The following is a 56,089-nucleotide window of genomic DNA, read 5'->3' on the forward strand; positions in this document are numbered from 1 at the left end:
ATGTGTATAAGATGGAGCATTCATCTAAAAGCGATATTCTGGGTATTACGACAGGGAATGACCTGAACGCATTGCTTCCTACGGAACTGGCGCATTGTGCCGATGATGAACTGGAAGATTTATTTGTCTATAAGTATATTACCCGGAAACTCCAGACTTTCCGTTATAAATCTGAGATTATGCAACCTGCCCGGCGATTGGAAATAAAGCCTGCCACGCAGAAAGGACCGATGATTGTCTGTCTCGATACTTCCGGCAGTATGGTAGGGAAACCGGAAAAGATTGCATATTCACTGTTGATTAAAATATTGGAAATAGCCGACAGGCAACGTCGGGACTGTTTTCTGATTGCTTTTTCTGTTTCCATCAATCCGATTGATGTCCGGAGAGAGAGGGCACGGCTGCTTGAATTCTTCTCGACCACTTCCTGTGGTGACACGGATGCTACCCGAATGCTGAAAGCTACATTCCGGTTGCTCCAGTCAAAAAAGGAATATATGAATGCGGATGTATTGTGGATCAGTGATTTTAAAATTCCGTTGTCTGTGCCGGAACTGACTGACCAAATGCTGGAATATAGAAAAGTGGATACACATTTCTACGGATTGCAGCTTGGAATTGCGGAGAATGGATGGATGCCTTTCTTCGATCGTATATATAGGATCGATTATACTCCTTCCCGCCGTTACTGACAGTTTTTGGAGGATTCGGTTTATTTGCTTAAATTGCTGCCGGAATAGAGATTCTTGCTGTTCGATAGTATGAGATGTAAACTGATGAAGCAAGGATACGTATTACTTCTAATAGAGTAACTATGTTAGATATTATTTTGATTATACTAGGTGTGCTGTGCCTTATGACGGGATTGATGGGGTGTGTTCTTCCATTTCTGCCCGGTCCTCCTGTCGCATATCTGGGACTGATTTTCCTTCATTTCACGGATAAGGTGCAATATTCCACAACGCAGCTGATCGTCTGGCTGTTGATTGTTGTCGTCATACAAATATTGGATTATTTTACCCCCATGCTCGGCAGTAAATATAGTGGCGGCAGTAAATGGGGTAACTGGGGCTGTATCATTGGGACGCTTGTTGGCCTTCTTTTCTTGCCATGGGGAGTTATTTTCGGTCCGTTTCTGGGGGCAGTGATAGGTGAACTGATTGGAAACAAGGAATTTTCTCAGGCTCTTAAGTCGGGAGTCGGTTCATTAATCGGCTTTATGTTGGGAACCTTATTGAAGTTTGTCGTTTGCGGTTATTTCTGTTACCAGTTTATAATGGGCTTTCTTCGGTGATTACCTTTGGATCACTAACAATCTACCTTTTATTAAAAGTCATTTGAAAGCTACTTCAAGACAGTTTGATAGTAGTTTCAAAAAGTTTCAAGCGCTTGAAACACTTTGTTTCGTACGGTGAAACACTTTGTTTCATTGCTTGAAACACATTGTTTCAAAGCTTGGAACACTTTGTTTCAACCGATGAAACTGATCTTGGAACTACTTGTTTCGTTCTTTTCCTATAGGTACTATAAATCGGGCGTGTATATCTCCGCTAAATGGGCAAACTTAAAGTGACAATAAACGGGTGGATTTTTCTTATTGTCACTCTATTGTCACTTCCTATTATCACCTTTATTGTGTTGCAGGTCAATGTGTTAATGGCGAAAAGTGATAAGTGACAATAAGAACAGTCACTTTTTGCATGAGTAACGGTGAATAATTTTTGGATATCGATCTGTTTTTTGTAAGTCAGACAGAGTACTAAATGGATGTGTGCCCGTCCTAACTATAATAGCACATTGAGATAGTACCATGAAAAAGACTTTTACTGTTTTTGTTTTGATGGCTTCTTTGAGTATGTTTTCTATTCTTTTTGCTGGGGAGATTTACGTATCTCCTCGTGGAAATGACAAGAATGCAGGTACAAAAGAAGCTCCTTATCTTACCTTGAACCATGCCCTCAAGCAGGCTCGTGAATGGAGAAGGCTGAATGCTCCCGAAGTAGCCGGAGGAATTTCTATCCGGTTGGAAGACGGGATCTATGTACAGTCCACTCCTTTGTTTATCAGGCCGGAAGATAGCGGTCGGCCCGATTCGCCGACACTCATAAGTGCAGTGGAGAATGCGCACCCGTTAATCAGTGGCGGAGTTGCAGTTACGGGATGGAAGCGGGGAAGCGAAGATCTGCGGATTGCCAGGGAATTAAGATCAAAAGTTTGGGTGGCAAAGGCACCTCTTGTCGGAAATAGAATGGTAGAAACCCGCCAGATGTGGGTGAATGGCAATAAAGCCCGGCGGGCGTCACAGTTCCCCGATGGAATGATGGAACGAATGATTGACTTTAATCCGGAAGAACAGACGATTACGATTCCTACCCATCAGATAGAGAAGTTGCAAAATGCCGGGCAACTGGAAATGATAGTCCATCAGCGTTGGGCAATTGCCATTCTGCGTGTGAAGAGTATAGACGTCAGAGGGGAACAGTCCGTTGTTTGTTTTCATCAGCCGGAGAGTCATCTGGAATTTGCCCATCCCTGGCCCCAACCTGTCATCGGAGAAGAAAAAGGAAATTCCTCGTTTTGCCTGACAAATGCTTTGGAACTGCTGGACCAGCCGGGAGAGTGGTTTCAGGAATATCCGTCGGGAACAATCTATTATTATCCCCGTTCGGGGGAAGACATGGAAACGGCTGAAGTTATCATTCCGGTTCTGGAAACATTGATGATTGCGGACGGTACGTTGGAACGTCCGATACGGCATATCCACCTGGAAGGAATCACCTTTGCCCATACCTCGTGGATGCGTCCTTCGTATCAGGGACATGTTACTTTGCAAGGGGGATTTCCGCTATTGGATGCTTATAAACTGCATGAACCGGGACTACCGGAAAAAGCGGAACTGGAAAATCAGGCATGGATTACCCGTCCCGAAACAGCAATACGTGTCAGGGGAGCCGAGTATTTTACGTTCAATCGCTGTACGTTTCAACATCTGGCGTCTACCGGACTGGATTATGAATGGGCGGTTTCGTCCTCCGGCGTAGAGAATTGTGTTTTTTCGGATGTCGGAGGTACAGGCATACTGGTGGGTGCATTTCCAGACGGAGGTTTCGAGACACATGTACCTTTTATCCCTTTGGACCAACGTGATTTATGCACGGATATCACTATTAAAAATAACCTGATAACGGATGTGACTAATGAAGATTGGGGGTGTGTGGGTATCGGTGCGGGATACGTGAGCGGTATCGATATTTCCCATAATGAAGTCTGCCACTTGAACTATTCGGGCATTTGTGTAGGGTGGGGATGGACCTCGCTGCAAAGCGGAATGAAAAATAACCGGATAGAAGCTAACTATGTACATCATTTTGCCCGTCGGCTGTATGATGCCGGAGGACTTTATACACTTTCCAGCCAACCGGGCTCTGTGGTGCGGAATAACCGGATCGAACATTTGGAAGAAGCACCTTATGCCACCAACGACAGGGCTTTTTATATCTATCTGGACGAAGCTACTGATGGATATACGATTGAAAACAACTGGTGTCCGGCTGAACGCTTCGACTCGAATCGCCCCGGTAACAGGAATGTATGGAGAAAAAATGGTCCGCAGGTGGCGGATGAGATAAAAAATAGTGCCGGAAGAATGAAATAGCACTTGAATCGATCAAGTAACTGAGATAGATCATAAATTAATAAGATAGATTGCAGATGAAACCTACTAATTACCATTTGTTTGATTTCCTTGATTTTGATACTGAGTTATCAAGGGATGAGTCGCTCTGGAAAGCATATAAACCGACAGCCGTTTATGAAAAGGGCGGGGATGTCTGTGTGACAGTCCCTTTTCAGAAACAGCAACTTGCCAATGATATGGCGGCGGATACCACTGCCCCCCAAGAGGAATATACATTAATAATACGTCAGTATAGTACAGGCATTACCCGTTTGTTTCTTGGGTTTGGTGAATATGAACTGACGGACCGGTCGGAAATGTTGCAATTCAGTGAGCGAATCCGGAAAGTTCCTTTGTCTGTGGAGAAGCAGGAAGGTAAATGGGTTCTTTCGACCGAAGACGGAACGAAGCGTGCCGTTATCAATGTGGAACCACCGGTCCTGGACCGGTGGAGTGAGTTATTGCCCGACCCTCAGGAAACACTGGACATTACTTTATATCCTGACGGAAAGCGGGAAATCCGTCTGGCAGCTTATGACCATTTCTCACCTCCCCGCTACGACGGACTGCCCATTGCCTTCTGCAAACGGATGGGGAAAAAGGAACGTGCCACCCTCTCTTTTGAGAGCAAACCGGATGAGTGTTTTGCAGGGACCGGAGAACGTTTCTTCAAGATGGACTTAAGCGGACAGACACTTTTTCTGAAAAATCAGGATGGGCAGGGAGTAAACAACCGGCGTACCTATAAGAATATACCTTTCTATCTCTCCAGCCGGATGTACGGGACTTTCTATCATACGTGTGCCCACAGCAAACTTTCGCTGGCAGGACATTCCACCCGTTCCGTACAGTTCCTGAGTGATCAGGCTATGCTGGATGTATTCATCATAGCGGGTGATACGATGGAGGAGATACTTCGTGGCTATCGTGACCTGACCGGATATCCTTCGATGCCTCCTCTCTGGAGCTTCGGAGTGTGGATGAGCCGGATGACTTATTTCAGTGCCGATGAAGTAAATGAGATCTGCGACCGTATGCGCTCCGGACATTATCCTTGTGATGTCATTCATCTGGATACCGGCTGGTTCAGAACCGACTGGCTGTGCGAATGGAAGTTTAACGAGGAACGTTTTCCCGATCCGAAAGGATTCATACAGCGGTTGAAAAAGAATGGTTACCGTGTATCTCTATGGCAGTTGCCCTATGTTGCCGAAAATGCAGAACAGATCGGGGAAGCAAAAGCGAATGATTATATAGCTCCGCTGACCAGGCAGCAGGACACGGACGGCTCTAATTTTTCAGCTTTGGACTACGCGGGGACTATCGACTTTACTTATCCGAAGGCAACAGAATGGTATAAAGGACTGTTGAAGCAACTTCTGGATATGGGAGTCACTTGTATTAAAACTGATTTCGGAGAAAATATCCACATGGATGCTGTCTACAAAGGTATGAAACCGGAACTGTTGAACAATCTGTATGCCTTGCTCTATCAGAAAGCGGCTTATGAAATAACGAAAGAGGTGACTGGAGATGGCATTGTCTGGGCACGTGCAGCCTGGGCAGGTTGCCAGCGTTATCCTTTGCATTGGGGAGGGGACTCTTGCAGTTCATGGGACGGCATGGCGGGTTCGCTCAAAGGAGGGTTGCATTTTGGTCTGTCGGGGTTTGCTTTCTGGAGTCATGATGTCCCCGGATTCCATACCTTGCCCAACTTCATGAACTCAATCGTATCGGATGATGTCTATATGCGCTGGACACAGTTTGGAGTATTCACATCACACATCCGTTATCATGGAACCAACAAGCGGGAGCCTTGGCATTATCCGGCTATCGCCCCGCTGGTGAAGCAATGGTGGAAACTGCGTTATTCGCTGATTCCCTATATCTTAGAGCAAAGCAAACTGGCAATAGAGAGCGGCAGTCCGTTGTTGCAGGCACTGATCCTGCATCATCCGGAGGATAAGATCTGCTGGCATATCGACGATCAGTATTACTTCGGCAATGAGTTTCTGGTGGCTCCGGTGATGAATAGTGAGAACCGTCGTGACGTTTATCTTCCCGAAGGGCAATGGGTGAATTTCTTTACCGGAGAACGTCTGCAAGGTGGATGCTGGCTGAAAGATATATATGTGCCATTGGAAGAAATGCCGGTATATGTGCGCGAGAATGCCGTGATCCCGATTTATCCGGAAGAAGTGGATTGTACGGACGAAATGGATTTAAGCAAAAGTGTTGTTTTGCACATTGATCAGGATTACAAGGGATTTTGGAAGATATGAAATTGAACAATTAAAAAAGACTGGCAGAGTATGAAAACTTGGAAAACGAATTTAGAAGAGACTCAACAACGTTATATAAACTGGTGGAATCATAAAGGAATTATTCTCTCTATGTGGGAACACTTTCAGGAAGGTGTGAAACCGCATGCGGACATTGCTCCGCCTGCCCCGGCAAAAGACCTGGCGCAGAAGTGGTTTGATCCTCAGTGGCGGGCGGAATATCTGGATTGGTATGTCGCTCACAGTAGTCTGATGGCGGATATGCTCCCTGTTGCAAATACTCAGCTGGGGCCCGGCTCTTTGGCTGCAATCCTGGGCGGAGTTTTTGAAGGAGGTGAAGATACGATCTGGATACATCCCGACCCGGACTTTAATGATGAGATTGTATTCAACCCGGAGCATCCCAACTGGATTTTGCATAAGGAACTTCTGAAAGCCTGCAAGGCTAAAGCCAACGGGAATTATTTTGTCGGTATGCCCGACCTGATGGAAGGACTGGATGTGCTGGCTGCTTTGAAGGGGACCGATATGGTATTGCTGGATACGGTCATGCAGCCCGAAGTACTGGAGCAGCAGATGCAGCAAATCAATGATATCTATTTTAAAGTATTTGATGAACTCTACGACATTATCCGCGAAGGGGATGAAATGGCATTCTGCTATTTCTCCTCATGGGCTCCGGGTAAAATGAGTAAGTTGCAGAGCGATATTTCTACTATGATCAGTCAGGATGATTATCGTCGTTTTGTACAGCCGTTTATTCGCGAACAGTGCCGGAAGATAGACTATACACTTTATCATCTGGATGGAGTAGGAGCGATGCATCATCTTCCTGCCCTGCTTGAAATTGAAGAGTTGAATGCGATCCAGTGGACGCCCGGTGTTGGTGAGCCGCAGGGAGGTTCTCCGAAATGGTATGATTTGTATAAGAAGATACTGGCAGGAGGTAAGAGCGTCATGGCTTGCTGGGTGACTCTGGATGAGTTGAAACCTTTATTGGATAATATCGGAGCGGACGGGGTGCATCTGGAAATGGACTTCCATAATGAAAGAGAAGTGGAACAGGCGATGAGGATTATAGAGGAATATACCGGTTCTTCTGTACCTGTGCCGGCGGATACGGATGGAATCCAACAAGAGGCAGGACAAAGTAATGTACAGGAAAGTATTCGGGTCAGAGAAGAAAAGAATCGGGAAGAGGACCAGCTGAAACCTTTGTATGATGCTATCGTAGCCGGAAAACTGGAACCGGCAGTTGAAGTCACCAGGAAAGCTATCGCTGACGGAGTAGTACCGCAGGATATCATCAATGGATATATGATAACAGCTATGGGAGAAGTCGGGCAACGCTTTCAGGACGGCAAGGCCTTTGTGCCGCAACTTTTAATGGCAGGGCGTGCCATGAAAGGGGCTTTGGAACTTCTGAAACCTTTGCTGGCTGGTAATGCATCAACCACAATCGGAAAAATTGTAATCGGTACTGTAAAGGGGGATCTGCATGATATTGGAAAGAATCTCGTAGCTTCCATGCTGGAAGGCTGTGGCTTTGAAGTGATCAATATCGGCATTGATGTTACCTGTGACAAGTTCGTTGAGGCAGTCAAGGAAAACAATGCTGATATTTTGTGTATGAGTGCCCTGCTGACTACTACTATGACTTATATGAAAGATGTGATTCAGGCATTGGAAGATGCAGGCATCCGCAGTCAGGTGAAAGTGATGATCGGAGGGGCTCCCGTCAGTCAGGGATTTGCCGATGAGATTGGCGCGGACGGATATAGTGATAATGCTAATACAGCGGTGGCAGTAGCTAAAGAGCTGATGGGAAATAAAAAATAATAGGCATGGATTATCTGGTTTTTAACTATATAGTTTATTAAAACCGTGAAATCAGTGTAATCCGTGCCTGAAAGAGAACTATAATTGAACTTACGTTACTTATTTAATACTTGAATTATGCATGTGAAATTTCTGGATACATTGGATTGGGGTATTCTGATTGCCTATTTTCTGATTCTTATCGCCATAGGTGTTTGGGCAAGTTCCAAACGAAAAAAAGGGAGCAGTCTCTTTTTGGCGGAACGTTCTTTGCGATGGCACCACATCGGATTCTCTATGTGGGGAACGAACGTGGGACCTTCCATGCTGATTGCATCTGCCAGTGCCGGGTTTACTACCGGTATTGTCTCGGGCAATTATGCTTGGTATGCGTTTGTCTTTATATGTCTGCTTGCCTTTGTTTTTGCTCCCCGTTATTTGGGAACCCGTGTTTCGACTCTGCCGGAGTTTATGGGAAAGCGGTTCGGGCAGTCTACCCGCAATATTCTGGCATGGTATACAATTGTTACGATATTGATTTCCTGGTTAGCATTGACTTTATTCGCAGGTGGTGTTCTGATTCGTCAGGTATTCGATATACCGATGTGGCAGTCCGCTTTGATCTTATTGATTATTTCGGCATTCTTCACAATGCTCGGAGGATTGAAGGCTGTTGCCTACACGAATGTCTATCAGATGATTCTGTTGATTCTTGTTTCAGCTACACTGGCTATCGTAGGAATCTGTAAGGTTGGAGGTATCTCTGCCTTGACAGATGCTGTTCCGGCAGACTTCTGGAATCTTTTCAGGCCGAATGATGATCCCGCTTTCCCGTGGCTGCCGATTATTCTGGGATATCCTGTGATGGGAGTATGGTTTTGGTGCACGGATCAGTCAATGGTACAGCCGGTATTGGCTGCTAAGAATTTGAAGGAAGGACAGTTGGGAACGAACTTTACCGGTTGGCTGAAAATATTGGATGTTCCTCTTTATATTCTTCCGGGTATCATCTGTCTGGCTTTGTTTCCGCAGTTAGAGAATCCCGATGAGGCGTATATGACTATGGTAACTCATTTATTCCCTGTTGGAATGGTCGGGTTGGTATTGGCTGTATTGACAGCTGCTCTTGTCAGTACTATCGGGTCGGCACTGAATGCTTTGAGTACTGTGTTTACGATGGATATTTATGTGAAGAAGATCAGACCACAGGCCAGGCAAAAGGAGATCATTCGGGTCGGACAGACAGTGACGGTAGCCGGTGCGCTGATATCGGTGATTATAACGATAGCCATTGACAGCATTCATGGATTGAATTTATTTAATGTTTTCCAGTCTGTATTGGGGTTCATTGCACCTCCGATGGCAGCGGTTTTCCTTTTTGGCGTTTTCTGGAAGCGTACGACTACTTTGGCTGCTAATGCAGCCCTCACAGTTGGTACGGTATTCAGTATCGGAGTAGGTGTGTTGTATCTATGGGTATTTCCTGCCGACCAGTATGCTGCGTGGCCTCATTTTATGTTATTGTCTTTCTATCTGTTTGTTATTATCGGGATAGGAATGATGGTTATCAGTCTATTGGATAAAACCCCTCAGGCTGAGATATTGAATATGGAGAAGATAGAAGCAAAGCCTGCCCGGATAGTACTTGTCTTATGGGCATTGCTTATCGTGACTATGATAGGGCTTTATATCTTTTTTAATGGTCATTAAAGAAGAATTCTCCGGTAAAAGATGAATCATTCGGTAAAGAATAATAGCTTTATTGGTGTTTTCTTTTGCGATAGCAGTTTTCGTAGGTACACAGTCCGCAAGTATACTCAAGCTTGCGGACATCAGTACCTACACCGATTACACCGCTGACAGATTTGATAGGTATCATGAGGCTGGAATCTGTTAACCGAATGCCGCAAGGAGAAGTGACGGGAAACAATGGAAACAGTTTTTGTTGTTCCGAAACGTGCCATCCACAGTAGCCCGGACTATATCGGTTGGTGTGTTTCCAATTCTTGCTCTGTATATATTCCGCTAAAGCGACTTCCATACAATCAGCTGTCTTTTCTGCGATGACGCTTCCTAATGAATCTGCGATGTATATTTTGACCATATCTCCTTCTTGTTGCAATGTATGCTGGAATTCCTCAAACTCTATTCCGGCAGTAGCTGCAAAAAAAGCAAAAGCTTCTGAACCTCTTAATTGACGGGCGATGGTTTTACCGATAGAGAAAACGGTATCATGCGTATGCAGGGATTCTTTCTCTGTATCAACCGTACCTTCCGTAAGAAAGAAAGTGTATCGTGGACGAAGCCGGGGGATGACGCGTTTTAGCAACGTATGAGTTTCTTCTATCACCATTGGGTCTGGCATAGAATCTTTGTATCCCATCGCTTCATAAATTTCGGACGATGGGATATGTAAGTCTTGATAAGTGAGTTCTTGTTCAAACATCATTAAATAGCATTAGCCGGATTATAGGCTAATTCCGCATTGCATTGAATTCTTCCAATGCAGCATAAAAGGCGTCTATATTGGCTAATGGTGTATAGGGTGGCACATCGCAACCACTCGACAAGACGAAGTTTGGATGTGCGCTGGTAGCTTCCAGAAGTTGAAGAGTTGCTTGTCTCATTTCCTCGGGACTTGACATCTTGAAGAGACTGACCGGGTCAAGATTACCCATCGCAAGAGCATGAACAGGAACTTCTTTTAATGCTTCCTCCATTTCGATTTTATTACCGAAATGATAGGCTGCAGCACCGGTATATACCATAGCTTGCGTACAATTTCCGGTATTTCCGCAATTATGAAGTACAACGGTGAAATGATCATCCTGTACTTTCTCTACTATCTCTTTAACGAATACAGAAGAATATTGCAGGCAATCTTCGTTGGATAACAATCCGGCGGCAGGTTCCGCCATCACAACTCCGTTTACTCCGGTTGCTTTCAGAGCCATGCAATAACGGATAATGAAATCGGTACATTTTCGTAGTAAAGTATTGGCTGCTTCGGGATTGATATAAATCAGCATCATGATTTCGGACATATCATACAATCGTCCCGCTAATGAATAAGGACCGATGCAGCCTGCAAATACCGGACGATCTGTTATATTTCTTGCAGTCAGCATATTCGCTTTAAGGTATTGTGCGATGCGTCCTTTATTCAGTGCCGGTATTTCCAATGCCTCAATAGCTGTTTCGTCTGTCAGCAATCGACCGGATACACTTGGAACTTCATTCTCCGGAAATACGATTTCCGCTCCGAATGCCTCTGCTTCCACTGTTAAATCCATGATAACTGTTGCAGCAGCGGTAGGATATTTATCACAGAGTGCCTTAATCGCTTCATAATGGACTTGTCCGTTTGTTACTGCATCATGAACACTCTTTCCGATAAGCTCAATGCCCGGATGTGTCATGATAGGAATTGCGATCGTTTTTTTATTCTGGATCGTTTGGTCGATCCAGTCTTTCATATTCAGTTTGCCCATAACTTCTGTTTTTAACTTTGTCATATAATAAGACGATGCAATCGCTTTTTTGTAATCAGTATCTACAAATAAAGCTGTTCTCCGAGAAAGAAGAACAGCTTTATCTATATTTAAATTGTTATTAGGCCTTATTTAACAGGAATCTTATCAATACGATTCTGATGACGACCTCCTTCAAACTGTGTCGAGAAGAATTCAGTCAGTATCATGTCCGCTTCTTCTGTGCTGATAAAGCGTCCCGGCATCACAAGAATATTGGCGTCATTATGTTGACGGGCCAAGTGTGCAATCTCTGCATTCCAGCAAAGAGCAGCACGTATTCCCTGATGCTTGTTCAGAGTCATGTTGATTCCGTTTCCACTGCCGCAGATTGCAATACCGGGATAACATTCGCCCGATTCTACTGCGATAGCCAGCGGATGAGCATAATCCGGATAATCTACACTTGCGGTAGAATTAGTTCCGAAATCTTTGTAAGCCCAGCCTTTTACTTCCAGCCAGCCGCGAACATATTCCTTCAGTTCAAAACCGGCATGGTCGCATGCTAATCCGATTGTTTTCATTAAATCATTGCTTTTACCTGGTTATATACGTTCTCGGCAGTAAAACCAAGTTTTTCATCCAATACTGTGTAAGGAGCAGAGAAACCGAAAGACTCCAATCCCCAAACTTTACCGTGGCAACCTACCAAACCTTGAAGAGTAACAGGCAGACCGGCAGTAAGACCGAAAATCTTAGCGTCAGCCGGAAGAATAGATTCCTGATATTCTTTAGACTGGCTGCGGAACAGACCTTCTGATGGAGCAGATACGATACGAACTTTCACACCATCTTTGCGGAGCAGTTCTGTGCCGGCAACCAAAGTAGATACTTCGGAACCTGAAGCTACCAGGATCACATCCGGATTTTCATCAGAACCGGCTACGATATAAGCGCCCTTAGCTGCTTGTTCGTAATCAGTTCCAACCGGCAGGTTGGCGATATTCTGACGAGAGAAGATCAAGCCTGTAGGGGTAGACATATTTTCCATTGCAAGTTTCCATGCAATAGTTGTTTCTTCTGCATCAGCCGGACGAAGTACCAGCATAGAGTTGTGTCCCTTATGATTTTTCAGCTTTTCCATCAGGCGGATTTGAGCTTCCTGTTCTACCGGTTCATGAGTAGGACCATCTTCACCTACGCGGAATGCGTCGTGAGTCCAGATAAATTTCACAGGTTGTTCCATCAAGGCAGCCATACGTATAGCAGGTTTCATATAATCGGAGAATACGAAGAAAGTACCGCAAGCAGCGATCACACCACCGTGGAGTGACATACCGATGCAGATACAAGCCATCGATAATTCGGATACACCGGCTTGGAAGAATGCACCGCTGAAATCACCTTTCTTGAAAGAATGAGTTTTCTTAAGGAAACCGTCAGTCTTGTCAGAGTTGGAAAGGTCGGCAGAAGCAACGATCATATTTTCTACTTGTGTGGCAAGAGCTCCCAGAACGGTTGCAGAAGCAGCACGAGTAGCAGTACCTGCTTTTTGTTCGATAGCAGTCCAGTCTATTTTCGGAGCTTTGCCTGAGAAGAATAATTCCAGCTTAGCGGCCTGTTCCGGATTGGCTTTAGCCCATTCGGCTTTTGCTGCATATCTTTCAGCTACGATTTCTTTTAATTCTGCCGCGCGTTTAGCATACAGTTCGGCAACTTCCGAGAAAATTACGAACGGATTGGTAGGATCACCGCCCAAATTCTTGATTGTATTTACATAAGCGTCGCCACCGAGCGGAGCACCGTGAGTAGCACAGTTAGCTTCATAGCTGCTGCCGTCTGCCTTGCGTGCGCCTTTGCCCATTACCGTTTTACCGATAATCAGTGTCGGACGTTCTTTTTCAGCCTGCGCTTCTTTGATAGCTGCACGGATTTCGTCCGGATCATTACCATTGATGCTGAGTACATTCCATCCCCATGCTTCATATTTCATGGCGGTATCTTCAACCGTTACATCTTTCGTTTCTGTAGAAAGCTGAATATCGTTGGAGTCGTAGAACATAATCAGGTTGTCGAGTCCCAATGCACCGGCAATACGTCCGGAACCCTGAGAGATTTCTTCCTGAATACCACCGTCGGAGATGTATGCATAAATCGTCTGATTCATTACCTCGTTGAAACGAGCTTTCAGGAATTTAGCTGCGATAGCGGCACCTACAGCGAAAGTATGTCCCTGTCCCAGCGGACCGGAAGTATTTTCAATGCCACGCATGATGTCTACTTCCGGATGTCCCGGAGTAGGGCTTCCCCATTGGCGGAATTCTTTCAGTTCGTCCAGAGTGAATTTACCGGTCAATGCCAAAGTTGAATAGAGCATCGGAGACATATGCCCCGGATCAAGGAAGAAACGGTCACGACCTTCCCAACGCGGATTTTCAGGATCGTATACTAGAAACTCAGAGAAGAGTACATTTACAAAGTCAGCACCACCCATGGCGCCACCCGGGTGACCGGAATTGGCTTTCTCAACCATTGAAGCAGCAAGAATACGGATGTTATCCGCTGCACGATTCATAAGTTTATTATCGTTCATATCTTTAATAATTAATAGATTTGCTAGTCTGTCAATGTGCCAATTACTTGGCATATTTCTCATAATGTTGGCAAAGATAGCTCTTTATGTGTAATTAACCATCCAAAAGAGCTATCTTTTTTGTAGGCTTTTTAACAGCCTTCTTGTTTACAATACAGTAAGTATTTACTATTAGATTACTGTAACTTTAAAGTAACAATTGACTTAGCCGGTAGTTTTACCTTCATAATTCCTTTATTGATTTTTACCTCTTTGAAGGAAGCCGGTTTTACAATATTAGGTTTTTCGAAAGAGTTGTAATCGGTCAGATTAGCAGAAGTCAGGATTTCTCCAATCGCCTTTTTGGCATTTACGTCCGGAAGATTGACTGTGATTTCCTGTGCGTTGTCTGCATCCACGTTGGAGAGAGAAATATGGATCACTCCGTTCTTGTCCTTAGAAGCTGTTGCGCTGACCATAGGAACTGTACGGTTATCGCGTACGTTCATTTTATCGCAAGTCAGGTCGAGTGGAAGATAGGTTGCATCCTGATGCACTTTGTACATCTTAAATACATAATAAGTAGGAGTAAGTACCATATCTTTGTCTTTAGTCAGGATCATAGATTGCAGAACGTTGACTATCTGAGCGATGTTCGCCATTTTCAGACGGTCGGTATATTTGTGGAATACATCGAGACTTAAAGAAGCAACAAAAGCATCACGCAATGTGTTTTGCTGATACAGATGACCTCTGACCGTTCCTGGTTCTTCGTCCCACCAAGTGCCCCATTCGTCAAGCAAAAGGGCAATCTTCTTGTCTTTATCATATTTGTCCATGATGGCACAATGTTTTTTGAGTACATCTTCCACTTCAAGACATTTGCCCATAGTCCAGTAATAATCGTCTTTGTTGAATTGGGTTGCCGCGCCTTTGCTGCCGCTCCATCCTGTAACTGTATAGTAGTGTAAGGATAGACCTTGCATCCGGTGACCGACACGATTCATCAGTACATCCGTCCAGTTATAGTCGTAATCACTGGCACCACTGGCTATCTTAAACAGATGATTACCGTCATAGTTACGGCAATAAGTAGAATAACGGCGATACAGATCGGCATAATATTCAGGGCGCATACTACCGCCACATCCCCAGCTTTCATTTCCTACGCCGAGATATTTTACTTTCCATGCCTTGTCACGACCATTCTTACGGCGCAGGTTTGCCATCGGAGAGTCACCGTCGGAAGTCATGTATTCCACCCATTTTGCAAGCTCTTCTACCGTACCGCTACCTACGTTTCCACTGATATATGGTTCACAGCCCAGCATTTCACAAAGATTCAGGAACTCGTGTGTTCCGAAACTGTTATCTTCAATCGTGCCTCCCCAGTTGTTGTTCACCATCTTCGGGCGATTTTCTTTGGGACCGATTCCGTCCATCCAGTGATATTCATCGGCGAAGCAGCCGCCCGGCCAGCGAAGAACAGGAACGGACAACTCTTTTAATGCATTGAATACGTCTGTCCGGTATCCTTTGATATTAGGAATATCCGAATTTTCGCCTACCCAAAGACCACCGTAGATACATGAGCCCAGGTGTTCGGCAAATTGACCGTAGATTTCCTTCGGGATGATTTCTTTGCCTTGGTCGGCATGTACAGTGATGGTAGTATTCTTTTGTGCAGAAAGAGATACGGAGGCTGCCAGAAAGGCCGTGCTGACTAATAGTTTTGCTTTCATAAATGGAATTTGTTTAAATGGTTATATAGATGTTTGATTTTTATAATGGTCATTTTCTCATTCTTACGCTTATTTCAACAGACGTACTTCGTAAATGGCAGAGGTCCACTCTGTACCATCCGGCTTCAAAAGAATCTCACAACTTCCTGCTTTTAATTTTTGAGGCAGAAGATAGTTGAGCGTGATAAAGCCGTCTTTGTCAGCTTTGCTGATAGTCGGAGTAAGGGTTAGTCTCTCGTTATTCAGTAAGATCATTGTCTTATTCCGATCCTCTTTTCGTATGGTCAGCATTAATTGACTTGCTTCTTTTTTTACTTTCAGATTGTAGCTGAACCACTTTTTAGCACGACGGAAATGGCGGTCTTTATGGGTTCCGGTCTCAGATTCTTCATATTGAATCCCATGATCGGATTCCGGTTGCTGTTCACCGGGGAAGATTAAGTCGACTGTCTGGTTAGCCAATTCTGTCGCCTTTCGCTCGGCTGTAGCCATTTCTTCCTGAATCGCCTTGAATTGCTCTTCACTGGTTTGGCGGAAATAAAAAGCATAACGGGAATTATGCAGGCGGAAGAATGGAACAAGTTCTAATGGTTTACCCATCTGTGCCGGGTAAATATTACCATCATAGCTGAAAGCTAATTTGTTTCCGTTCAGTTTATGAAGAGAAGTACGGATAGAGACGGGATTTCCAATCAACATCGGAACCTCTTGCAAAGGAATCTGTTTGCCGTGAGCAATATGGCCGCCACGGCTGTCGTCTGCATAGATGCCGTCAAGATGTTCCGTTCCTGTAGAAGCTGCCAGAACGATGGGGCCATACAGGAAAGCATAGTAATCTTTCTTGTCCGGAATTTGTTCCAGGCTGACCTCCATCGGCAGATTGAAGGTGATCACATCTCCTTTCTTCCATTTACGATGGATGGGTAGGTAAGTACTGACTCCCGGACGTATGGCATACTTCTTTTTCTGACCGTTGATCGTGATTGCATAATCTTTAGAACTTCCTGCCCATCCTGGTATACGAATCATTAATGTCAGTTTCTTTTTAGATGCTTTATCTATTCGTAAGGTTACTTTTCCATCATCGGGAAAGAGGGTTTCCTGTGTTAATGTCACACCCTGTTCTTTCCAGTTCAGTTGTGAAGGAATAAAAAGATTGACGTAAAGTGTATCTTGCCGATGTGCATAAATAAACTCACCATACTTAGTGTGATTTTCCAGACCTGATCCTACACAGCACCACATCGATGTTTCCGGTTGCGAATAGACCCGGTAATGCCCGGGACGCATTGGAGTAAAGTAGACGAATCCGCCTTTATCCGGTTCTTGTGATGACAGGATATGATTGTAGAGTGCACGTTCATAATAATCTACATAACGTGGGTCCGGTTTGTTGGAGTTGTCAACGTCTCCGGAGTTCTGATAAAGCATTTTGGTCAGCCGGAGCATGTTGTAAGTATTGCAAGTCTCCGGTCCCTGAACGTCATTCAGCATAGACGTAAAGTTGTCCGATGGATGAAAATGTTCGCGTACGCTATTCCCGCCGATACACACGGAACGGTGATTGACTACGGTATTCCAAAAGAAACGGGCTGCATGATCCCATTCTGCTGCATGATTCCAGTCTTTGTCATCCTTTGAAACTTCGGCTACCCGTTTGTATCCGATTACTTTAGGAATTTGTGTGTTAGCATGCATTCCGTTTAACCTGTCTTCGTCTTTGATAAGCGGGTCGAGAATGACTTTATGAGAGAAACGGCGTGCCAGTTCCAGGTATTTCTTATCGCCTGTTATTTCCGCTACATCCGCAAACGTTTCATTTAAGCCGCCGTGTTCACTGCGGAGCATATCCTGCATTTGGCTGTCGCTAAGACCGGAAGTAATATCAATCATCCAGTCGGTGAGATCAATCAGCATCTGACGTGCCAGATCGCTGTGGGCATACAGGTAAGCGTCCCGCAGTCCAGCATACGTTTTGTGTATATTATAGAGGGGTACCCATTTGCCGTTTAAGCTGAAGCCTCCGGCACGAATGTCACCCGCTTTGATTTCTTTCCAAAGTTGGAGGCTACCGGGTGTTCCTCCGATAAATCCTGTGCCGACAGCTTGCTGTGCACGGTGTAGTTCGTTGAGCATATAGTTGAGACGGTGGTATATCGCCGTATCTCCGGTGGCGGCATACATCATGGAAAGTGCGGAAAGGTAATGTCCGCCGATGTGGCCGTCCAGTCCTGTATTCTCCCAGTTGGTATAGCTTGGGGCTTTGGGTGTCAGTCCGGCTTCGCGAAGGAAAGGAGCCGATAATCTGTCCGGATCGAGAGCTAAGATATAATGTAAATCAGTCTGTTGAGCTTGCAGAAAAGGACTGCTTAATAACTTCACATCTTGAAGGGAAAAGTAAGAGACCTGATGGTTCGTCTGGGCTTTTCCGATGGAGATGGATATAATAAGGGCAAGTATGAACGAGGTGGTTTTCATGATAATAGCTTCCCCCTGACCCCCTCCAAAAAGGAGAGGGAATGAGGATATTTATGTTAATACTAAATTCAGGGAAAGGGGGAGAAAGGTCTCCGTGAAGCCGCTTATTTGAATTTGACGGCTGCTTCTTCTATAGGCAAACCTGCCTTGTAGCTTTCGATGTATGTGTTGAAGCCGGCTACATCTTCGGGGGTGGGTGATACCTCGACACCAGCATCGCTGACAAATACACTTTCATCCAGGAAATCGGCAAGAGATTGACCCTTTTTATTGTTTACCAGGTAAGAACCCAGCAGGGCAATTCCCCATGCACCGCCTTCACCGGCTGTTTCCATAACAGATATGGGCGAGTTGATGGCTGCTGCAAGTACTCTTTGACCGACTCCTTTGGTTCTGAACAATCCTCCGTGGCCTGTGATTCTGTCGACTTTGATCTTTTCTTCGTTGAACAAGATGTCGTTGCCAATCTTGAGAACTCCGACTGAGGCGTACAAATGAGCCCGCATAAAGTTTGCAAGGTTGAACTTGTCATTGGCCGAACGTACGAACAAAGGTCTTCCCTCGGCAAGTCCCGTTACGGGTTCACCTGAAATGTAGTTGTAGGAGAGGAGACCACCGCAATCGGTATCACCGGTGAGGGCAATGTTATAAAGTTTGCCGTAGAGTTCATCCATATCTACAGGTATACCCAGAAGTTCCTGGTATTCTTTGAACAGGTTGACCCATGCGTTAAGATCCGAAGTACAGTTGTTGCAATGTACCATGGCTACGAGGCTTCCGTCGGGAGTGGTGACCATGTCGATCATTTCGTATGGCTTCGACAATTCTTTTTCCAATACGATCATAGAGAAAGAAGAAGTACCTGCCGATACGTTGCCGGTGCGTTGCTTGACGGCGTTGGTTGCTACCATGCCGGTGCCTGCGTCTCCTTCCGGCGGGCAGACCGGTATTCCTGCCTTCAGATGACCGGATGCATCAAGCTTTTTACAGCCTTCCGGTGTGAGGACACCGGCATTTTCACCAGCCGACAATACTTTGGGCAGAATGTCTTCCAGTTTCCAACTGTATTCTTTCGAAGCAATCAGATTGTCGAATTTGGCCACCATTTCGGCGGAATAGTTGTTGGTAGTCGGATCTATGGGGAGCATACCCGATGCGTCACCAATGCCCAACACCTTTTCGCCTGTTATCTGCCAATGTACATAACCTGCAAGAGTTGTCAGGAACTTGATGTCTTTGACGTGCGCTTCGTTGTCCAGAATAGCCTGGTACAAATGAGAAATGCTCCATCTCAAAGGGATGTTATAGACAAATAATTCGGATAATTCTGCCGCAGCACGGCCTGTATTGGTATTTCTCCAAGTGCGGAAAGGCACGAGGATTTCTTCTTTTTCATTGAAAGGCATGTAACCATGCATCATGGCGCTGACACCGATGGCTGCCAGAGTTTCGATCTCTGTGTCGTATAATTTCTTCACGTTGGAGCGGAGGTCGGCGTAGCAATCTTGCAGTCCGGACCAGATGGCATCAATGCTGTAAGTCCAAAGTCCGTTGACCAGTTGATTTTCCCATGTGTGGCTGCCTTGAGCGATAGGTTTGTTTTCCTGGTCAATCAGAACAGCTTTTATTCGTGTAGAACCGAGTTCTATGCCAAGGATGGCTTTACCTGTCTCTATGGTTGATTTTGCATCTAATTTCATGTTGAAACCGATATTTTAAGGTATAACAATAAGTGTGGAGAACAAAAACTGAGTCTGCTTTCAAAAGGCGGAAGTGTCTTTAACTCGGGTTGAATTAAAAGTCGCCAGTATCCATACTGTGTGTGACTAAAAAGTCGGTACCAATGGAGATGGTACCGATTTTTTTAAGTGGACTCAGTGATTGGTTTTTAGCAAAGCGCTTTGTTCAGCATGTAATATACTTCATTCATGCGAAGTTCTTTCTTGAAGCAGCTGATAGTCGTATCTTTATTGATATGTACCATTTCGATGCCTGCGATTTCTGCATAATCTTCCCAGTATTCTGCTGTCAAGTCGTATGAGAAGCAAGAGTGGTGAGTTCCACCGGCCAGAATCCATGCGCCTGCACCTACTTCGAGGTTAGGCATCGGAATCCAGAGTGCGGAAGCAACCGGCAATTTCGGAAGTGGTTTCGGTTCGATACATTCTACATCGTTTACGATCAGACGGAAACGGTTACCCATATCCACTACAGTTGCGGTGCAGCCTGTTCCTGTCTTTGAAGTGAACACAAGACGGGCAGTCTGGCTCTTACGGATACCTATGCCGAGGAAGTGTACTTCCAGACGAGGCTTGTTAGCTGCGATAAGCGGACAGATCTCCAACATATGTGACTGTAGGATAGAACTGTTGGCACCATCAAAGTTCAGTGTATAGTCTTCGAGGAATGAACAGCCTTTCGGAAGTCCTTGATTCATTACCCATACAGTACGATAAAGAGCAGCCGATTTCCAGTCACCTTCAGCACCGAATCCGTAGCCTTCTGCCATCAGGCGTTGAGAAGCCAGTCCCGGAATCTGATCGAAATAGCTACCGTCAGTCTGACCCAGATCGTCAAAGTTGGTAGTGAATCCTTTGGCGCCTTTCGCTTTGAGGATAGCACGGAGAGCCAGTTCGGCTTTGGCAGCATTCCATACTTTCTGATAAGCTTCGGTTGATTTGTCTTCCAGAGAAGCGTCGTGATCGTAATCATTGAAGTAAGTAGCTACCAAAGCATCTACATCAGCATCTTTGATTTCTTTGTGATATTCCATCAGTTCGCTTGCCGGACAGTAATCCACGTGATAGCCCATGCGTTGTTCTGCTTCTACCTTGTCACCATCGGTTACGGCTACATTATTCATCTGATCGCCGAAACGGATGATCAGCATATCCTGAGAGTCAGCCCAACCTGCGCAAACACGCATCCAGACAGCAATCTTATGCAATGTTTCTTCTTCTTTCCAGTAGCCTACCACTACTTTGCGACGGATGCGCATACGGGTACAGATATGTCCGAACTCGCGGTCGCCGTGAGCTGACTGGTTCAGATTCATAAAGTCCATATCCATTGTATCCCAAGGAATTTCCTTGTTGAACTGAGTATGCAGGTGCAGCAATGGTTTTTTTAATTGTTGCAGACCATGAATCCACATTTTAGCAGGAGAGAAAGTATGCATCCAAGTGATGACGCCTACACATTTGTCATCGTTGTTGGCTGCTTTGAATACAGCTTCCACCTCTTTAGAAGAGTTGGCCGTTCCTTTGTATACTACTTTAACAGGAAGTTTGCCCGATTCATTCAGACCGTTAACCATTTCGTTAGAGTGTGCGTCTACTGCGATTACTGCATCACCTCCGTACAAGAGCTGTGCTCCTGTTACGAACCATACTTCATACTGATCAAATACGTTATTCATAATGTTTTAATTTTTAATTTATAATCTTTACTTGTTTTATTGTCCGTAGTAAGCGTTCGGACCATGCTTGCGGCTGAAGTGTTTCTCTATCAGCAGCGGGTTCATTGTTAAATTCGGATTTACAGCATAGGCAATACTTGCCATTTTGGCAACTTGTTCCATCACTACTGCATTGTGTACTGCATCATGTGCATCTTTTCCCCAAGAGAAAGGCCCATGATTCTTGACCAATACTCCCGGTGTATGTACAGGGTTCAGGCCTTCGAAACGTTTTACGATCACGTTTCCGGTTTCCAGTTCATAGGCACCTTTTACTTCAGCTTCCGTCATGTCCGCTGTGCAAGGGATGGCATCATGGAAATAATCAGCGTGAGTTGTTCCGATATTAGGAATGTCACAACCGGCTTGCGCCCATGCGGTAGCATAAGTAGAGTGGGTGTGTACCACTCCTCCGATTTCGGGGAATGCTTTGTAGAGTACCACGTGAGTAGGAGTATCTGAGGATGGCTTCAGCCGTCCTTCGACGACTTTGCCATCCAGGTCCACTACTACCATATCTTCCGCTTTCATATCATCATAACTGACTCCACTGGGTTTGATGACTACCAGTCCCGTTTCACGGTCGATGGCAGAAACATTTCCCCATGTGAAGATGACTAATCCATGCTTCACCAATTCGAGATTGGCATGAAATACTTTTTCTTTCAGTTCTTCCAGCATATTGATTATAATTTAAATTTCGGGTCCTTGCGGTAGGCTTTGCCGTTGAATTTATACAAGGCTGCACCCCGTTTGGAACCCAGTTTATCTATTTTATCCGTCTTTTCGATAAAGTCCATTTCTGCGACACGCTTGCGGAAATTCCGTTTGTCCATCGGTTCGCCGTAAATAGCTTCGTAGAGACTTTGCAGTTGGGACAGTGTGAACAGTTTCGGCAACAGGTTGAATCCGATAGGCTCGACAGATGCTTTCTGTTTCATCATCTCCCGTGCTTTATCGACCATCTCCGGATGGTCGAAAATCAGTGCGGGGAGTTCGTTGATGTTTACCCAGTAAGCATTGTGCTTCTGAACCAGTTCGCGGTCGTACTCATTGATGTTGATCAGCGCATAGTAGGCAATCGAAACTACCCTTTCGCCCGGATCGCGGTCGATGGCGCCGAAGGCTCCCACCTGTTCCATGTATACGTTTTCCAAACCTGTAAGTTCAGCTAGTACACGTTTGGCAGCATCGTCCACGCTTTCGTCTTTTTGCACGAATCCTCCCATCAGTGACCATTCGCCCATTGCCGGTTCGAAGTTTCTCTTCAGCAGCAGCAGGCTTATTTCGCCTTCATTAAAACCGAAGATGATGCAGTCGATACCGAGATAGAAGGTAGGATTCGAACTATAATAGTTTTTCATCGTTTGAATGAATTTATTTAATTACCAGAAATACCAGTAGAAAGCAGCAGTGATAGCAAGGATGATTGCTGTATGAATAATATCCCAGTGATCCCAGCTTGCACGGGTAGCTGCTTTTTGTTCTTTAGTAGCTGTGCCGAATACCAGTCCCTGAATCTTTTCCGCTGTCGGAGCTTCCGTGGCAAGGCTGACTACAATAACTACGATGATACAGAACAGGAACATCCATCCGCAGAAGAACAGCCAGTTCATATCGTAGAATAAATATTTGAAGGTAGAATCTGCCACTTCACCTGCGTTACTGTAATATACTTTGGCACCCAGACGAGTCAGACCGATGACCATACCGGCGATCAATCCCCACATACCACCTTGGGCAGAAGTACGTTTCCAGCAGATACCCAGCAGGAAGGCAGCGGCAATACCCGGAGCCAATACAGACTGAACATCCTGCAAATAAGTATAAAGTACGTCACCTACGCTACGCATGATAGGAATCCAGAGAATACCGAGGATTACGATCACTACAGTTGCTATCTGACCGATACCTACCAGTTTCTTTTCCGGAGTCTCCGGACGGAAGCGTTTGTAGAAGTCGATTGTAAACAACATGGCAGATGAGTTGAACAGTGAAGCCAGCGAACTCATCAAGGCAGCGAGGATACCGCATACTACCAGACCTTTCACACCGGCAGGAAGCAATTTAGCTACCAGGGTAGGGAAGGCGGCGTCAGCGTTGGCAGTACCATTGGCAAGCATCGGGAGGAAACCTTCGCCACCGGCACCGATATATTTTTGATGTAATGCAAAAGCAATCATGCCCGGAATCAGGAACAGGAATACAGGCAACAGCTTCAGGTAAGCACCGAAGATAGTACCGCGACGGGCTTCTTTTTCATTCTTTCCCGAAAGTACACGCTGTACGATGAACTGGTCAGTACACCAATACCAGAAACCGATAATGGCAGAACCGATCAAAGCACCCAGCCAAGGGAAGTTCGCGTCATCATTGCTACGGATCAGGTTGGTCATGGTATCGCCGTAATCATTGACCGTAACGGCTCCGCAAACTCTCATCATTTCGTCCCAGCCTCCCAGTTCTTTGAAACCGAGAACAAGGATAATCAATGAGCCTAACAGAAGAATCGGAGTCTGAAGTACAGAAGTATAAAGTACCGACTTCATACCACCGAAGATCGTATATAGTGCAGTGAGAACAACCAGTCCGATGGCAGCAATCCAGAAGAAGTCAATTCCCCAGAGTTCTTTGATACCGAATACTTGCTGGAATACCAGACCTCCGGCATATACTGTAACCGCTACCTTGGTCAATACATAACTTACCAGTGAGATGACCGATAAGATGGTACGTGACTGAGGATTGTAACGGCGTTCCAGAAATTCCGGCATCGTGTATACCATGCTTCGTGAATAGAAAGGTACGAATACCCATCCCAGAATCAGGATCATCCATCCCTGAATTTCCCAGTGAGCCATCGCCATACCGCTTGAAGCTCCTGCTCCCGCCAGTCCGATCAAGTGTTCCGAGCCGATGTTTGATGCGAAGATAGAGGCACCGATCGCAAGCCATGTTGCGTCACGTCCGCCTAAGAAATAATCTGCCGAGTCATTTTGTTTTTGTCTGACTACCCAAACAATAATACCTATCAGAGCCAAAAAGAAGACTCCAATTACTAGCCAATCTAATGCTTCCACAATAAATTTGATTTATAAGTTAATATTATTTCTCTATCGAGAATTTAAAGATACATTCGCTGTTGTACGTTTGTCCCGGTTCCAGCACAACGGACGGCCAGTCGGCTTTGTTGGGGCTGTCGGGGTAGTGTTGTGTTTCGAGGCAGACAGAAGCACGTTGGTTGTAAACGATACCTTTCTTTCCGCTTACGGTTCCGTCGAGGAAGTTACCTGTGTATACCTGAATACCCGGTTCGTTGGTATATACTTCCAGTGTGATTCCGGTTTCGGGAGACGTCAGTCTGGCAGCTACCTGAGAGATGTCACCCTTGGTGTTGAGCACCCAGTTGTGGTCGTATCCGTTGCCGTTCTTCAGTTGGACGAAGTCGTAGTTGTTGATATCTTTGCCTACCGCTTTCGGAGTAGTGAAGTCCATCGGAGTATCTTTGACCGGAGCGATTTCGCCGGTTGTCATGAAGGTGCTGTCTACCGGAGTATAGTAATCTGCATTTACATACATGATGTTGTCTGTCGATGTTTTTGACGGATCACCAGCCAGATTGAAGTAAGAGTGGTTGGTCATGTTGATGATTGTCTTTTTGTCGGTAGTAGCGCTGTATTTGATATCGATGGCATTGTCATCTGTCAGTTGATAGGTTACTTTAGCAGTCACATTTCCGGGGAAATTCGCGTCACCGTCCGGAGAGATAAGAGTCAGTTCCAATGTTGCCGGATCGATAAGGTTGGCTTCGTATACTTGGTATTGCCATCCTTTCGGACCTCCGTGCAGACAGTGGCCAAAGTTGTTTTGCGGCAGTTGGATGGTATCTCCGTCCAGTACAAAACGCCCTTGGTTGATGCGGTTGGCGTAACGGCCGATAGAAGCACCGAAATCACTGGGTACATTAATATAATCAGCAATGCTGTCAAAACCTAAAACTACATCCTGCATCTTGCCGTTCTTGTCGGGCACCATGATGGACACGATGCGTCCGCCGAAGTTAGTGATGCATACTTCCATACCCGCCTTATTCTTTAAGGTATAAAGAGCTGTTTGGGCATTGTTCACTTCTGTTTGAAATTTTGCCGGGTCAAGACCGGATAAAGTCAGCTCGGAAGCCGGCTTGTTATTGCACGCGGCAAGCATCAGCGCGGCAATTCCTGCAAGTAGAAAATGTTTTTTCATGGTTTTATTTTTAATGTAAATGAGATGCTTATCTTATTTTGGGTGTAAAAGTAACACTTTTGTTTGGTGTATCAAATACACTTGTATATGTTGTGCAACATAAAAGGATAAGAACTTTACTGTTACGTATAAAACTATCGCATGTTCCCATCTTCGGAGCGGGATCGTTGTATTGCATTTTCTCTTTCTATATAGAGCTGGATAGTTTCTAGGGCTTGGAACCAGAGTTTCACCAGCTTGAAACTAAAGTTTCTTCAGCTTGAAACTAAAGTTTCCTCTGCTTGAAACTAGAGTTTCATCCGCTTGGAACCGTTGGTTCCGGCATATGGAAACGAATGGACCTACGCATGACCTGTCGGCAAAGTCCGGTAGATATAGCAGCACTGTGACGGCAAAAATTGCCATCACAGTGCTGTCACTGGTTGCTGTCACAGCTTTACTTCTTCATTATAAGCGAGTTATGCTCTGTTTTGTGACGGTGACAGCAAAACACATATTTATTTTTCTATAGAGAGTTATTGGAGTTTCTTCCCCCAATATGTCTTTTGATTACCTTGGGCCGCATACACAATCGTATGTGTCCGCGGACTGGCTTCCCAGTCGACTTCGCGTTGCAGATAGAGTACTACTCCGGCGCTTGTCGTGATGGTTTGAGTCGCTGCATCAAATGTCCATGTAGCATTTTTCCAGCTGCCGGAAGTTATCTTATGCGTGTCGAGATCATAGGTCATCGTTTCGGAAGTCCGTTGGGTGCCTGTACTGTTGGTCAATGCCAGATGTTCCCAGTCTCCCGCTATTTCATTTTCCGTGATAGGTGCTTGCGGAACGGCTCCGTAACGTTCGGGCATAACGAGAGGCCATCCGTTGGCATCCCAGCGGATGCTGCGTACATGTCCCATCATGATGGCGTTGGAGTATTCATTGCCGCCTACGTTCACGGGGAAACGTCCTTGTGAAGTATAGAACCAGTTGCCGGCTCCGTCATCGAAGATGCCGCAATGGGAAATTCCTACCCAGCCGTAGCTGTTGTCGAACCGGTAAGGAGCAGTCAGTATCGGATATAGTTGCGCGCTTCCCATAGCGGAATTTCCGTGTATGTCTACATAAGGACCGTCGATGTTTCTGGAACGGCAGACACGTGTGTTGTATTCCACCGACAGTGAACCGTAAGCTAAGAACAGATAGTAATAACCGTCCCGATAGATCACTTCGGGACCTTCGGATGCCTGCCAGCGGCTGCTGCCACGTGTGGCGATTATCTTTCCATACCCCGAATTGTCTTCCCCCGTGATGTCCCAGGGATTTCCCAAAGCATTCAACGGCTTGCCGTCTTCCGGATTTACCTGCAGGGCAGCGATACCGCTGTGCCATGAACCATAGATCAGCCAGTGTTCGCCATTTTCCGTTATTATATAAGTAGGGTCTATCGCATTGATTTTAAAATACCCTTCCCAGTCATTGATGCTGCTGCGCCCATAATCCGTCTTTCCCTTATCGCTGGCAGAGCAGACAACGAATCCTTTGTCTTCCCATATATTACTTGCCGGATCGGAAGTTTCCATCAGTCCGATAAACGCGCGTTCGGTCCATGAACCGTCAAAGTTGCCGTTGTTCTCAATTTCCGGTTTTCCGGTTTGGATGTAGTTCGTGATTACGATGGAATAATACATACGGTATTTTCCGTTCGATACTTTTCGTGCAACAGGTGCCCAGTATCCGTAAGACGGATTGTCAATCGGTTCCAGTCCCATCTCTTGACGGTAGGCATTCAGCTTTTCTTTGATCCATGTCGGGGGTGTTTCACTCATAGTTGCTCCCAGGTACTCCCAGTTTACGAGGTCTTTGGAACGCCGTGCGTGGAAGTGTCCGTTTCCGCTGTGCGCGTTTCCGTAAGAAGCGTCTGTCTGATACATATAGTAATATCCGTCATCAGCTTTCATTACCGTAGGGTCGTGTACGTTGGCAAGGTTCCAGTCATAACGGTTGCTCCAGGCTGAGAAACTTGTGTAGTCGTCTACATACGTGGGTGCTTCGTACGCTGCCAGTTCATCGCTCAGTGTCTCGGCGGGAGTCGTGAAAGAAGTTTCCTCCGAGTATCTGGGCTCTTCGTTGTAAAGGGTGACAAAGGCTCTTACGTAATACGTCGTCTGTGGAGTCAGGCCGGTCAGGGTCGTACTGATTTCCGATCCTCTGACTTCGGAGGTCGTGTCATAAATGTCCGGATGGGATGCCGTGGCGTAGCAGAATCCCCGTTTGACGATATTCACTCCTTCCGTTCCGCTGATATTGGCGGATAAGGTTGCTTTGTTGTATCCCACATTTGTATATGCCGGCGTTGTGATGCTTAAAGCTCCTGATGCGGAGTTTTCATCATCGTCACTGCACGCTGCCAGAGCGAGCGTGCAACAGAGTAGAAGATAGATGGTCTTTAAGTATTTCATATCTCAGTCTTTCTTTTTTTAGATTGTTTTGATGTTTATTCGTTAGAAGCGCTTCCGGTGTCCCATCCCGGATTCTGTCCCAGATTGGGTGCCCGTTTCACTTCGTTGGCAGGTATCGGGAAGTAGTAACTCTTGGGATTGACAAACGTGCGTGAATTGACCGTTTCTGCCAGTCCGAAGGTATAGGAGGGAGTATCTGCGCTGCCGGTGACTTTCACTCCATAAAGATTCAGCAACTGGTTGTAACGGGGCTTTCCGGTTTCTCCCGTAGAAGTAACATTGTCATATAGTTTCCAGCGGCGTACATCGAAGAAACGATGATCTTCGAAAGCCAGTTCGATGCGTCTTTCGTTGCGGATACGTTCGCGGAGTTCACTTTGCGACATATCTGCATAGGCCGGCATACCGGCACGGGCGCGTACCTCATTGATATAACTGTATGCCTTGGCAGGTCCTTCCGCTTCATTATAGGCTTCGGCGGCATTCAGCAGAATTTCGCCATAACGGAAAATCATCCATGCGTGAGGATAGGTGGCCGGTTCTTTGCAGGAAATGTTATTCACGAACTTTTTCAGATAGTATCCGGTGTAGGTGCCTCCCATGGCTGAGGTGTAATCCACTCCTTTGTCCGCATCCGAGTTGTAGCGTACATCGATGGCGCGTCTTTCTTCTTTGTCGGCACGTCCCCACATCATGCCTTGATAGAAGATGGTTTGTGCCAGACGCGGGTCACGGTCTTTATACGGATTGGCGGCATCGTAGGTACTGCCGTTCTCATCGATCCGTTTGCCGTTGCTCATTTCGTAAGCGTCCACCAGATTCTGTGTCGGGTTGGTACGTCCGTTTCCGGAGAAAGAACCGGTAAAGCCTACCGGCAGGAATACTTTTTCTACCTGATTGGTATTCCATACGGAGCGTGCAAGGATAATTTCATTGTTGTATACCGGATTGGTCGTGAAACATTCGTAATAGTCATTCTCCGGATTTCCCGTATTGTACAGTCGGTAAGGATAACTTTGCTTGTTATTCTGAGTGATGAAGTCGGCTGCTGCCTGTGCCGCATTCGCCCAGTATGCGGTGTTGCCGTCCGGATTGTTCAGTTTGGAAGCACGGTAGAGCAGGGCTCTTGCCTTTAAAGCATAAGCGGCGGCTCCGTTGACACGTCCCCAGTTGGATGCTTCATCGCTGTAGCGGAAGGGAAGCTGGTTTTTGATCTGGTCGCATTGGTCGGCTACCCATTCAAGTGCTTCGGCAGCGGGAGTACGGGACATGTTCATTGCCGAAGGATCGGACAAGTCGAAGATGATCGGTTCGCCGGATTCATCTTCCGCAATGACAGGGGCAGCGCCGAACCAGCAGATTAAGTCGAAATGGAAGATAGCGCGAAGCAGTCTGGCTTCTGCGCAGTAACGGTCGTAAAGGCGGTTGTCGTCGCCGTCTTTCTCCGTATTTCCTACTACGGATGCCTTGGCGTTCTTCAGAAACATATTACATTTCCGAATCCCGTATAAGTCGGTGTTCCAGAAGCCCAGCAGGGGATGGTCGCCGGCGGTGTATCCGTCGCTGCCGATCTTTGTATAATAATGAAGTCCCCAGCAGGTCACTGCATTATCCGTCATACAGTCACGTGAAGCACCTGTGAACTGGTCGTCCGACAGTGGCGCCAGTCCGTCCGGCAGATTCGTGTAGATGTTGGCGAGGAACTCGCGTGTCAGGTTCTGGTTATTGAACACTTTCTTTTCAGACAAGGAGGCATCGTACTCTTTGTCGAGGTAGTCGCTGCACGAACTGCCTGCGAGTGCGAGGACCAGAGTAACTATATAAGTTGATATTCTTTTCATAATTCTTTGCTGTTTTATTGAATGATTAGAATCCGATATTCACACCGAACGTAAATGAACGTGTCTTGGGATATGCCCAGATATAGTTGGTCGGGTTTTCCGGATCAAAGCCTTTAGGCAGATGGCTCCAGTTGCACAGGTTGTAGCCGCTGAAGTAAAGACGGCATTTCGTCATATTGACTTTAGAAATCAATCGTGCAGGAAGTGAGTAGCCGACTTCCACATTGCGCAATGAAAGGAAATCTCCATTGACTACCCAGATGGTAGACTCATTGTAAGGATAGTTCCGGTCGAGGTCACTGAAGGAAGTAGACAAACGCGGATATTTGGCGTTGATATTGCGCGGGTCTGTCGGATCATCGGTATAATATCCCCATGTGTTGGTGATTTCATGAGTGGAAGTACCTCCCCAGCCGAAACCATAGTCCATATTCTCGCGACAGGGAACGGTGCGGTTCAGATAAGCCGTCAGCACGGCACGTGCGTCGAAACCTTTCCAACTGAAACCTAAACGGATGGTCGGGATTAATTCCGGAATATTCGTGTATCCGGTCGGTACTTTGTCGTAGCTGTCTATTTTACGGTCGCCGTTCGTATCCTGGAATACGGCATTGCCGAGCTTGTATTTACCGGCAGCGTTCCACGGATATTTCTGAGGATTGGCAACGGCATCTTCATACGACTCCGGAATCAGGTCGGGATTACTGGCCCATTGTTTCCAGATCAGGAGCTGGCTCTGATCGATACGGTTGCCGGTTCTTGCCTGATAAGCGTAATCGGGAGTCAGTTCATCCATTTCGGTGATTTTGTTGGTGTTGAAAGTCAGCATACCGTCGATATAGTATTCAAAATCACCGATCCGGTTGCTATGTCCTAAAGTGATCTCAAAACCTTTCGTTTCGGCCTTGCCGTAAGAGTCTTGCGGAGCGTTTACACCGAATAAGCCGGGCACGGTGGAACGGGATACCAGAATATTGGAACGCCATTCCTTGAAGAAGTCCACAGAACCGTAGATTTTCTTGTTCCACAAGTCGAAGTCAACGCCGAAGTTTGCCATATCTGAGATTTCCCATTTGATATTCTTGTTGCCGGCTGTCGATTCATATACACCTTCCGTGTAAGATTGGGAAGTACCGAAATTATATCCGCCTCCTTCGGTGAATGTACCTTGGTACGGGTAGCGGCTGACGCCTGTTACGGCTTGTCCTGCCCGTCCATAGGATGCGCGGAGTTTCAGGAGATTCACGAACGAGTTCTTCAGCCATGATTCTTCGGAAAGTACCCATCCCACGGAACCGCCGGGGAATGTTCCGAAGCGTTCGCCGTCGGCATAATTATCACTGCCCATGCGGGAGATATTACCGGAAAGGATATACCGGTTGTTATATACATAGGTAGCCTGTGCATTATAAGAGAGGTAGCGGTTGGATGATTCCTGTCCGCGTACTACATTCTGATAAGTACGGATAAAAGCCTGGGCATTGACGGCATGTTTGCCGAAGGTATGTTCGTATGCCAGTCCTCCGTTCATATTGAGATTATAGTAATAGTCACGTGGAGAAGTGGTGGCATTGGGCAGTGCTTTGTATGTTCTCATGCGTTGGTATGTATATTCCGACGGGTCGTTGACATCAGCCATATAGTTATAGTAGTAGACATTGACATCGGCTTGCTGCACCTTCTGGAATGTTTCGTAAGAGTCGAAACTGAACGTCATCTTGGCTTTCAGTCCGGGAACGAGGGCATCCAGGTTTCCGGTAGCCGTTACGGTTGTATAGAGGTTACGGCGGCGGTTCTGTTCCACACCACGTCCGGCGATTTGTGCGGCACCGTTTTTACTGTCGCTGCTGGTCGGCATAAAGAATTCACCGTTCGGGCAGAATACGGGATACACCGGAAGGTTTTCGCCGGCTCCCCAGGTAAAGAGGTTCCATACGTCAATGCCCGGTTGGGAGATATTGTCGATACGTCCGCCCAAGTCCATCGATACATTCAGGAACTTGTTTACATCGATGTCGATGTTCGAACGCAGGTTATAGCGGTTCAATACTTCCTGTGTGCTGTAGCCTTCGTTCCATTCCGTCCATTTGGTGTCGAACAAACCTTCCTGGCGGAGATAAGAGAAGGAGACATAGTAGCGTGCACGTGCGTTACCGCCGCTGACAGACAGGTTGGTACGGTATTGCGGAGCTGCATCCCGCAGCATGGTGTCGTGCCAATTCGTATTGAAGTATTTGTATTTGGCCATTCCTTCCAACTGCTCACCGTTGCAGACACGACGGTAGTATTCCAAGTCTTCATCGGAATATTCGGGACTTAATCCGTCCAGGTATCGTGCCTGATTACGGCTCAGCGCATAGTTATAAGAATTCTGGCTTTCGGGGATTCCGGCAATAGTCTGGAAGCCGACTTCTTGTGTGAAGTTGATTTTAGTCTTACCGGTTTCTCCACGTTTGGTCGTTACGAGTACTGCGCCGTTGGCTCCACGCATTCCATAGATAGCGGTGGCGGCGGCATCCTTCAATATCGTAATCGATTCAATAGGGTAGGCATCGAGGAATGAGAGGTCACGTTCCACATTGTCGACGATGATCAGCGGACTGCGTGCGCTGGCATTCATGGTACGGATGCCACGGATATACATAGCCGTTTCACTCCATCCCGGTTCGGATTGCGCTTCATACGTCTCTACACCGGTGACAGTGGAGGTAAACGCATTCTGCAAAACGGTTACCGGATGTTTTTCCAGTTCTTCTCCGGTGACGATGGAGGTGGACTCTGTCACAAACTTCTTGGGTTTGCGGTTGAAAGGAAGCGGAGTTGTATGAGCATATTCATCCAGGTCGGCATCCATGACAATCTTGAAGTTCTCTTCGAAGTCGGCAATGGCCGTTGTCGGCAGATAACCTACGCTGCTTACATAAAGCTCGTCGGCAGGTTTTACATTCTTCAAAGTGAAGAAACCGTCCTTGTCCGAGAGTGCGATGCGGCTTGCTTCCGCTACGTTGACCACCGCACCTGCGATAGGTTCACCCTCTGCATTTACGATTCGTCCTTTCAGTACTTTAGCATCTTGCGCCCATCCGTTGCCCAGCATGAAAACTGTGGCTACGGTGAGCAGGATTCTTTTGAATCCTGTCTGTATGTTATTTAATTTCATCGGTTGCATATTCATTCAGTTAATTGTTCCAACCCGGGTTGTTTTCGATATTCGTTTTCCATACTTCTCCTTCCGGTATCGGGTAGAGATACATTTTCTCTGTAAATACCCGGTTCTGGGCAACTTTACGTGTATAGACAAACTTTCCGTTTTCCTTGGTAATCTCCATTCCGTAGATAGGACGTGCCAATGCTTTTTCCGCTACATTCCAGCGACGTACGTCCCATGCACGATGATCTTCAAAAGCGAGTTCGACGGTACGTTCCTTGCGGATGAAGTTACGGCGGTCGGCTATGGTCTGAAGATCGCTGCGGTCTGTGAGTTTGGCAGTCATTCCTACACGGTCACGGAGAGGCTGGATGGCATTCAGTACGTCCGTACGTGACCCGCCGGCTTCATTCAAGGCTTCTGCGTAGTTCAATAAGATTTCCGCATAGCGGATGATAATCCAGTTACGATAGTTGCTGCCGGTATGGTTATTGTTCAGGATCACTTCCGGAATATACTTGCGGGTATAGTATCCGGTCGGCGTTGCATTCGCATTTCCTTGCGGGTTATCCCGTTGTCCTTTGAGTACATTAATTATGCCATTACCCCAGTTCACACCGTTGTAGAGTACGGTAGCTGCCAGACGCGGGTCGCGGTTGCTGTAAGGATCATTGCTCTTGTATCCGCTGGTGTTGTTGATGGCGGGAGTGGCTGTTCCATTATAAACAGGGGCACCGGTTTCATCATAACTGCTGAAAGGAGACTGCCCGTTTGCCATATCGTACATATCCACTAAATTCTGTGACGGGCACAAACCTCCGTTGCCGCCTTCGCCTACCGGCGTATCGTTATAGATCGCTCCCCATCCTACAGCCACATCATTACGCCAGAAAATCGTTTCGTTATTTTTCTCGTCATGTGCGTTCTTCAGAATAGCATTGGTGTAGCAGGTCTTCGGATCGGTGTCGGTCGTGTAAAGTCCGTAGAGCGTTCCGTAATCCGTCATGAAGCTTTGCGCTGCATCGGCGGCTTGCTGCCAGCTGATACCCGATTCACTTCTGAAACGGTCGCTTGCCATGTAGAGCATGACACGTGAATACAGTGCACGTGCCATTGGCTGGCTGATACGTCCGGGGTTGCCCGATTCGGCAGAAGTAGCTTTATCCATCAATCCTTCTTCGCAATCTTTCAGTTCTTTCAGAATGAAGTCAACTACATATTCTTTCAAGGAAGGGCGGGTGGTATAGTTGCTGAGCAAGTCTCCGTCCGGATCGAGTACATCTGTAACCAGAGGGACGGGACCGTAGCGGAGAAACATTTCCCAGTAGAAATAAGCACGGAGGAAATGAGCTTCCGCCTTGTATTGTTTCACATAGGTAGCGTGTGCTTCTTCCGAGTCATCCGTAGCTTTGGGCACGTCGTCGATGTTCTTTAACAGCATATTGCATTTGCGGATACCCCGGTAATAGTGTTCCCATGTGTCGGTGAGTTCAGTGGCGGCACCGCTGGCATAATAGTTGCCGATGTTGAAACTTGTACGCGTGCCGCCGCTGGCGTAGCTGGTTTCGGCTAAGTCGGTAGCTGCATCCATCCATGAGTTGTTGATGCGGCAGGCACCGTGGCGCAGGAAGTTGTAAGTATCGAAATGGAACTCACGGGTAGTAGTCCATTGGCTGAATACCTCTTCTTCTGTCAGTTCGTTGCTGGGCTGTTTGTCCAGAAAACCACCGAATATATCTTCACAGGAAGTCAGGGCGATTCCGGCGGTTGCCAACCAAAAGGCGGTATATATGATTGTCTTTTTCATGTCTTATATCTGTTAGAATTTAATGTTTACACCAAAGTTCACTGTCTTCATAATCGGGTAACGGTTGGAACCTTCACTTTCCGGATCGCAAAGACCATCCAGTTTATCCCACGTGATGAGATTGTTTGCATTTACATAGACGCGGCATTCGTTCATGGCTACTTTTCTGATCCATCGGGCCGGAAGCGAGTAGCTTAGTTCGATATTCTTCAGACGAAGGAAGTTACCGTTTTTCAGGAAGAACGAGTTTTTACGCTGGTTATGGTCGCCGTAGCTGTCATAATGGAGCAGCGGATAACTGGCATGGGTAAGGTTGTATGCTTCCGACTGGTTGGGATTCCAGCGGTTCAGATGATGTTCTTTTACCTTACCGCCATTCACGAAAGCGTACATTGCTTCCGCATCATAATATCTGGAAACATGATCTACTCCCTGAAACATGATGCTGAATCCGATGCCTTTGTATTCGCATCCCAGAGACAAGGCGTAAGTGTTTTCGGGAACATCGCTATAGCCGATAAATGTTTCATCACGGCTATCGATAAATCCGTCTCCGTTCATATCACGGTATTTCAGGTCGCCTGCCTGTACGTTGCCGAAAGTAGAAACCGGAAAATCGGGATTGTTCAGGTCGGCTTGGGTCACAAAACCATCGCATACCAGACCGAAGTATTGGTTGATCGGATGACCTTCCTGTTTGCGATATGCTGTCTTTGTGGCGGGTTCGTCCATGTTCCGGATTTCATTGCGGGCGTGTGAGAAAGTCAGACTTGCATTATAGGTAAAGTCCTTTCCGATATGGTTCGCATGTTTCAGTTCGATTTCGAAGCCCTTGTTGTTGGTCTCTCCCAGATTGCCGGCAGCCATATTGACGCCTACCCATTGCGGACGGGTGAGGTAAGGAGTCAGGATATCGTTTCTCTTTTCGTAGAATACGTCGATATTACCGTTCAACAGTCCGTTCCATAAACCAAATTCCAGTCCCAGGTTGTATTTGTGAGCACGCTCCCAAGTCACTGCATAGTTAGGGTACTGGCTTTCATAGATACCGGTATATCCGGTTGTTCCGAAGTGATAGTCGTTGGCTATCTGTGTCCACACTGCCTGATACAGGAAACGTTGTTTTACGCCATTCACTTTGTATACATCGTTACCTACTTCACCATAGGATGCACGGATTTTCAGATTGTTCAGCCAGTCTTCCGTTCCTTTCATGAAAGCTTCGTTGCTGATTCTCCATCCTACGGAGAAAGAAGGGAAGAAACCGAAGCGTCTGCCTCGCATGAAGTTTTCCGAACCGTTATAGCCGAAGTTGACTTCTGCCAGGTAACGGTCGTCGTAGCCGTATGTGGCACGCCCTACCAGTCCTTGGTAGCGTTCGGCAAGGTCTGCCTGATAACGGTAGTCATTCTGGTTGTACAGTGCCATAGCGGTGATATCATGTTTCCCGAATTTGCGTGCCCAGTTCAGCTGGAATTCCATATAAAGTTTATAAGTAGTAGTCTGGTTATTGCCCAGATAAGCAAGTTCCGTATCTGTATTGAACTGGGTATAAGCGTCTATTGAATTATAATTAGTACGGTCATTCAGCTCATAAGTGGCAAAGTCGGCATTGAAAGCACGCATATAGTAAGCGTCGTAGTCGAAAGATACCATTCCTTTTGCTGCCAGCCCTTTGGTGAGCCAGTCCATCTTATAATCCACAATGAAATTTGTTTCATTGATCGTATTGGTGGAGCGGTAGAAACCGGCTTTGGCTAAACGTGCTACGATATTATTCTGATATTGTGAGCTGCCGCTGTATAATGTCTTTTGGTCTTCGCCTTCACCCACGGTGTAGGATACCGGGAACAACCATCCCGGAGTATGATTCATTTCGTAAAAAGCCTGACTGTAGGATCCGTCCCTCGCTTCATTCGAGTTCGGGCCTCTGCGTTCTTCGAAACGTGTTCCGAAGTTGACTGAAAGAGTCAGGTCTTTGGTCATCAGAAAGTCGAGATTGGCACGGAAAGCGAAACGCTTGAAGCTTGAGTTCGACTTGTTTCCGTATTCGTCCTGACTGAATTCCTTGAACAATCCCTGTTGGTTGTAATATTCGGCAGAAGTAAAGTAACGCATACGTTTGGTACCGCCCTGTATATTGACATTGTAGCGTTGTGCCGGTGCACTGTTGCGCAAAACGGTGTCATACCAGTCTACATTCGGGTAGAGGAGGGCATCGATTCCGTTGAGTTGTCCGGCTGAGGCTCTTTTATACATTTCGATGTCGGATGCCGAATATTGAGAAGGTAGTCCGTCATTAGCCAGCGCTTCTTCCAATAATACAACCGAATTGTAAGAATCCAGATAAGTATCCTGGCGGGTAGGGGACTGTATTTGCCAGTTGGCGGTCAGGCTGACGGTCGGTTTCTGTTCCTTACCACGCTTCGTTGTAATCAGCATCACACCGTTTGCACCACGTACACCATATACGGCAGTAGCGGAAGCATCTTTCAACGTAGAGATCGATTCGATATCATCCGGAGCAATCTGTGAGAACTCGCGTTCTACGCCGTCTACCAGAATCAACGGTTGGTTGTCTCCTGCGAAAGAAGCACGGCCACGGATATAAATCTTCATATCGTCAGCCCCCGGCGCACCGGAAGTCTGAGAAGTGATTACACCCGAAATCTTACCGGCAATCGCCTGTGAAATATTGGCTGCTGGAGATTTCAACAGTTCTTTGGAAGAAACCTGCGAGATGGCACCTACCACACTCTCTTTCTTCTGCGCACCGTAACCGACCACTACGACTTCATCCAGCACTTCCGTGTCTTCCTCCATAGTGATATTCAGTTTCGTCTTGTTGGATACAGGAATTTCCTGTGTCTTATAGCCGATATAACTGATTTGTAACACGGCTTTCGGTCCGACCGTCAGTTTGAAGTTACCGTCAAAGTCGGTAATAGTTCCGTTTGTAGTTCCTTTCTCAAGTATGCTTGCACCAATGGCGGCTTCGCCTTTGGTATCAACTACCCGTCCGGTGATCTGCTTGTTCTGCGCATACACCCATTGGCTGAATGTAGCGAGGCAGAGTATCAGTATAAAATTCTTCATGTATACTAAACTTTAAGGTTTAATTCTTTTTCTTTTTCATAATAGCCTGTATCTCATCGATTGTCAGTGCTTTGTTGTAGATAGCGATGTCGTCGAACATAAATCCGGGATCCGGATCGCCCCATGTCCATGCCTGATTTCCGCCCAATGAGATGTATTTCAAGTCTGCACCGTTGGTGAATATTCCGGAGATGGTATTGCCGTCACCGCTGCCTGATACTGTCCATGAATTAGCGACTTCTCCGTCGAGGTAGATTTTGCAGGTGGTAGTCGTGAGAACAGCCGTGTAAAGATGCCATTCATGATCCTTCAGCCAGTCTTCCTCACAAACGATTCCATCTGCTGCATATTCCGAACAATAAACGGTGTTGACACCTTTCTCGTTCTGTGCGGCGGTGAAGTCTGTCCATCCGTTACAGTTTATTTGGGCGAGTCCGCGGGATTGCAGGACAAACAATGGCCATATATTCTCTGATCCTGCTGACGGCTCATTTCCGTACGCTGTGAACAGCGGTGAATAACGGTAATCATCCGACCCTCCGGCATTCTTGGCATTCACCCATACACTGATACTCACTTCCTGAGATTCTACGGAGTGGGAAAGAGCATCCTGAGGCAACATCAGATAATTAGTGCCTTTAGAGCCGGCTACGTTCTGGAATATTTGTCCGAAACCTTTGTCTTCCACTGAAACTATTTTGCCCGAACCTACGATTTTTGCATCTCCGGCTCCTTCTTCAAAGGTATTGATGTAGACGGGAGTCGGCAGAGCCAATGTCTTGTCTTCCATAATCTGCTTGATCTGTTCCGGAGACAATTCTTTGTTATAGACTGCGAAGTCGTCAAACATGAATCCCGGATCGGGATCGCCCCAGTCGAACGCCTGATTTCCGCCTAAAGTGATGTATTTGTAGTTGGCACCATAAATGAATGCACCTTCAATTGTATTGTTATCTCCGGTACCTGCTACCTGCCATTCGTTCTTCAGTTCGCCATCCATATATACTTTGGCGGAAGTAGCGGTGAGAGTTACTGTATAGTAATGCCACCCATGATCGGCTAACCAGTCAGTGGCGTCATGATATAGAGCATTGGTACCATTTACATTCTGTGCATCATCAAAGTTGCACCATCCGGCATTATTCAGTTGTAATGTTCCTCTTACATACAATGCAAACATAGGCCAGTTGTCTGTATTGGCAGTACCTGCTATGCCCGGTGCCTGTCCGTGAGCGCTGAATAATGGTGACCACATATAAGTGGATGAGATTCCGGCATCCTTCGCATTCACCCACATACCGATAGACATTTCCTTCGTTTCGGCAGAATGTGACATAACATCTTCCGGAAGCAACAAGTAATTCTGACGCATTCCTCCGGGGATATTCTTGAATACGGTTCCGAAGGCGCTATTATCATCTGTAACAAAGCTGCCACCGCCAATGATCTGTAGTCCGGTAGTCGTTTCGAAAGTAGCTTGATAAACAGGATCCGGCACATATACTCCGCCACCGATATTCGGTCCCTGAGCATCGCTGTCCGAGAAGGTATTTGTCCAGATCTTCAGATCATCGTAATAGGCTTCGGCTGTTTCCGTATCCGAACCATAGCCTAAATATATATAGGTGGCAGATGACAATAAATCGATCATATTGGAATAATCGAAGTCACCTACGCTCACAGCCCTTGTCTTTCCGGAACTGATGCTGGCATGGTTGTTGGTATCGTATTTCTTGGTGCCATCGATATAAATGGCGTATCCTTTCCCTGTGAAAGTCAAGGCAACATAATGCCATGTCCCGTAAGGTATTGCGTTCGTTACACTGACTTCCGGATCATTTACGTCCAGATAGCCTCCTGTGCCGGTATAGCTCAGAAAAGCATTTGCAGTGAAATACAGTTTGTTCGTTCCATCACTGAAAGAGATCAGTGCACCTGTATGGTCTGTTTTAGTCGGCTTTACGAAAAAACTGAATGAGACTCCTGTCTGGATATCTGCACCGATAAGAGGGTTGGGAATGCGGAGATATCCGCCGTTGGCGTGCATAACTCCACTTTCTCTTTCGTCATCCTGTACGATTTCCGGTATCTCCTGATCTGCACTGTATGCAAAACCTTCTCCCGATACAGGTGTTTCGCCTTCGGTGGCAGTAGAGTTGAAATCTTCGTCAAATGTAAATTCAGCTATTAATTTAGCGGAGGTATCCGGCTTTGCCGGAAGTTTTTGATTTCCTGCCGGTGGATCGGCTTCTCCCCAATCCTGACAAGAACTCATGCTGAGAACGGTAAGAATTGCCATAAGTAGTAACGGCCATTTCCTTGTCTTCATAGATATTGATATTAATGGTTCAACAATAATTCTACTCGTTGTAGTGTCGCAAAAATACAACCGATGAGTATATTAAAGGTGGACAAATGAATTTTCGAGGTGGATAAACGACTATATAAGTGTCTTTTTTACACTTCGAGTATAATCTCGGATGGATGTCTCTTAAAATCAGCTCATTTAAAGACGAAGGGCTGCTATCATTGTTTCATAATAGCAACCCTTATATCAGTTATTCTTCGTTATTCAGCAGTGCGCTTGGTGTCACATTGAAATGTTTCGTGAAGCATCTTGTAAAATATTTGGGATCATTGAATCCTACTTCGTAGGCAACTTCCGCTATATTCATATTCTTTGTTTCCCGATTCTTCAGAATCAATTCCCGTGCGATGTTCAGTCTGTAATTCCGGATGAACTGTCCGGCGGACTGACCGATTAAGTTTTGCAGTTTTTTGTTCAGCAGGCTTTTGCTTACCCCGACGGCTTCACAAAAATCGCTGACTTCGAAATACGAGTTTTTGTAGTTCTCTTTGATAACCTCCATTATCTGATTGAGGAACTTCTTATCACCGGATTCTTCTTCCATATTGAGTATGTCCACGTCCATATCAAGTGTAAATTTACGCTGATATCGTTTCCGGTTCTCCAGAATATTTTGAATACGGGTCAATAATAATGTTTCATCAAAAGGTTTCAGCAGATATTCGTCCACTCCCATACGATAGCTTTCCAGTCGGGCTTCTTGTGAGGTTTTGGCAGTCAGCATCAGGAAAGGAATATGCGAAATGGCAAATGTTTCCTTTACCTTTCGGGACAGCTCGATTCCGTCCATGACAGGCATCATCAAATCACTGATAATAAAGTCTATTGGATTACTGTTAAGTATATGTAGCGCTTCTTCGCCATTTGCAGCTTCCAGCACATGATACTGTTCACGAAGAATAGAGCGGATATATCCCCGCATATCAGCATTATCCTCCACAACCAGCATATTTAAAGCTTCTTTCTCTTTGGGAGAGCCGTAATCCTGAACAGGGATTGAGGACGAATCGTTGTGATCAATAATGATTGTCTTTTCGTCTTTTCCTTCTTCCCGTTGCAAGGGGAGGAGGATGCGGAAAGAGCATCCTGCATGACGGTTATTGAATGCTTTGATCTCTCCGCCGTGCATTTGTACAATCCGCTTGCAGAGGTATAAACCGATGCCAGTGCCTGCTTGTCCGTATACCGGATATTTCACTTGATTCTGTGACTGGTAGAAGCGGTTGAAAATCCGGTTGAGGTCTTCCTCAGGGATGCCCGAACCACTGTCTTTGACACAAATATACAGAGTCTCTTTTTCACTGTCTTTGGCGAAAAGAGCAGATAGGTAGAGAGACACAGTTCCCCCGTTCGGAGTAAACTTGATAGCGTTACTCAACAGATTGGTGACCACCTTACGCATTGCTTCCTCATCGTACAAAATCTCCGGCATCTCCATCCGGTAATAGCGTTTGAGCACAATGTTCCGCTCTTGGGCGAATACTTCAAACGGAGTGATCAGTGAATCGATAAATTTCAGAAAATTTCCCCGAGTCTTCACAATCTCCAGTTTGCCGGACTCTACCTTCCGGAAATCCATCAACTGATTGACGAGAGACAATAGATATTTGGAATTGCGTTCTACGAAGTTTAATTGCTCAATGACTTGCGGATTGTAGCTTAATTTCAATGCACGTTCGATAGGACCGATAATGAGAGTAATCGGCGTGCGGAATTCGTGGGTAATATTCGTAAAGAATGAAATCTTGTCAAGCGTCAATTCCTGCACTTTGCGGGACATACGAATCAGTTGTGCCTTCTGCCTCGTGATTTTCTCATTCTGCTGAATCAGCATCTGATTTTGGCGCGACAGTTCTTCCGTTTGATTCTCTAACAGATGCTTCTGCTGTTCCAGTTCATGAGTGCGCTCTTCTACCGTGCGGTGCAGATATTCTTTCTGCCGTTTCAGATTGCGGATGCGCCATTGATAGAATTGCCATACACTGACAGACAACAATGCGATGGTGAGTAGAATGAACCATACAGTCTTATAGAAATAAGGTACAATCGTAATCTTCAGTTCCGTTATGTTTTCTCCCTCGTTCTCACCATCAGGAGTGTATCTGACCTGTAGAGTATATGAACCGGGAGGTAAATTCGTATAACTGGCGAAACGACGGTTGCCCGGAATCTGTACCCATTTATCGTCAAAACCGACCAGACGATAACTGTATATGGCTGTATTGTTTGACTCAAAGTTGAGCGCTGCAAATTCGAGTGAGAAAGATTTTTCTTTTTCATGCAGCCTCAGTTCCGTCGTTATGGCAATGTCTTCCGACAGGTATTCGCTGCCCGGCAATATTTCTTCATTACCTATCCGCAGGCGGGTGAAACGGACTTTGGCAGCCGGAAGAGACGCCGCCGGACGATTGCTTTCGATTGCAACCAATCCGCCTACACTGCCGAAATAGAGTAAGTCATGAGAAGAACCGCATGAGGCGTTCCAATAAAACTGTGTGTCAATCAGACCATCCTGTATGGTATAGTTAATGAAGCGATTCTCTGCCTGATGATAACAGGAGAGTCCATTATTGGTGCTGATCCATAAGTTACCGTTGTTATCTTCCAGTATTCCCCGAACACTGTTGTTCGGTAGTCCTTGCGCTGTGCTATAAGAGATAAACTGTTCTTTTCCTTGAGCATCGATTTTTCGTTGATAAATGCCATATCCGTTACTGCCCAGCCATAAAGTACCGTCCTTACCTTGATAAAAGCAGGTTATTTTCTCAATCAGGCGGGAGGACGGATCGTCCAGTTTGTAGTTCAGGTGCCTGTACTGGAATTCTCCTTTAGAGGAACGGGAATGCAGATCGATGATATAAACCCCTTCCAGACAACCGACCCAAAGTTTACCCTCCTTATCAATAATGGAACCGATACAGCCATGAATATTTTCAGCAGCCTTATCCGGTAACGGAGCAGTTATTTCCTTTTTTACCGGATCATAAAAATAGAGTCCTTGATTGGCGCCTATCCATATACCTTCATTAATAGGGTCATAATTCAATACTCCGATAAAGTTAATCGGAAAGCCTCCGCCGGTCTGTGAGGAAATTACCTCCAGTATCTGTCGGGGAGCTTTCAGATCAAGCAGGTTGAGACCTCCTCCCCATGTGCCAATCCATAGGTGGTTGTCGGCATCGGAAGTCAGGGCACTGACGGAATTGTGACTCAGTCCTCCGTGTTCACGTGTATAATGGGTAAAATCTTCGCTGTTCCGTTCTTTTCTGTTCAGTCCGCCTTCCACTGTCCCTACCCATAAGGTTCCGTATGCATCTTCATAAATTGCATTGACAGGATTATAGGATAGACTTGACGGGTTTTCCTTGTCATGTCGGTAGCTCCGTATCGATAGTTGTCGTGGATTTAACAGATTGATACCTCCGGTTTCCGTACCGAACCAGATATGCTCTCCATCAGTCAATATGCAATTAATAAAGTTGCTGTTCAGCAGATTGGTACCGCCATTCGGAAGGTCACAGGCTATACGTTCAAAATTATCCGTCATCGGGTTGTAGATATTAATGCCACGTAGCGTCGCGACGATTAACTGTTTGTCGCTGGTGATAGCTAAACTTGTCAGGTAATTTTGCGATAGCGAATAGGAATTGCCGGAATCATGCTCATATCGTTTTATCACATTGCCGCTTTTATTATAACGGAATAGTCCGCGGTCACTGGAGATCCAGACTTCATTCTCTTTGCAGAGGAAATCCGAAATATAAGTTCCCGTTTCGAACTTCAGGCAGTCGGCTATGGGGATGGTTATCAGTCTCTTTTGCGGACTTAATGCCACTTTTCGTATTTCTCCATTGTTTCCCATCCATATTTTTCCATCCTCGTCAATGTCTTTCAGAGCAATGTCCGGACCATTCAGATAGACGGGACTGAGGGTAGACAGGATTTGCACTTCTCCTTTGTCATTGAATTCGATACGGTGAAGGGCATTGTCGCAATGAAGCCAGATACAGCCTTGCGTATCTTTCATGATACGGGTAGCCGGTAGTTCCAGTATCTTTGGAAGTATCCCTTTCGGGTCACGGGGGATAATCGGTTTTAAAGTGGATAAGTCAATAATATCCGTTCCCCCTTCGGAGACGATCCAAAGGCGTTGGAAGGCGTCTTCACAGACATTGCGTATAAAGTTGCTTTTTAGTTTGCATTGGTGATTATTGGGAGTGTAGTTTACAAACTCATAGCCATCATAACGGGAAAGCCCGCCTCCGGCAGTCGAAATCCACATAAATCCCCGGCTGTCTTTGTACAGATCGTCGATAAAATTATGTGGAAGCCCCTCGTTCATGGTCACATACGTAATATTATAGCGGTCGGCAAAACGTTCCTGTGCCCGAACCTGCCCGGCCAGTGAACAGATACTATATATTATAAGGTATATAAGTAGGTGTTTTTTCATATATGTACGTATTAATAAGGGCAAAGTTAGAAGAATCTCTTCAATCACAAAAATGAGAAGAACTTCTTTTCAGCAGATTATCGGATTGTCCACCAATCGTGTTCGTATGTCCACCTTTCATAGGGGAAACGGGACGTATTTTTGTAGCATAATTGATGAACGAATACACAGATATTATGAAAAACTTGTTTTTGCCAGTTCTTTTAGTAGCAGGCAGCTTCTTTGCAAGTTGCACTTCTGCCGTGTTTACTCCGACTCCTTCTGCTAATCCTTGGGATGATAATTATTTATCAGTAGCCAAAATGGAAGATTACCGTCAATGGGGAACATACAATGTACACGATCCGTCCTGCCGGAAGTTGGGCGACTATTACTATATGTATTCTACAGATGCAATTTTCGGTGAAAACCGGAAAGAGGCGAGAGAGAAAGGCGTGCCGTTGGGATTTATCCAGATGCGCCGTTCCAAGGATCTGGTACACTGGGAGTTTCTGGGATGGGCATTTCCGGAAATACCGGAAGAAGCTGTCCAATGGGTACAATCTCATGCGAATGGGCAGGGAGCAACTAATATCTGGGCACCATATATCATTCCTTATAAAGATAAATACCGCCTCTACTATTGCGTATCCGCATTCGGACGTAAGACATCCTATATCGGACTTGCCGAATCAACTTCTCCCGAAGGGCCGTGGACGCAGAAGGGCTGTATCGTTAAAACAGATGATTCTACCGCGATGAATGCCATCGATCCAAGTGTTATAGCCGACGAGAGTACCGGTAAATGGTGGATGCACTACGGCTCCTTCTTCGGTGGTCTGTATTGCGTCGAACTGAATCCGGAAACCGGATTGGTTTTAAACGAAGGCGATTGGGGCCACCTTGTAGCACGACGTGCCAACTATCGGAAGGATAATCTCGAAGCACCGGAAATTATCTATCATCCGGAGCTGAAACAATATTATCTTTTCACTTCCTATGATCCGCTGATGACGACTTATAATGTACGTGTCAGCCGTTCGGATGCCGCCGAAGGTCCGTTTACGGACTATTTCGGTAAGGCAGTGAAGGATACAACCAATAATTTTCCGATACTGACCGCACCATACCGTTTTGAGAATCATACCGGATGGGCGGGTACTGCACATTGTGCTGTCTTTTCAGATAATGAGGGAAACTATTTTATGGCGCATCAGGGACGTCTGTCACCGCAAAATCAGTTAATGGTGTTGCATATACGGCAGTTGTTCTTCACTCCCGAAGGCTGGCCAGTCGCTTCTCCCGAGAGATATGCAGGGACTGCTTCGCGTCAATTCAGCAAAGAAGATCTGGTCGGTGAATGGGAAATCATACGAGTGCAGGAACCGGCATACGAACGTCAGCTGGAAGCCGGACAGATTTTATGGGGAGAAGGAGAACTGAAAGAGAAGGAGTGGAACCTGTCCACCCGAATGACTTTGGCAAAAGACGGCACGTGCAAAGGGCAGATGACCGATAACGAATGGAATATAGTTCAAATGAATGGAAAATGGTCCTTTTTGACCGAAAAACATCTATTAATGGTAGATTTGAACTCGGAGAAGATTGAGAATCTGGTTATCTTTGCAGGACACGATTGGGAGAACGAAACCGAAACAATTCTCTTTACCGGACTCGATAGCCGGGGACGTTCTGTCTGGGGAAAAAGAATCAAATAACTATATATAATTTTATTGAAAACCATGAGAAGATACACAGAATTACTGGCTGCATTAGCCTTATCTACCGGCATGGCACTTCATGCACAAACCAATGAAATGGTGATCCAGGCTAAGAAGTTGGGTGCTGAAATCCAGCCGACAATGTACGGACTCTTTTTTGAAGACATCAATTATGCTGCCGATGGCGGACTTTATGCCGAACTGGTAAAGAACCGTTCATTCGAATTTCCCCAGCGTCTGATGGGATGGAAGACTTATGGAAAGGTGACTTTGCAGGATGACGGTCCTTTTGAACGCAATCCGCATTATGTGCGTCTTGATAATCCGGGACATGCCCACAAGCATACCGGACTGGATAATGAAGGCTTCTTCGGCATCGGGGTTAAGCAAGGTGAAGAATACCGCTTCTCCGTATGGGCACGTCTGCCGCACGGAGGTACAGGTGAAAAGATACGTGTGGAACTTGTAGATACCAAGTCTATGGGCGAACATCAGGCTTTTGCCTCTCAGACACTGACCATTGATTCCAAAGACTGGAAGAAATATCAGGTAATCTTAAAAGCGGGTGTTACCAATCCCAAAGCAACGCTTCGTATTTTCCTTGCTTCCCAGGGTACGGTAGACTTGGAGCATATTTCTCTTTTCCCTGTCGATACTTGGAAGGGGCATGAGAACGGTCTTCGCAAAGACCTTGCGCAGGCTTTGGCGGATATTCATCCGGGAGTTTTCCGTTTTCCCGGTGGTTGCATCGTTGAAGGTACGGATCTCGAAACCCGTTATGACTGGAAGAAATCCGTGGGCCCGGTAGAAAACCGTCCATTGAACGAAAATCGCTGGCAATATACTTTTACCCATCGTTTCTATTCGGATTATTATCAAAGCTACGGACTGGGATTCTATGAGTATTTCCTTCTTTCTGAAGAAATGGGAGCGGCACCGCTTCCGATCCTGAACTGCGGGCTTGCCTGTCAGTATCAGAACAATGAAGAAAAAGCTCACGTAGCAGTTTGCGATCTGGACAGCTATATTCAGGATGCACTTGATCTGATCGAATTTGCCAACGGAGACGTGAACACGACTTGGGGGAAAGTACGTGCCGATATGGGACATCCGGCACCTTTCAATCTGAAATATCTGGGCATCGGTAACGAACAGTGGGGAAAAGAGTATCCCGAACGTCTCGAACCGTTTATCAAGGCTCTTCGCAAGGCACATCCGGAAATCATGATTGTAGGCAGTTCCGGCCCGAACTCCGAAGGAAAAGAATTCGATTACCTGTGGCCTGAGATGAAACGTCTGAAAGCTGATCTGGTAGACGAACACTTCTACCGTCCCGAAAGCTGGTTCCTCAGTCAGGGAGCACGCTATGATAACTATGACCGCAAAGGACCGAAAGTATTTGCCGGCGAATATGCTTGTCACGGAAAAGGAAAGAAATGGAACCACTTCCATGCTGCCTTGCTCGAAGCAGCCTTCATGACCGGATTGGAACGCAATGCCGATATCGTACATATGGCTACTTATGCGCCGCTTTTCGCTCATGTAGAGGGATGGCAATGGCGTCCGGACATGATCTGGTTTGATAATCTCAACTCGGTGCGTACCGTAAGTTACTATGTGCAGCAGCTGTACGCACAGAACAAAGGAACGAATGTACTGCCTCTCACTATGAACAAGAAACCGGTAACGGGGGCGGAAGGACAAAACGGACTTTTTGCCAGTGCAGTCTATGATAAGGATAAGAACGAACTGATTGTCAAAGTAGCTAATACTTCCGATAAGACACAGCCTGTATCCTTGACTTTCGAAGGTCTGAAAAAGCAGGATGTATTGTCCGAAGGACGTTGCATCACTCTTAGTTCACTCGATCAGGACAAAGATAATACGCTTGAACAACCGTTTGCCATCACTCCGCAGGAGACACCGGTAACGATCAATGGTCATGCGTTAACCACCGAACTCGGACCGAACACATTTGCAGTTTATAAATTCACGAAGAAATAAAATGAATAGCGTTAAACTAGTTATGATTTCATGCGCATTGGCAGCCTTTTCCGGGCTGTCTGCGCAGAATGACACTACTTTTGTAGCCAATGGCAATCCCATCATAAAATATAAATATACAGCCGATCCGGGTGCTATGGTGCATGACGGTAAGGTGTACATTTATGCCGGACATGACGAATGTCCTCCTCCCAGAGAACATTACCAGTTGAATGAATGGTGTGTATTCTCGTCTCCCGATATGAAGACATGGACGGAGCATCCAGTTCCTTTGAAAGCCAAAGATTTCAGTTGGGCAAAAGGGGAAGCATGGGCTAGTCAGGTGATAGAACGTGACGGAAAGTTCTATTGGTATGTGACAGTGGAACATGGCACTATTCACGGAAAATCCATAGGCGTAGCCGTATCTGATTCGCCTGTCGGTCCTTTTGTGGATGCCCGTGGTTCCGCACTGATCACCAATGATATGACGACCGAATTTACCAAGATCTCCTGGGAAGATATCGACCCGACTGTTTTTATTGACGACGACGGACAGGCATATCTTTATTGGGGGAATACCCAATGCTACTATGTCAAACTGAAAAAGAATATGATTGAGCTGGATGGTCCTATCGTACCGGTTCATCTGCCCCGATATACGGAAGCTCCGTGGATACATAAGCGTGGAGACTGGTACTACCTTTCATATGCTTCTGAATTTCCGGAAAAGATATGTTACGCCATGAGCCGTAGCATTACCGGACCTTGGGAATACAAAGGCATCCTTAATGAGATAGCCGGCAATTCCAATACCAATCATCAGGCTATTATCGAGTTCAAGGGCGACTGGTATTTCATTTATCATAATGGAAGCATCAATACAGCCGGAGGCAGTTTCCGTCGTTCTGTCTGCATAGACCGCTTGTATTATAACGAGGATGGTACCATGAAACGCATTCAGATGACAACGGAAGGCGTACAATAAACAGTAAATTATAGGGTTAGGTTAGATAATAGGTTTTAGCTTTTTTGTTAATTGAAAAGTAAGGGCGTCCTTCCATTCCGGAAAGACGCCCTTCTTATTTATTCTGATGAATAATAGCTTATTCTACTCTGCGAGAACCGTCACCGATTACCACATCGTATACTTTCGGACTTCTGCCGAATTTAGCTTTGAAAGCTTCTTTTGTCTTTTCAACGAAGTTGTCATACAGTTCGTTCTTGACAAGGTTGATAGTACAACCACCGAAGCCGCCACCCATTACGCGTGAACCGGTTACACCATATTCTTTAGCGCAATCGTTCAGGAAGTCAAGTTCTTCGCAGCTCACTTCGTACAATTTACTCATACCGTGGTGAGTTTCGTACATCTTCTGACCTACTGTTTCGTAATCGTCTTTTTCCAGCGCGTCGCAAACGTCAAGTACGCGTTGGATTTCTTCGATTACATATTCGGCACGCATATAGTCTTCAGCACTGATGTCAGCCTTAGCTTCTTCCAGCATATCCATTGTACAGTCACGCAGGAATTCTACGTGCGGATGTTTTTTCTGGATAGCAGCAACAGCAGCTTCGCAGCTCTGACGACGCTTGTTGTAAGCAGAAGAAGCCAGTTCGTGTTTCACTACTGAATCCATCAATACCAGGCGATAACCTTCCGGATGGAATGGGAAATACTGGTATTCCAGTGAACGGCAGTCCAGACGGATCAAGCTGCCTGCTTTACCAAATACAGAAGCGAACTGGTCCATGATACCGCAGTTTACACCGCAATAGTTGTGTTCAGTAGCCTGACCCACTTTAGCCAATTCAAATTTATCGATCTTACCTTCACCGAACAGTTCGTTCAGAGCGAAAGCATATGTACTTTCCAAAGCAGCTGAAGAAGACATACCGGCACCCAGAGGCACATCACCGGAGAAAGCAGTATTGAATCCTTTCACGTCTACGCCACGTTTGATCATTTCACGGCATACACCGAAAATGTATCTTGCCCAGCTTGCGCGGGGAGCATCCTCTTCGTTCAGGCCAAATTCTACATAATCTTTCAGGTCGATAGAATAAGCTCTTACTTTGTCAGTGCCGTTCGGTTTGATTTCAGCAAGCATACCTTTGTCCACAGCTCCGGGGAATACGAATCCACCGTTGTAGTCAGTATGTTCGCCAATCAGGTTGATGCGACCCGGAGAGGCATATATAAATCCTGTAGTTCCATCAAAATGCTTAATGAAGCGACTTCTTACGTGTTCTATATCCATGATAAATCAATTTTATAAGGTGAATAATTTAAATTCAGAGTTTTATTCTACTGGAATATCTTTATTTACATTTTTGCAACCTACCAGACCATAGTACAGCAAGTATGCCAGAGCAATGATGATTACCCAGTAACTTGGCATGAAACCGGCAACGTCAGCTACCCATCCCTGGATAACAGGCAGGATACCTCCACCACATACCAGTACCATAAACAGACCGGAAGCAGCAGCAAGATATTTACCCAATCCTTCTACAGCAAGGTTGAAGATACCACCCCACATGATAGAAGTACAGAAACCGACTAATACTAAGTACATAGCGTTGATGGGCACTTCTGCAAAACCGAATGACAAACCGCCGGTTGCACTTTGTTGAAGTACAGGCAGATTAACCAATGTTCCTGTAGAAGAGAAGATGGCAAGGAATACTAAAATCAATCCCAGTCCAGATGTAAATGTAAGCATCGCTTTACTGGAAACTTTTGCACCGAGTGAAGCACCGGCCAGACGACCGATCAACATCAGGAACCAATAAGTTCCTACTACGAAACCGGAGATAGTAGAAGCGATACCGGCACCGCCTTTTTCTACAGGGTCAGTAAGGAACAGGTTCAGAGTACCCGGTACACCTACTTCAATACCTACATATACAAAGATAGCGATAGCACCTAATACAAAGTGACGGAACTTCAAAGCACCTTTCATCAGTGTGCTGATCGGTTCAGTTGTAGTAGCAGCGTTTGGTTCCGGAATACGTACAAACAAAAGTACGAAGAAAGCGAAAGCGAACACAGCCATTGCGGTGTACATTACAGGGAAAATCTGAGAGATAGTAGCTTTTTCGATAGATCCGGCGATCAGGATACCAACGAACATCGGAGTGATGGTAGCCATTACAGAGTTGAAAGAGCCGCCCACCTGGATAAGCTGGTTACCTTTGTTACCTTCACCACCCAGTTTGTTCAACATCGGGTTTACTACAGTGTTAAGCAAACACATAGAGAAACCTGCTACGAATGCACCAATCAAATAAACGGCAAAAGCCATCTCAGGGCTTGAATGACCGGACAGGAACTGGATACCTACGCCGATAAAACCGATAGCTACTGCGATAAGTGCTGTTTTCTTATATCCCACACGTTGCAACAAGATACCGCTGGGGATACCCATTACTGCATAAGCTATAAAGTTACCGAAGTTTCCCAGCATACCCAAAGCATTGGATACGTCGAATTGGTTCTTCAGCACAATACCCATAGGAGCTGCGAGGTTAGTAACGAATGAAATCATACCGAAAAGGAAAATCATCGTGATAATGGCAATGATTTTTCCATTCTTTTTTTCTTGTGTCATGGTTCTATTAAAAATGTTAGTTTATAAAATTAGGTTAGTTATTTTTTTATCTTTTATTTTTCCACACCGAATTTGTAGATAGTCACCTGCTGGTATTCATCGCCCGGCAATAAAGTAGCCGAGGGGAAATGAGGTTTGTTCGGAGTGTCGGGGAAACATTGTGCTTCGAAGCAGATAGCGCTTCTTGCAGGGAATGTTGCTCCGTGAGCACCTTCGAATCCGTTCAGCCAGTTACCGGTGTAAAGCTGTACGCCGGCTTCGGTAGTATATACTTCCATGGTACGACCGCTATTCGGTTCGAAACAAGTAGCAGCCAGATCCAGTGAACCTGTTTCGATCTTGTTCAGTACATAGCAGTGGTCATATCCGGCACCGTAAATCAGTTGTTGGAATTTATCGTTGATGCGTTCACCTACGGCATGCGGAGTGGTGAAGTCCATCGGAGTACCTTCTACTTTGGCAATTTCTCCAGTCGGGATGGAAACCTCATCAATAGGCGTATAGAAATTAGCGTTGATAGTAACAATGTTGTTTTCGATAGTAGGAGTAGGATTGCTGATACCAGCCAAATTGAAGAAACCGTGATTAGTCAGGTTGACTACAGTAGCTTTGTCCGTTGTGGCACGATATTCGATAACCAATGCATTTTCTTCTTCTTCCAGGCGATAAACCATTTCAACCTCCAGGTTGCCCGGGAAACCTTCTTCGCCGTCGGCTGAGATATAATTGAATTGGATTATATTTTCAGCCAGTTGATCGGCATCCCAGACGCGGGCGTGAAAACCGGTGGGTCCTCCGTGCAGGGAGTTGGGTCCGTTATTGATAGTGAGCTCATGCTCTTCTCCATACAAAGTGAATTTTCCTTTGGCGATACGGTTGCCGTAGCGTCCGATAGTAGTGCTGAGGAATGGTTCCGGGCTGTTGACAACGTGGTCTATGCTGTCGTGTCCGAGGACAACGTTTGCATATTTTCCATTTTTATCCGGTACCATGATAGCGAGAATGGCGCATCCGTAGTTAGTTACGGCGACTTCCATTCCCTTTTTGTTTTTGAGGATAAATAAATCAGTTTCTTTATCATTTATCTCCTTTTGGAAATCTTTCCGGCTGAGCCCTGATAGATTCTCTTCTGTTGGGAATGTGTTATTCATGTCTGGTATTCTTAAAATTTTCTTGCAAATAAAGGTAAATTCTTTGTTACTCACAAATTATTCCGGCTAAATATAGTGGGTAGTTTAGGAAAGTTTAGCGTTCTCACTTAGGTTTCTGTATTTTTCATCCTTCTTTTCTTTTAAAGTGAACATTTTTTCGTATGTTTGTTCCCGGATTATAATAATCCGGGAGAATTTAATCTAAGTTTATTAACAAGAAAAACAAAAATGTATCCATTAAAATTCGAACCTATTCTGAAGCAGACGCTTTGGGGGGGCGACAAAATTATTCCGTTCAAGCATTTGAACTCAGACTTGAAAGGAGTAGGAGAAAGCTGGGAGATTTCCGGCGTAGAGGACAATGAATCTGTTGTGGCTAATGGCCCGGACAAAGGTTTAACCTTGGCTGATATGGTGAGAAAATATCGCGAGGAACTGGTTGGCGAAGCGAATTATGCTCGTTTTGGTAACAAATTCCCGTTGCTTATTAAATTCATCGATGCGAAGCAGGATCTGTCTATCCAGGTGCATCCGGCGGATGATCTGGCAAAGAAGAGACACAACTCAATGGGTAAAACGGAAATGTGGTATGTAGTGGATGCTGATAAAGGAGCGAAGCTGCGTTCTGGCTTTTCCGAGCAAATCACCCCGAAAGAATATAAAGAGCGTGTGTTGAACAATACGATCACCGATGTGTTGCAGGAGTATGAGATTAAGCCGGGAGATGTATTCTTCCTTCCTGCCGGACGTGTTCACAGTATTGGTGCCGGTGCGTTTATTGCCGAAATTCAGCAGACTTCGGACATCACTTACCGTATCTATGACTTCAACCGTAAGGATGCAAACGGAAAGACTCGTGAATTGCATACCGACCTGGCGCGTGAGGCCATCAATTACGAGGTGCTGGATGATTACCGTACCAAATACGAGGCAGTGAAAGATGAGCCGGTGGAACTTGTAGCTTGTCCGTACTTCACTACTTCCGTGTATGATATGACCGAAGAAATCAGCTGTGATTATTCAGAACTCGATTCATTCGTGATCTTCATTTGTATGGAAGGTGCATGCAGGATAAAAGACAATGAAGGTAATGAACTGAAAGTAGGTGCTGGAGAATCTATTCTGCTTCCTGCTACCACACAGGATGTAACAATTACTCCGGAAGCTGGAAACGTAAAATTGCTGGAAACATACGTATAAATAATAGACAATATTATTGATAAAAGTATAGACCGGGCAGGCGAGAAAAACTTTCTCGCCTGCTTTGCGTTATAGAAAGAAAGGTGTGCTGAAGAAGCCATCAAACAGATTAATGAAAAGCATTATGTACTTCCTTAGTTTGCTATTTTATGGTATTAGCCGGATTTTACCTCCACTTTATTTTTGATATTTTTTGGAAAGGTTTAAAAATCTGTTGTTAAATCGCTTTTTTCGTCTTATACTTGTATAAAATTACTAGTGATTATATAAGATGAATAAAAATGGATTTAGCCGTTGTGCAGAGTTGTATATCGGTCGTTTACGAAAAGAAGGGCGCTATTCTACTGCCCATGTTTACAAGAATGCCCTTTTCTCTTTTACCAAGTTTTGTGGCACAAAAAGTATAGCTTTCAGATACATCACCCGCGAGCGTTTGCGGCGTTATGGGGAGTATCTTTATGAAGCCGGTTTAAAGCCCAACACCGTTTCTACCTATATGCGTATGCTTCGGAGCATTTACAATCGGGGGGTGGAAGCCGGTAGTGCTCCATATGTGCACCGTTTGTTTCATGAGGTGTATACGGGTGTGGATGTTCGTCAGAAGAAGGCATTGCCTGTAGGTGAGCTTCGCAGACTTCTCTATGAAGATCCCAAGTCAGATTATCTGCGGAATACGCAAATGATTGCTGCTTTGATGTTTCAGTTCTGCGGAATGTCTTTTGCCGATCTGGCTCATCTGGAGAAATCATCTTTAGAACAGAATGTCATTCGATACAATCGCGTCAAGACCAAAACGCCTATAAGCGTAGAAATCCTGGATACAGCTAAAGATATGATTAATCAGCTTCGCAATCGTCAGCCTCCTCATCCGAATTGTCCCGACTACCTATTTAATATCCTCTCGGGAGATAAGAAGCGTAAAGATGAGAGTGGCTACCGCGAATATCAGTCTGCTCTCCGTCGATTTAATAATCGGCTGAAAGGGCTTGCGAAGGCCTTGCGCCTTACTTCTCCCGTGACTTCTTATACGCTTCGTCATTCTTGGGCTACTACGGCAAAATATCGGGGAGTTTCCATTGAAATGATTAGCGAGTTGTTGGGACATAAATCAATAAAGACGACACAAATCTACTTGAAGGGTTTTGAACTGCGGGAGCGCACGGAAGTAAATCGAATGAATTTATATTACGTGAGGAGTGCTCCGAATTCTCGGGTGTAAATATTCAAAGTTTTAATAATCAACACTAAAGTATGTATGTTACTTCTTAGGTAACGGAATTGATTTTGACGCAAAGATAGACAAAAACATAAATAGAGAACAAATAAAACCACATTTTTTTTAGTTTTATCCGAAATATAAGGCAAAAATATATTGTGACATGAAAAATGCTTATTTTTATGTCCAGCCACTTATATACCTAATTTCCACTGGAATATACCCCTTCTCTTAGGGTGTACACGCCCTCATTCATTTATTTGTCTTTGTTTTTAACTTTTCTCTTTTGGTACAGTATAGTTATGATTTTTTCCGTTACCTAAGAAGTAAC

32 protein-coding genes and 1 pseudogene are annotated in these 56,089 nt (G+C 45.7%); 11 read left to right on the forward strand and 22 right to left on the reverse strand.

Translation table 11 applies throughout. The annotated features are described in order from the left end of the window. From HMPREF2794_RS00420 to HMPREF2794_RS00445, 6 genes and pseudogenes are all read left to right on the forward strand, one after another. Positions 1-692: pseudogene (locus HMPREF2794_RS00420) on the forward strand (hypothetical protein); the annotation flags it as partial. Between the two features lie 122 nt (positions 693-814). Continuing rightward, the gene (locus HMPREF2794_RS00425) at positions 815-1,294 is read left to right on the forward strand and encodes a DUF456 domain-containing protein (protein ID WP_010537608.1); all 480 of its coding nucleotides are present in this window, start codon (positions 815-817) and stop codon (positions 1,292-1,294) included. Positions 1,295-1,810: 516 nt separating this feature from the next. Next, entirely contained in the window at positions 1,811-3,655 is a 1,845-nt protein-coding gene (locus tag HMPREF2794_RS00430; protein ID WP_070750509.1) for a right-handed parallel beta-helix repeat-containing protein, read from the forward strand. A gap of 56 nt (positions 3,656-3,711) precedes the next feature. Beyond that, positions 3,712-5,958: a glycoside hydrolase family 31 protein gene (locus HMPREF2794_RS00435; protein ID WP_070750511.1), complete on the forward strand. Its 2,247-nt coding sequence runs from the start codon at positions 3,712-3,714 to the stop codon at positions 5,956-5,958. A 30-nt stretch (positions 5,959-5,988) separates the two neighbouring features. After that, the gene (locus HMPREF2794_RS00440) at positions 5,989-7,797 is read left to right on the forward strand and encodes a corrinoid protein (protein ID WP_010537637.1); all 1,809 of its coding nucleotides are present in this window, start codon (positions 5,989-5,991) and stop codon (positions 7,795-7,797) included. 117 nt (positions 7,798-7,914) lie between these two features. Then, complete coding sequence (locus tag HMPREF2794_RS00445; protein WP_070750514.1) at positions 7,915-9,486, forward strand: sodium:solute symporter; 1,572 nt, start codon at positions 7,915-7,917, stop codon at positions 9,484-9,486. 49 nt (positions 9,487-9,535) lie between these two features. Here HMPREF2794_RS00445 and HMPREF2794_RS00450 read toward each other — a convergent pair whose 3' ends face one another. The 19 genes from HMPREF2794_RS00450 to HMPREF2794_RS00540 form a co-directional block, all read right to left on the reverse strand. Then, positions 9,536-10,222 (reverse strand): vitamin B12 dependent-methionine synthase activation domain-containing protein, encoded by a 687-nt coding sequence (locus HMPREF2794_RS00450; protein WP_070750540.1) that lies wholly within the window; start codon positions 10,220-10,222, stop codon positions 9,536-9,538. A gap of 28 nt (positions 10,223-10,250) precedes the next feature. After that, positions 10,251-11,267, reverse strand: a complete 1,017-nt coding sequence (locus HMPREF2794_RS00455) for a uroporphyrinogen decarboxylase family protein (protein WP_070750516.1) — start codon at positions 11,265-11,267, stop codon at positions 10,251-10,253. Between the two features lie 128 nt (positions 11,268-11,395). Beyond that, positions 11,396-11,830: a ribose 5-phosphate isomerase B gene (rpiB, locus tag HMPREF2794_RS00460; protein ID WP_010537641.1), complete on the reverse strand. Its 435-nt coding sequence runs from the start codon at positions 11,828-11,830 to the stop codon at positions 11,396-11,398. After that, positions 11,830-13,839, reverse strand: coding sequence for a transketolase family protein (locus HMPREF2794_RS00465; RefSeq protein ID WP_070750518.1), 2,010 nt, complete (start codon positions 13,837-13,839; stop codon positions 11,830-11,832). The genes rpiB and HMPREF2794_RS00465 overlap by 1 nt, the downstream gene beginning before the upstream one ends. A 176-nt stretch (positions 13,840-14,015) precedes the next feature. Next, the gene (locus HMPREF2794_RS00470) at positions 14,016-15,560 is read right to left on the reverse strand and encodes an alpha-N-arabinofuranosidase (RefSeq protein ID WP_070750520.1); all 1,545 of its coding nucleotides are present in this window, start codon (positions 15,558-15,560) and stop codon (positions 14,016-14,018) included. A gap of 69 nt (positions 15,561-15,629) precedes the next feature. Then, a complete protein-coding gene (locus HMPREF2794_RS00475) occupies positions 15,630-18,038 on the reverse strand; it encodes a beta-L-arabinofuranosidase (RefSeq protein WP_070750522.1) in 2,409 nt (802 codons plus the stop codon). Between the two features lie 104 nt (positions 18,039-18,142). Then, entirely contained in the window at positions 18,143-19,738 is a 1,596-nt protein-coding gene (locus tag HMPREF2794_RS00480; RefSeq protein ID WP_055270255.1) for a xylulokinase, read from the reverse strand. Between the two features lie 188 nt (positions 19,739-19,926). Further along, entirely contained in the window at positions 19,927-21,456 is a 1,530-nt protein-coding gene (gene araA, locus HMPREF2794_RS00485; RefSeq protein WP_010537646.1) for an L-arabinose isomerase, read from the reverse strand. Between the two features lie 36 nt (positions 21,457-21,492). Then, positions 21,493-22,176, reverse strand: coding sequence for an L-ribulose-5-phosphate 4-epimerase (locus tag HMPREF2794_RS00490; protein ID WP_055270257.1), 684 nt, complete (start codon positions 22,174-22,176; stop codon positions 21,493-21,495). Positions 22,177-22,181: 5 nt separating this feature from the next. Next, a complete protein-coding gene (locus HMPREF2794_RS00495) occupies positions 22,182-22,859 on the reverse strand; it encodes an NUDIX hydrolase (RefSeq protein WP_008760645.1) in 678 nt (225 codons plus the stop codon). A gap of 21 nt (positions 22,860-22,880) precedes the next feature. Next, positions 22,881-24,575: a sodium:solute symporter gene (locus HMPREF2794_RS00500; protein ID WP_055270259.1), complete on the reverse strand. Its 1,695-nt coding sequence runs from the start codon at positions 24,573-24,575 to the stop codon at positions 22,881-22,883. Positions 24,576-24,600: 25 nt separating this feature from the next. After that, positions 24,601-25,740, reverse strand: a complete 1,140-nt coding sequence (locus tag HMPREF2794_RS00505; protein WP_010537650.1) for an aldose epimerase family protein — start codon at positions 25,738-25,740, stop codon at positions 24,601-24,603. Positions 25,741-26,255: 515 nt separating this feature from the next. Beyond that, a complete protein-coding gene (locus tag HMPREF2794_RS00510; RefSeq protein WP_070750524.1) occupies positions 26,256-28,181 on the reverse strand; it encodes an arabinan endo-1,5-alpha-L-arabinosidase in 1,926 nt (641 codons plus the stop codon). 35 nt (positions 28,182-28,216) lie between these two features. Further along, positions 28,217-30,022: a RagB/SusD family nutrient uptake outer membrane protein gene (locus HMPREF2794_RS00515; RefSeq protein WP_055270265.1), complete on the reverse strand. Its 1,806-nt coding sequence runs from the start codon at positions 30,020-30,022 to the stop codon at positions 28,217-28,219. A 25-nt stretch (positions 30,023-30,047) separates the two neighbouring features. After that, a complete protein-coding gene (locus HMPREF2794_RS00520) occupies positions 30,048-33,197 on the reverse strand; it encodes a SusC/RagA family TonB-linked outer membrane protein (protein WP_070750526.1) in 3,150 nt (1,049 codons plus the stop codon). Positions 33,198-33,201: 4 nt separating this feature from the next. Further along, positions 33,202-34,977, reverse strand: coding sequence for a RagB/SusD family nutrient uptake outer membrane protein (locus HMPREF2794_RS00525; protein ID WP_070750528.1), 1,776 nt, complete (start codon positions 34,975-34,977; stop codon positions 33,202-33,204). 12 nt (positions 34,978-34,989) lie between these two features. Beyond that, complete coding sequence (locus HMPREF2794_RS00530; protein WP_070750529.1) at positions 34,990-38,073, reverse strand: SusC/RagA family TonB-linked outer membrane protein; 3,084 nt, start codon at positions 38,071-38,073, stop codon at positions 34,990-34,992. A gap of 19 nt (positions 38,074-38,092) precedes the next feature. After that, positions 38,093-40,402 carry a LamG domain-containing protein gene (locus tag HMPREF2794_RS00535; protein ID WP_229112883.1) on the reverse strand — a complete coding sequence of 770 codons (2,310 nt, stop codon included), beginning with the start codon at positions 40,400-40,402 and terminating at the stop codon, positions 38,093-38,095. Positions 40,403-40,631: 229 nt separating this feature from the next. Beyond that, positions 40,632-44,894 (reverse strand): hybrid sensor histidine kinase/response regulator transcription factor, encoded by a 4,263-nt coding sequence (locus tag HMPREF2794_RS00540; protein WP_070750542.1) that lies wholly within the window; start codon positions 44,892-44,894, stop codon positions 40,632-40,634. 155 nt (positions 44,895-45,049) lie between these two features. On the opposite strand from HMPREF2794_RS00540, the gene HMPREF2794_RS00545 reads away from it, so the two are divergent. Genes HMPREF2794_RS00545 through HMPREF2794_RS00555 form a run of 3 tightly spaced genes read left to right on the forward strand, consistent with a single transcriptional unit; the run spans position 45,050 to position 49,565 of the window. Continuing rightward, entirely contained in the window at positions 45,050-46,591 is a 1,542-nt protein-coding gene (locus tag HMPREF2794_RS00545; RefSeq protein WP_010537659.1) for an arabinan endo-1,5-alpha-L-arabinosidase, read from the forward strand. 24 nt (positions 46,592-46,615) lie between these two features. Next, the gene (locus HMPREF2794_RS00550) at positions 46,616-48,598 is read left to right on the forward strand and encodes an alpha-L-arabinofuranosidase C-terminal domain-containing protein (RefSeq protein WP_070750531.1); all 1,983 of its coding nucleotides are present in this window, start codon (positions 46,616-46,618) and stop codon (positions 48,596-48,598) included. A 22-nt stretch (positions 48,599-48,620) separates the two neighbouring features. After that, positions 48,621-49,565, forward strand: coding sequence for a glycoside hydrolase family 43 protein (locus HMPREF2794_RS00555; protein WP_171033392.1), 945 nt, complete (start codon positions 48,621-48,623; stop codon positions 49,563-49,565). Positions 49,566-49,683: 118 nt separating this feature from the next. On the opposite strand, the gene galK is transcribed toward HMPREF2794_RS00555, so the two are convergent. Genes galK through HMPREF2794_RS00570 form a run of 3 tightly spaced genes read right to left on the reverse strand, consistent with a single transcriptional unit; the run spans position 49,684 to position 53,342 of the window. Further along, positions 49,684-50,838 (reverse strand): galactokinase, encoded by a 1,155-nt coding sequence (galK, locus tag HMPREF2794_RS00560; RefSeq protein WP_008760656.1) that lies wholly within the window; start codon positions 50,836-50,838, stop codon positions 49,684-49,686. Between the two features lie 42 nt (positions 50,839-50,880). Then, positions 50,881-52,191, reverse strand: a complete 1,311-nt coding sequence (locus HMPREF2794_RS00565; protein ID WP_010537662.1) for a sugar MFS transporter — start codon at positions 52,189-52,191, stop codon at positions 50,881-50,883. A 53-nt stretch (positions 52,192-52,244) separates the two neighbouring features. Then, on the reverse strand, positions 52,245-53,342 hold the full coding sequence (locus HMPREF2794_RS00570; RefSeq protein ID WP_070750535.1) for an aldose epimerase family protein: 1,098 nt from the start codon (positions 53,340-53,342) through the stop codon (positions 52,245-52,247). Positions 53,343-53,570: 228 nt separating this feature from the next. Between HMPREF2794_RS00570 and HMPREF2794_RS00575 the strand changes: the two genes are divergently transcribed. Further along, a complete protein-coding gene (locus HMPREF2794_RS00575) occupies positions 53,571-54,542 on the forward strand; it encodes a type I phosphomannose isomerase catalytic subunit (RefSeq protein ID WP_010537664.1) in 972 nt (323 codons plus the stop codon). Positions 54,543-54,813: 271 nt separating this feature from the next. Then, positions 54,814-55,761 (forward strand): tyrosine-type DNA invertase cluster 3b, encoded by a 948-nt coding sequence (locus tag HMPREF2794_RS00580; RefSeq protein WP_070750537.1) that lies wholly within the window; start codon positions 54,814-54,816, stop codon positions 55,759-55,761. Positions 55,762-56,089 lie beyond the last annotated feature (328 nt).

Origin of the sequence: Bacteroides sp. HMSC067B03, assembly GCF_001811315.1 — a bacterium.
GTDB classification, from domain to species: domain Bacteria; phylum Bacteroidota; class Bacteroidia; order Bacteroidales; family Bacteroidaceae; genus Bacteroides; species Bacteroides faecis.

Excerpts from the sequence above, each read along its gene's own strand:
- HMPREF2794_RS00505 (WP_010537650.1), bottom strand. The coding sequence starts at position 25,740 with ATGAAAAAACATTTTCTACTTGCAGGAATTGCCGCGCTGATGCTTGCC.
- HMPREF2794_RS00540 (WP_070750542.1), bottom strand. The coding sequence starts at position 44,894 with ATGAAAAAACACCTACTTATATACCTTATAATATATAGTATCTGTTCA.
- HMPREF2794_RS00480 (WP_055270255.1), bottom strand. The coding sequence starts at position 19,738 with ATGAAATTAGATGCAAAATCAACCATAGAGACAGGTAAAGCCATCCTT.
- HMPREF2794_RS00445 (WP_070750514.1), top strand. The coding sequence starts at position 7,915 with ATGCATGTGAAATTTCTGGATACATTGGATTGGGGTATTCTGATTGCC.
- rpiB (WP_010537641.1), bottom strand. The coding sequence starts at position 11,830 with ATGAAAACAATCGGATTAGCATGCGACCATGCCGGTTTTGAACTGAAG.
- HMPREF2794_RS00530 (WP_070750529.1), bottom strand. The coding sequence starts at position 38,073 with ATGAAGAATTTTATACTGATACTCTGCCTCGCTACATTCAGCCAATGG.
- HMPREF2794_RS00580 (WP_070750537.1), top strand. The coding sequence starts at position 54,814 with ATGAATAAAAATGGATTTAGCCGTTGTGCAGAGTTGTATATCGGTCGT.
- HMPREF2794_RS00555 (WP_171033392.1), top strand. The coding sequence starts at position 48,621 with ATGATTTCATGCGCATTGGCAGCCTTTTCCGGGCTGTCTGCGCAGAAT.
- HMPREF2794_RS00550 (WP_070750531.1), top strand. The coding sequence starts at position 46,616 with ATGAGAAGATACACAGAATTACTGGCTGCATTAGCCTTATCTACCGGC.
- HMPREF2794_RS00570 (WP_070750535.1), bottom strand. The coding sequence starts at position 53,342 with ATGAATAACACATTCCCAACAGAAGAGAATCTATCAGGGCTCAGCCGG.
- HMPREF2794_RS00575 (WP_010537664.1), top strand. The coding sequence starts at position 53,571 with ATGTATCCATTAAAATTCGAACCTATTCTGAAGCAGACGCTTTGGGGG.
- HMPREF2794_RS00515 (WP_055270265.1), bottom strand. The coding sequence starts at position 30,022 with ATGAAAAGAATATCAACTTATATAGTTACTCTGGTCCTCGCACTCGCA.
- HMPREF2794_RS00520 (WP_070750526.1), bottom strand. The coding sequence starts at position 33,197 with ATGAATATGCAACCGATGAAATTAAATAACATACAGACAGGATTCAAA.
- HMPREF2794_RS00455 (WP_070750516.1), bottom strand. The coding sequence starts at position 11,267 with ATGGGCAAACTGAATATGAAAGACTGGATCGACCAAACGATCCAGAAT.
- HMPREF2794_RS00510 (WP_070750524.1), bottom strand. The coding sequence starts at position 28,181 with ATGAAATACTTAAAGACCATCTATCTTCTACTCTGTTGCACGCTCGCT.
- HMPREF2794_RS00430 (WP_070750509.1), top strand. The coding sequence starts at position 1,811 with ATGAAAAAGACTTTTACTGTTTTTGTTTTGATGGCTTCTTTGAGTATG.
- HMPREF2794_RS00525 (WP_070750528.1), bottom strand. The coding sequence starts at position 34,977 with ATGAAAAAGACAATCATATATACCGCCTTTTGGTTGGCAACCGCCGGA.
- HMPREF2794_RS00435 (WP_070750511.1), top strand. The coding sequence starts at position 3,712 with ATGAAACCTACTAATTACCATTTGTTTGATTTCCTTGATTTTGATACT.
- HMPREF2794_RS00565 (WP_010537662.1), bottom strand. The coding sequence starts at position 52,191 with ATGACACAAGAAAAAAAGAATGGAAAAATCATTGCCATTATCACGATG.
- HMPREF2794_RS00470 (WP_070750520.1), bottom strand. The coding sequence starts at position 15,560 with ATGAAAGCAAAACTATTAGTCAGCACGGCCTTTCTGGCAGCCTCCGTA.
- HMPREF2794_RS00475 (WP_070750522.1), bottom strand. The coding sequence starts at position 18,038 with ATGAAAACCACCTCGTTCATACTTGCCCTTATTATATCCATCTCCATC.
- HMPREF2794_RS00425 (WP_010537608.1), top strand. The coding sequence starts at position 815 with ATGTTAGATATTATTTTGATTATACTAGGTGTGCTGTGCCTTATGACG.
- HMPREF2794_RS00495 (WP_008760645.1), bottom strand. The coding sequence starts at position 22,859 with ATGAAAAACTATTATAGTTCGAATCCTACCTTCTATCTCGGTATCGAC.
- HMPREF2794_RS00440 (WP_010537637.1), top strand. The coding sequence starts at position 5,989 with ATGAAAACTTGGAAAACGAATTTAGAAGAGACTCAACAACGTTATATA.
- araA (WP_010537646.1), bottom strand. The coding sequence starts at position 21,456 with ATGAATAACGTATTTGATCAGTATGAAGTATGGTTCGTAACAGGAGCA.
- HMPREF2794_RS00465 (WP_070750518.1), bottom strand. The coding sequence starts at position 13,839 with ATGAACGATAATAAACTTATGAATCGTGCAGCGGATAACATCCGTATT.
- galK (WP_008760656.1), bottom strand. The coding sequence starts at position 50,838 with ATGGATATAGAACACGTAAGAAGTCGCTTCATTAAGCATTTTGATGGA.
- HMPREF2794_RS00535 (WP_229112883.1), bottom strand. The coding sequence starts at position 40,402 with ATGAAGACAAGGAAATGGCCGTTACTACTTATGGCAATTCTTACCGTT.
- HMPREF2794_RS00545 (WP_010537659.1), top strand. The coding sequence starts at position 45,050 with ATGAACGAATACACAGATATTATGAAAAACTTGTTTTTGCCAGTTCTT.
- HMPREF2794_RS00490 (WP_055270257.1), bottom strand. The coding sequence starts at position 22,176 with ATGCTGGAAGAACTGAAAGAAAAAGTATTTCATGCCAATCTCGAATTG.
- HMPREF2794_RS00450 (WP_070750540.1), bottom strand. The coding sequence starts at position 10,222 with ATGTTTGAACAAGAACTCACTTATCAAGACTTACATATCCCATCGTCC.